We start from the raw sequence: 54250 nt of genomic DNA on the forward strand, positions 1-54250 counted from the left end.
ACTATATCTGCTAGCAAACTCTTTTTGACAACGCCATCTCAATTAAGGCAACGCAAACTGCTAAATATCCTGATGTTTTAAAGGTGGTTAGCTGAATAAGACCTTCAACATTTCAAATTCATCCTCGCGGACTGAGTTACCCCAATAATTCTCGACTAATTGGTCTACCGTAATGAAACAATCTTCACTGAAATCGAGATGATAATAGTATTTACCTTTATAACCACTGAAGCTTGATTCCTTACCTACGTTAAAATTCACCGGAAAATGAAGCATCTTATACTGCCCATCTCTAATCTCTTGGAACATAGTCTGAATGTCTTCATACATTAATTCCTGCATTACCTTTCCTACTTCAGTAAAACGACCACTTTGAATATTCTCTTGAAAGTAACTCTTGACCATTCGTTCAATATAGTCTATGCCAGTCTGAAATTGAATCTTTGAAAATACTAGATACAGATTTTTAAGCATTACACTTGGCGCATTATTCGTTGTCTTCCCAATATACTCAATTCGTCGCATACCATACTCTATGTATTCAACTTGTCTCACATTTTCTCCCTTAAAATGATTGGTAAAATGCTCTGATACAGTTTGGTATCTATGCAATAAAATATTCATAGAACTTCGGTCAAGCAGTTGCAAGTCCTTGTAAATCTCAACAGACTTGAATACATCACCTTTCAATAAGTTCAATACCCCGTTGATATACTGAACTGCCTTCTTTTCTTCAAGCAGAAGTTGTGACCTCTTACAGAACCGCTGGATAAACTCCTCATTAAACTTAATATACTCATCAAGCAAACCAGCTTTATTGATCTCAAACTCATTACCAAGAACATACGAATGGTAAAAATCTCGAAGTAAATCATAATGTTGCTTTTCATTTCTATTGTTCTCAATTCTTGACTTAAGGTATTTGTATTTTCCCAAGTCAAATCCATCAATTTCGTCGAATCTCTTACGTACATTCGATACGTCAATATCGGGAGTTCCTATGTATCGATCCAATAGCTTTTTAAGCTCAGAGCCATCGATTAATTCTATGTTTTTATTATCCGCAAACTCAATCGCTTTGTCGGTAAATGTTGAATTGGTGACGATAATGCCCTTGTTTGCATTTTCACTTAGTACAACCCCATACAAATCTCTTACTGTGGGTTCTCCGATAGCTGCATTCCATCGTTTACACTGTACCAGATACTTCCCTTTTATTATAGGCTCAGTCGAATAAGCAATTATATCAACGCCACCGTCTCCTGACAGTGAGGTCATCTCAACCAAAAATCCCATACTTTTTAATAATTTTGTGATGAGCCTTTCAAAATCATACCCATCCATCGTATGTATACTCAAAATAAGAAATCACCCTTCACTATATAAGTTTATTGTCTAATATTACCACAAACTCTCTTTGTCTGAGTGGAATGAGTGAGCACAATGATCTGGTGGGCATTAATAAGACTTTGGATACCCCTTATGAGGGGATGCAACACAAAAAATCACACCTCGTGGAAGTGTGATAGCAGTTGATATATTTATACTCCGATTTGACCTTCAATAATTGACGCTAAATCCTTTACCGATAACCGTTATCTCAGCTATCACAACGTAAACTACAAGATTTTTATAAATGTTCGTTGCATTGCAAGCCAGGGTCTGTATAGTCATTTACTTATTAGAGTCCGTGACTTCCTCATTCCTATTGCTTGCAATAACCCGCCGGTTATTCTTCCTCCAGCCATTCTGTTACAGATAAACTCATTGGAAAACTGCTGAATGTAATCATCTTCATTATTGTATGTTGTGGGAGTTACGTAAGCGTATATCCTTGTCGTGTCCAAGGCTTTAAAAGAGTCTATTGAAAGCAAGGATGTATCCACTGACCCCATCGGGAAAAGAAGTCTATCAAATGGTTTCTTCGCTCTCCAGTGCTGCTGAATGCGGAGTTTTATGTCTTTCGTGGTTCCTACGTATAATTGACAATACTCATCCAAAATCATCATGTAATACCCTGACTTCTCAGAGTATTCGTTTAAGTCCGTCACTTCGGAAAAGCCTCTGTTCCGATGGAGGAAGGTATTGATCTCGCCATGAAATTTATCCTTGTCTAATAAGGAGAAGTACTTCATGTTTAGATCAAAGTTTTCAAGGCAATCGGCAAGCTGTTTCTTGCACCAAGCATCTGTATACTCACCGTTCACATCATCGTATATGTCGATTGATAACTTTATATTTAACGAGTTCTTTTTACTGACTACTGCATAATTTTCTCTTGTTAGCCTTAGCCCATTCTTGCCGCCGTTTACTTTCACGCCAAAGTGAATCAAATTACCCCTCCTTCGTGAAGTTCCGACTACCAACGCTTTAGCGAACTGATTTTAACTCTGGTTTGAATACAGTGGTCTCTCCATTTTCGTTTTCAAGTTGGTATTTCTCTGGTGGAGGGGGTTGAGTGGGTAGAACGGTCAAGTGAGCATTAATAGCTGGAATACCCCTTGCGATAAGTCAATCCCGTTTCTGTCTCTTAACTACTATGATAAGACTATCGATCAACAAACCCACGATACCCCAGAATATCATTCCTGCAAGAATAGCTACTGGTATCGGAATATTCGATGGGTGAGTAAATCTTACGATAAACCAATGTGACTCGGCTAACCAAGCTGGAGGACTGATGATGAGAAAAAGAATAAGCGTCTCATCGCTCATACTGATCAGTGCCAAAATTAAATAGACCCAAGCCATCCAAAGGCTCCATCTTTTCCAGATGTTCAACACGTCTTCCTTCAAAAGGTATATGTAACATTATACAGTATATCGGTGGATGAATGATCTAAATACCCCTACGATAAACTCAGCTGTTGACACTATTATTCAGGAAGTTTGTAACGCCTGTTAAAATCCGGAACGAATTTGTTCGATTACTTCTGACAAAATTCGGGGTTTGACCTTACCTAATTTCTTACTGGCTGACTGCTGTGGAAATGTAATGAGTTTGTCAGGAAGAATTAACCAATCTTCTCTAATCTCTCCTTCAACAAGATCATCGCCTGAAATCCTAATCCCACGATTGGCATTAGAATCAATTTTCGCAATAATCTTCGCGACTATCACTTCATCATATTGACGATTATAGACATTGTTGGACACTATAATAAATGGTCTACTGATCTGTTTAGTCAGGTCAATCAATAAGATGTTGCCTTGATCGATAAGCATTCTACTACCTCCAATATTTCTCAATCGATATCAAAGCTGTCCCATGCCTCTCCGGCATCTTCATCGTTTCGGTAGTTACACATGAGTTCATCGTAGAATTCTTGGGCTTCTAGTTGTTCATACTCGCATACCTCACATAGGGTTCTTCCAAAGGTAAACTTATTTTTTATTACTTCAGTTACACCGCAGTCTTCACATGCAACAAGTTCTTCTCTCATAGTGCTCTATTCGTCCCTTCAGATAGCGCTTTAATCAAATGCACAACTTAAATTTTACGCCATTTATTGGTGCCAGTACGATCTTTCCCAATAGGTTCAATTCCTAGTTCGGCACGTTGCTCATAAGCCCATCTCCCAAAGAGTGATGGTGTATTAGGCAATGCATCACGAATATAAAAGGGTTTACCAGACTCGAGCTTGTCTATGTACGCCTTTACCTCATCCCACTTCTGTTCGTAGTTGTGTTGGGGATAAAGCAGATTCCGAGCATAAGCACTAACTGAAGGGAATCCTGCTGCTTTCGACCGACGTTCAATATCCGCAAATTCTGCGTCTGTAATTTTAATACGAAGTTCCATTATTCTAATACCCCCTTAATAAGGTGCAGGGTATATACCCCACCACCAGCAATATACATTATAAATCTCTGAATGTCAATTCCTGAGAACAGAGCTTTCTGATCATTACGGTCGACTTGAAGCAATACCGCTCAGTCTTAAAATATCTAGATTCCTGATTCACAACTCAAGGGTTCTTTGACAAAAATATTTAGGCAGGTGGGGCATGAAAAGCCGGGGATACCCCTTTATAAGGCAAATATAAAATCACACCTCGGAGAAGTGTGATTTACTGTCAGCTTTATACGCATAATTTGCTAGTAAACCCTTTACCGACAACCGTTGACTCGTCTATGAATACGTAAACTACGAGATTTCTGGCTGTATGAATACTCCAGAGGATATTGAGCCATCGTTCCGGTGAGTGAGAGCCAGATCTCCGGCATTTTTGGACCATCCCTCCGGCAAAGAAAGCCACCCATTTTATGAGTGGCTCTCCTGTTATACTTGTTTAACTATCGCATCCGTTAGTAATCTTACTCACCTACCATACCGTCATTATCAGCATCGCGCATATAGGGATATAACCAATGATCACTCGTTATTGGCATGCTATAACCTGCTGCTTTAGCTTCTTTAATCGTCACTTGTCCATTACCGTTTGTATCAACACTAGAAATGTCAGTGTTTGTATTTGAACTAGTTGATTCAGAAGGCTCACTGCCTGTTAATCCGAGTGATGCATTTACTTCATCAGGGTTCACATTGTCAAATGTATCAACAATTACCTCATCCATAAGCGTATAGGTATACTGATAACTTGAAGGAATCTGCGTTTCTGTATTCGGGTAGGTGATAATTGCTTCAAAATTTGTAGCTCCACCTGCTTTGCGTATCGAATCTTCCATATAAGCTTGATCACCATGTCGGTTGAGCGTACTATCTTGCGGGGTAATATTATAAGCATTCGATACCCCTCCGAGAGAATCGGCAATGACATGTCCTTCATCTAATACATCGCTTTCGACACCAGGGACTTTCGCCTCATCAGAACAATATCTACCAGACGATGAGACAGACTCGTTACTGTCATCTTGTAGAATGATTTCGCCAGCAATGACACGCACTAGTTGCCCGTGTTCATTTGTAAATGCCCAGTATTCACGGTCCCCGTCACCAACATCCACAACGACGTTAGGTTTACGATGCCCAGACAAATCACAACTATCCACTTCAATACGTTTGTATCCTGAGAATAGTTCGTTATTGGGTTGGGTTGGTGTTTCCTCGGCTACCGGTTCGTCAACAACCGTCGGGGTAGTTTCTTCTCCTTCTGTCTCTACAATGACCTCGGTAACAGTTTCTTCAGGTTCTTTATCAACTGTGGTTACTTCTTGTGGAGCATCTTCTACATTTGTAATAGTTAAATTTTCTGCATTGGTACAACCAACCATTAAGATGATCATTAACAGTAAGATTAAATAGTTCATTTTCTTTTTCATTTTAGGACTCTCCTATAATAGTTTCATACCAGTTCATTCTAAAACGACGACTTTAACTTATCTTATCTTGTTCTATAATCTTACCATAAAAGACTAATATCCTATTGAATTATCCTGCCCATAAGCTCAGCGGGTTTATGATGGCTTCCGCCACCGGAGAAGTGGCTCAATTTTTCCGGATGGGTGGCTCTCTACTCACCGGAATGATGGCTCTTTTAGTCCGATTATTCATGTATCGGTTGCACTATCGTTGAAAGTAATCATGTAAATCGTTTCAATAGAGAAACATCTACATAATTTCACCTCACTCCGAGTTGATAGCTTCAATCAATTTTACCTAAACTAATCTTATGAAACTATCCTGACTTCACTTCATTAGAAAACAAAACAGCGGCAACCTAGTTTTTCAGGTTGCCGCTAGAATCAATCGGATAGTAGAGGTCATATTATTCAATACCGCCAAAATCAATCGGTCACCATAATAATACTCTCCGGCTCTTGCAATATCCGTTTAAGAGTTTGAACTTGTTTTTCATCTAAATCGGTTACTTGTTTCCCTTCGACTGTCAACGCCCACCATAGAGTGTTGTTGATTGAACAACCTCCACAAGTCCTCGGAGAAATAACCTTGAATGCTCCCATCTTAGGTGGGTAATCCCATCCTTGCTCGAATCCTTGTTCAGATGTAAGTAGTTCTTCTTTTCCACAGCTTCGCAAATGTGTCGTAGTAGCATACATATCTCCCCCTAATATTATTATTCATTAATTCTTCCCTTTGTCAGATAAAGGGTTGACAAGAATAGTCAAGCAGATAGAAAGTCTCTGTCATAAGTATAGGATTCATTACCATAACATCACCTATATTGCTTCCACACTGTCTGATGGAGGGCAAATAGGATTAGCGGTAACTCTCATGAGGATCAAAAAGCCCCCTTGAATCAACTGTCTAACTGACCTTCGCTCTCCGTAAGCCTTATTTCATCTCACATTTGAGGATAGTCGTTATTCTTTAGACTTCTTCTCCTTTAATGTAGATTTGCTCTATATCCGACTCCAAAAATGATTTCATTTCCAGTCGATTTTCAAAAATATCAGTTTGGCCATAAGCAGATCAACCTTGAATTAGTCCCGTATATACCCCGACAATAGAAACAGAGTGCTCAGCTAGACCGAGCACTCTGTAAGAACGCACCTAATACTATAGGGACACGATGACCTGGAGTTGTAATTTGAGAGATGTTAAACTGCTTGCTGCGCTCATTTAGATGATACTTGGTTTTGACCACATCCCTATAGACTTGGGGATGAACTTTGTATTTAGGCTTACCGTAATAATCCAAAGCCGAATAGTGATCGCAGAGGTTATACAGTTCAGCAAAGACCGATTTCATATCGATTCTGACTCCCTGTTCGAAACAGAAACTATAAAACTGATTAAAGTCCTTCACTGTTTTCAAACAGTTTTGCAATAGGATCAATCGTTCTCCGCCAAGATCCAAATAGTTCTGGTTTGTTTGATTAGGATCAAATAAGTTGATCTCGGGAAGAAGTTCGCTGTAATGACCTACAATGGTACGGATATGGTGCATCCCCCGATTGATAATGAGTGCTACCAAGAAATGATCCGGTCTACTAATTGATTGCGATACCATTAGCCATCATCTCCTATTCATCGTTTAAAAACGCTTCTTCAAATTGAAAGATCGGACATGAACTGCATTGAAAGAACATCATCAACGAATTGGGCTGGACAACCTTCATGCAACAAATTAAGCCGCAGGAGCGTATCAACTCCGATAAAAACTTGAAATGGTCACTTGCTTTGAAAGTCATCAGATCAAGTGATGTTTGAATTTGATCAATCTCCAACTTAAGCTCCGATAGATCCTGTGGCTCGCATAATTTATTCTCAACCCCAATAGCCTGTAACGATTCAATTTTCGCAAGTGCCAGTAAAAATAACTGCCTCACTTCCTTGATTTCCATGTTACCTTTTGTCAATGCCTACACCACCCTTAAGGACACTTCTAACTCACCGGCTGACGTCGATGAGCAATAACCCCATACTTTTGAGATCAGGTGCCAATTCCAGATCTCCGTAATGCATCACCCCTTGAAAACGACCAGAACCAGCATCCTGAAGCAGACGTTCCCACTGGAATCTTGAATCGGTTCGGTCGATATAGTTATCGATGATGACAATGTTGCTTGTGGAGTACTTGAACTCGAATACCTTCTTGAGCATGGCTGCGATTTCTTTGTCAGAATCAGCTTTAACGGTTGAAGCAGAACACAGATAGACCGCCGCGGCGAAGATATCTCCGAATTTTTCAAGTTCCTTGTAAAGATTCAACTTAATCAACCCCAATTGCGAACTCACTCAAACTCAATACCCTCAACAGCTTCACGCAATTCCTGCAGAGAAGGTTGGGTATAACGCCTGGTCGTCTGAATATTGGAGTGACCGAGTAAAGTCGCTGCTGCTTCGATACCCCGTTCATTTGCAACTTGTTTACCATACGTATGGCGAAGCTGATGTACCGTGAATTTGATTTTGGTCTGCTCCGAAAGCTTCTCGATCATGTGCTGGATCGCCCGAACCGATAATTGTTGGCTGCGTTGAGAATAAAATAAGAAAGGCGACTTTCCCCCATGATGACCCAACCATCGTTGCAGGATATCGCGGGTTTTCACATTGAACGGCACATGACGATATTTCTCGCCTTTCCCGCTTCGAATAACGATCAACCCTGAATCTAATACCACATCGGTCAACCCCAATTCCGAAAGCTCCTCCACCCGCAAACCACAGTTAACGAGGATTATGATGACCGCTTTGTACATAGCCTTTCGTTTTTCGCCAGTACGCTTGAGCATTTCAATCGCATGAAGGATCTGGTTTACTTCCTGCCGCGTGAGCCATCGGTAATCGTTTTGGGATGCAATAGGTATTAACTTAATGGCACTGATCGGGTCAGACCGGAAGTTGATCCCTTTTCCCTTAAAGAAAACGAACAAGGACTTCAGAGCATTCAAGTTTTGATTTATCGTATTGGGAGCCAGCTTCTTACCAGTCCTACGATCCGTCCGAGATTCAAGAAATGATTTGAAGTCCCGAACGACCGTTTGAGAAATGTCTTCCACATTCGAAATGTTACCCCACGAAGCATCCAACCATTGCATAAAACGCTTGAAACACATGGCGTAGCCCTTGACGGTATTTTCGGACTTTTCTTCGACCGACAGGTATTCGAGATAACGAGCGACCGCTTCTTGGATTTTCAAGACCATTCACCTCCTTGGGCTTTGTTATACGACAAGTTTACCGGTAATGATGTACGACAAGTTATTAACGAATCCGAGCCAAAACAGCAACCGATTCTTACGAACTCGTCACATAATGATAATTGCACGACAAGTTGTGTGACCTAACTTTTTGCTCGAATCCTGACCCTGAAACCGACAGGGATGACGAACCCCTTTGAGCCGACTGAGCTCAAGCAGGAGAAGTGTGTTTTTAAGACACTTCAATTGCGGCTGCTTCAACTGTGTTGCTGGTGGGAGATGCGGTATGGCTTTTATATCAAACAGAGAAGGGAGATTTAGGACGTTACCCCCTGACGAGAGAAGGATCATCAGGTCACTTGCATAGAGCCATACCGCATCCTTACTACATGTATTCTTAATCTAAATCTGGCTGCCAAAGTGGAAAATGAAGTCCGACATTCGAGAAACTATTTTTCGCAATGACAAATAAAAAGACAGCACTGAACTCGACCAGCGAATTCAATACTGTCAAATTTAAGCTACAATTGATCATCTCAAATTACAGATCATTTCCTTATTACTGGCTACATTCTGCTCAAAGAAATGCCTTGAAAACTTCATTTCCCTGTCAGTTTTGGCGTTCATTATTTCTTTAACATCTTTGGAAGCAAGTGACCTCATTACCCCATCAATACGATCAAGAACCTTCTGGAGTTGATTTGTTGGTAAATTCAATTGACGAGCTGCCGATCTTAACCCCGATAGATAACCATGCTCATGGAACTCTTGGACAAATACTTCGAAGCACTTTTTCATAGTCGGTGGTAAGTTATTCTTGAATCCGCCTGGTAAACAATCGTAGGTGTGGTCAATTGCTGACCCCATGAAAGCCAAGATGTAATCGATTGTTCGAAGTCTCAATTCAGCTACTTCTTTATCGTACTCGGAAGGGAATACTTTGCCTTTTGTCCTAGCTTCAGCATGGCATTTGTTAAAGCAGTTCTCTAAATAGAGAAGAAACCTCATCTGAATCAGTCCTTTCTGTTTCGTAATCAGCAAGAGAGAAGGTCGACCCTTATCGGGGATTTCAAGGGCGAATAGGATAGTCCCAAACGAGTTTCTACTATTATAATGTAATCAACATAGAGTGCAGGGAACGTGTTCTTTTAACGAGCCTATGGGTAGTTTTTCGGACACGTTACCGGCAGAGCGTTTTCATTGAAATTTAAGCAAGACTAACCCCTTTTGAGCGTAGAAAAGCTTGTGATCGATTTTCACCTTCAAAGGGAACCGCTGATACAATTAAATCGATTGTAGAGCCGCATTAGATCAAAAAGAATGGGGGCAGTGGGTAGTGTGGGTAAAACCCGACTATCGCTGACAATTGCTTTGGTACTTATACTGGTCGCCCTCACTTTATAGATTTTGAATATACATAACGTGAAAATTCTCCTGAATGAAGTCCCAAAATGATTTGTACTCTCAATTCAAACACACCTACAGGGTTACCGCGAATTAATGGAGTAAACACAAAACCGGCAGTATAGATACTCGGTAAGCGAGTCCTATACTGCCGGTTTCTTCGTAAGCTCAGAGACTATATTTTACCTTTAGTTCATTAATAGCTGTCATTACCTTCTCAAAGTCCGTTGAGCCATCCGGATTTTTATCTGTTGTGATGTGGGGTGGCGTATCGTAGGAAACCTTACCGCGATACTCCATCAACACATAAACAGCTGGTCTCATGTTAGTGTCCCTTTTCCAATCAACATATCCGTAGCAGACTAAGTAATTGATATCTTGTCCATGACTCGAAGCAATTCTGATTTGTTCGGCGTGAGTATAAACTGGATTAGCCAATATTGTTTTCTCCCTTCAAAGTTGAGATCGATACTTCTGCACGGACTGAATTAGCTGATCGACCGCATTATTACTCAAGAAAGCTTGGAAAGCAATCTGATTCTCTGAATTCCCCAATGAAATTAAGACCCCATTTGAGCGGACTTCAAAACTATACTCAGAACTGACTTTTTGAAGATCAAGTTCCCGTTCTTGTTCTTTAAGCTTTTCAAGTAACTCGGGATACCTCTTATAATGTTCCTGAAGGGCATCCCTATGATCAAACTCAATACACTCCTCATCCAAAATCAACTTAACTCGTCCTGGAATAAATCCGCCTCTCATCCACGCGTCCAATATCGTTTGATGAAATGAAACATCACGATATGATCGGGTATAGGGAATTTTATTTTCACTTACAAATTTTCTCAACATATATCTCGATAAACCGAGATACTCTGCTGCCTCTTTTGAAGTCATGTGTCCGTTATACCACTTTTTCGCTTCGTCTTCACCCCAGATTACATAACCGATCAGGTCAGTCATTTCAGTTCCCTTTTCTGCGCCCGACTAAATTCTCGGTCAATTTCATCCAGAGCGAGGATTAAGGCATGGTAACGCCTTTGTGCGTACATTCTTCGTTTTTCAAGATCCTCTGGCTTGTCTTTGTAATAAACACTCTTGGTGGCACTTTCATCGTAGACTTCGTCAAGATGCTTCTTAATATCAGTTTCCTGAATCTCCAATACTGTTTGAATAAACCGGATCGTTTCTCCGGTCAAATGCATTTCAAAACGAGTTCCCGTAAGAGCATCTTCTGAATCTGTTCTATCCGCATGTAATGGAGTAAACAACGGTCCTCGAGGTGCTACACTTGCGGCGCCCATCCAATCCCGCAATACATCCTCGTGAAAGATTATTCTGCTACCAGCTTTTATGTGTGGTATTTGGTTCATTCGAGCCATTTCATAAATCTTAGCATTAGATATACCGATCATTTCGGATACTTCTTTGACGTTAAGAGTGACCTTGCGTTTACTCATTATATCAACCCCTGAGCATTCCATTTTCTTACTGCATTCGACACCACTGTTCCAAAGCCTGCTGGCAAATTGATCACATGAAAAAGATTTCTCGAACAAAAAAAATAAGACAATACGGACTCCTCGCACGAATCCCATACTGTCATTTTCAATCATTCTACATCTGTTCATTTAATCAGGTAGCTCTTCTAGTAAGTTTCTTGCGCTGTATCTTATATCAGCGCAACCTTCTAGAATACTTCTTGCAATCTTCTTCACCTCAAAATCTTCCAAGCTTAAACATAAGTTGTAGGCAATTTGAGCAAAGATATCGTAGTTTCCCCAACCACCATAGCCAGTTGCTTCTACATAATTATAAGATATGGATTGTAGAATTTGGGACTGGTAACCACTTTCAAATCTCAATACAAGTTTCCAGAACGTTGACAACCTATGCTCAACTATAAACTTGCTGATTTTATCTGTCTCTGTCAAACCAATAATAAAATCATGCACCTGAGCATCATAGTGATTATTTAGGATCTTGTTAATAGTGTTCTGCTTGTTTGCTGCCTGGTCTTGGTTCTTCAGAATACTATCAACTTCATTGAGGATATGAAGGGCTGAGTCATATCGAAGGTCTTTATTTCGAGAAATACAACGTTCGACTACTGTCTTGAAGATATGGTTGGAATCCAGTGCATTATGTGTGAGCACATAATCAATTATCTTGCCTATGGAATAGACATCACTCTTTTGATCTAGCTTTGTGAAATCAGACATTGCAAGAGGATCAACAAATAGATGATTATTCTTCTCTGTGACTGATGACTTCATGCTCCGTTCGATAGAAAGGTCCTTACTTAATCCAAAGTCGGCTATTACAAAATCGTTTCCTATCTTCAGAATATTACCTAAGTGAAGGTCTCTATGAATAATCGTCTCTTCATGAGCAAATGCCATTCCTGCCAAGATGTCCATAATAATTTTCAGTCTCTCATCAAAAGACAGCTCCATCTCATCTTCCAGATGCTTATAAAGATTCTTTTCGCACTGTTCCATTAGATACGAATAATTATCTTGATTAAAATCGAACACATTTAGTACTTGGGGACATTCTTTCAGCTTCTGCATATTTTCAAACTCATACTGCATACGCTTTTTTAGCTTCTCGTCGTTCTGATATACCGATTTTAACTCTTTTCTTAAAACCCCTTCCCTTACACGAACAATGTTACAATATGACCCAGAATCAAGGATATCATCAGGCATTACAGTGATATATCCAGTATCCCGATTAACAACTTTTACGTTGTCCCTTATTAATACTTTAGTGACCATTTCAATCATATGGCTATTTTGTTCCTTATTTACGGTAGAATGCTTAAGGATATTCAGAATGTTCTCTAGGATTTGCAAGCACTTTGCAGTTGGAAGATTACCATACTGTTCCGTTAGATATTTATCATCTACAAATCCAAAACCTCCATTGTGGTCAAAAAAGTCTGCAATATCTAAGTAGTCAATACATAGGACAGAATTATCAAAATACCAATCCAGAATAAGACCGTAGTAATTCCAATTTGTTTCAGATGTTTTTCCTTCCCAAAAGTGCTTGTCAAAGTACCGTAGTATTTTTATATAAGTCTGCTCAAAGAGCATAGTACTAACCACCTTATAAGAAATTATTATGGACTAAAATAAACCTTGTACTTAACCGCAATACACTTCAACCTAAAAAACCCCCATATTACCCCATTGATGCTGCCTTCTTTAACTGCATCTTGTTACTGTCCTTCATTGACATATCCAAATTGTGACGATCCTTAAGTACTGGCTTTGAAGGATCAAAGCTATTTATGGATGCCAAAACGAAAATCCCATAAAAAATTGGCAATTTTCGTATCTGCAGTGATCCTTTATTGGTGATTACATTTACAATCTGCTCGTATTTTTCGTGAAGGTCAGTTAAATCCGGTGAAACTTCATTATGCTTTAATCGACTTGGAATGTACTCGCATACAGTACTTTCAAGTGACCTCAGCTCTTCTATTATGTAATGGGTGGTTCCATGTGTCCTACAGATGAATGGTCTCTTTTCATATACAGAACACTTTCCCGTTTCACTGTCTAAAAGTGGACATGGGAAGCTTGTTCTGCTTTTCCCCTTAAAGGACTTAAGATTATTTATGTTGCGTTCATAATCAAGTTGAGTGTTTAATGCCTCAACTAGCTCAGGATGCTCTGATTGAAAGCTCCTGACGTTGTCCATCACTCTCTTATATAAACTCACGATCTCCTCTTGGGTCCATGTATTATGAATTTCATCCATTATAATTTCGAATTCAACCTCGGAAACTGTAAAGAAATCACTGCAACAGTTATTACAGCCAGAATAACACTGCGGTTTTGTGTCACTGTTCTCATAGTATTTCTTTTCAGCTTGATCAACTTCGCCAAATAATTTAAATAAATGCTCCGCGCGGCTGTCAGAAGTAACGCGATGACAGTTCTTCGAAGCCTTCCCACTCCCGCAAAAGCAACGTTCTTTCTTAGCCATTTTTACCCCCCATAATACTAACTCGGTATTTGCTGATCTATTTGCTTCTCTAAAAGCTTTGTTTCTCTGTACTCCTGAGCTTCGGCTGCCATAGTAAATTCGATGACTGCATTGTGGTTTTGAAGTACCGCTCTCTTAATTTCTTTAAGGGATACCCTGAAGAACTCTTTTCGCTCGTTGATTTTATTTACCCTTTGATGAGTAAATGCCCTATGAAGCGAAGCCTCCAGCTCGGGTGCATTATCCGAGAATATTACCGCATGGACATCATATCTAAATGGAACAGATGCTCCTCCAAGCTCCCTCACCCTATCCATTGGATCTAACCGTCTTGTCATGCCGATTTTGTATACATTTTCGCCAAAAGAGCCGATATTTGATATGACGTAGACATACCCAGCCTTTGTATTTTTAATTCGGTAATCGACATCTTCCTTCTGACGCTGGATCTCATCTAATCTGGCTTTTATTTCATTGGTTCTCTCCTCACTAAATTGAGCAGAGTGCTTCAATGCATTTTCAAGATGTTGCTCTTCTTTCCTCAGTATCTTCAATTGTTCCTCGAGCTCCTGTTGGGCTTTACGTTCCTCCCTAATTTGCTCATTGATTCTCCGCTGCTCTTCCCGCTCTTCTTGCTTTCTTTGGTCATACTCGTAAGCTAAGTACAGCTCCTCTAGTTTAAGAGATAAAAATTCTTCGGCTAACTCAATATAGTTGTGTCGATTCAACTCATTGATGTAATGGAATGACGTTCGGATCTTCTTTTCGGAAACCTCTACATTGCTAAATTTAACTTTGCTTATTACTGAATCACACTCATTGTTGAAAGATCGGATTGCCAGCTTAACATGCTTCTTGATTATCGAATCATCAACTTCATCATAGTATACATTGGTAACTACCGCCCGCTTATCCTTAACAAGTTTCTTCTGTTCATTTCTGACCTTTTCTAAATAGTCCTTATACTCATCTGAGTTTTCCATATCATATCTTGTCTCATAAAAGCCAAATGACTGATATAATAATTCATCGTCCAAAGTAATTATTTGGGACTTGAGTATTGAAATACTTTGCTCAGCACGTTTGATCTCTTGCTCAAGACGTGTTGCATCGTTTTCTCGCTCGAGGATCGACTCCTCAATAATACTCAAAGATTTTTCCCTACCGATAAGCTCATCTTCCCTTGCCTTAGTCATCTTAATCAACCTTAGCTGGTAAGCCTTCTCAGCATCTTCAAGTTCCTTCAGTTTTCTCCCAACCGTTAATTCAATCTCATGCTCTTTACTTTCAAGAGCGATCTCCCTTGTTTTTAATTCTTCTGCCCAAGTCCTTTCCTGCGCTGTTAACTGCTCTTGGCGTAATAGATAAAGTTCATCAATTTCTTTTTGCATCTGTAACTTTTTCTGTTCAAATTCTTTACCTTTCGACTCAACTTTAAGTTGCCACAGAGTATCCTCTCGTTCTCTTTCATTTGACAACTGAACCATTAAACGTTGATGTTCCAGTTCAATATTATCTATTTGTTGCTGTTTACTAACCAACTTTTGATCAAGCTCTTCTTCAAGTATTTTTGCTTTAGCCATCCATTGCCCTTCAAGCTGTTCCCGCTCTTTTGCCTGTTGTATCAATCTCAACCTAAAAGCTAAGTTAAGCAAAGTTAGCTCCCTTTGCTTATCTATGAGCTTAAGTTCAAGTTCTCTTTCCCTCGATTGTAGAGTCGTTTCCTTTACTCTCAACTCCTCTTCTTTGGCACCGTACTTTCTTTTCAACCCGTCTAGAGCTTCGCGCTCTACTTTATCCTGCTTTTCTTGTAAATAAGAAAATCTCAACCCCAGTTCTTCCTCTTTCGCCCTCAGCCCGTTTTCCCACTCTGTCAATTCATCTTCCTTTGCTTTAATGAACAGTACTAATTCGTTGCGATGGCTCTCCTTAAGACGCAAAAAGTATACCCCTAAGATCAATGGAACAAGTAAAAACCAAAATGCAAATAAACCTGCTATAAACCAAGTCGTTAGATACCATTTCTCTTCACCCATATTCTCACCGCCAATTACTGCAGATTCTCAGCTCAGTTTAATTTCATCTCTACGGTGGAGCTAACTCTTACCCAGATCACAATGATATTCAGCTTTCTCTAAGCATAATCGATCTCATCAATTACCCTTCTGTGACCCTCGGTATCCGGCAAGGTTATTGCAACACCAATGTCTGTTGAATCTTTATGAATAGTAAGGATTTTTGATACCGCCAGCAGTGCTTTCCGACATGATTCTTGATCTGGTTCTTATTGAACAGTTTTCCATACCGGCTGCTTGATTCAGAAGCACTCGTCTCACCTTTAGCTTCGATGAATAGAGTGTAGCCATCCTTAACAGCGATGATGTCAATACCTTTTTCAGATGTATGAAGAGCTTGTTCAATAACAAACCCATAATCATGAATATTTCGGTGGGACAGATCCATTGGGTTAATGTATCAGAGCCACGTTGTTAAAAAAATAGAGCCAGCATGTTAGTAGTGAGAGCCATCAAGTAAATGATGGCTCTCAGTCAACCTATTCAACTATCGCTCCCAGTTGATTAATAAACCGTTCGAACAAAGAATCCGCGCTTGCCGTAACACTTATTCCCGTACTTATCTTTGTGAGAATTTAAAACGCTATTATGTGTCTTCCTACGGAATTCCTTGTTGCAGTATGAACACTTGTAAATGAATATAGGACCAGTCGATACCTTTGCCCTTGAACTTCGTTTTGGAACAAAAATCTTTCTACCGAAGGTTCTGCGTGTGAGCTTCGGCTTGCTTGATCTGGGTCGCCCAAAATATGTATTGTCCTGGTACTCACCAGCTTTGGAAATCTCAATTTCAAAGCGGGGTTGAAATTTAATATCAGTCAACTCCATAGACCTTATCTTCGCATGCAAGAAACTCTTTACCGAGGGTGCGGAGTCGGGTCTTGAAGTCGTATCAAACACATAAAGATATTCGCTACCGATACCTTGTTTAGTCACTTTATAAACCAGTGAATAAGGCTCAACCAGTCGTACTGTTCCATTATAATTGACTTGAAGCATCGTCATTTTTTGACCAGCTTCCATTATCATGTTACGGAAGTGGGAAGGGAAAAACGCCAACTCTCCTCTACCAATGGGGAGAGAACCAAACATTTCGTTAATGATTTGTTTGTATTTTTCCGTTGCCGTTTCAAAAAGTAATTTTCCTCTTTGGGGTACAACCAGATGCTTTTCCCAAAATCCTTTAATAAGTTGAAACGGCAAATCCACAAGTAAACTCCGTGCTACGCCTATCCTACGTTCCTCAAAAATGGTCATTTTAGAAAACGTTTTGATAATCTCCACTTGGTTTAAAACAATAGAGTTATTCAAAACAAAGGAGAACACATAATCATACAAATCCGAAGAATGCCTTCTCTGGAGGAGGCATTTTAGTTTGGATGCAAGAATCTCCTCCAGCTTTAAACAGCTAATTTCAATGGGAATGTCCCTGAAATCAGAATAGGGATGGACAAGGTATCTCTTCTGAATGGGTAAATGAATCCTGTCGAACTGGGTGATATCCATTTTAATACTTATGGTCAATTGGCTTGTTACCGCATAGAAGTCCTTAAAAAAGATTTTGACCTCATAAACTTTTTTGTCTTTATCAATTCGTTGTTTCTCGAATACTTTATTCTTTTCCTTTTCAAAAATAACTCCAGCATTCTCTTGTACAAAATCGCATACCTTATCCATTTCCTGCTGTATTAACTCTTGTGGCAAAGAATGCTGAACAGCAAAATCTAAGTCGCCAGAGAATCGTGCATTCTCAAAATACGCCTTCCTTAACGCATTACCACCCTTTAATACGAGGTGGTCTTTCAATTCGGAAATATAATACATCCCCGCTAAGAACCAACCAAACACATAATCCCTCTGGACATTGGAAGTATTGATTTCGAACTCTTTACCTTTTTCAATTATCTCTTCACGAGTTATCATGCGGACACCTCAACTTTGGTTATAGCGGTCTAATAAATAATTCTACAAAAATAGCTAACCATCCTGCCAAAAGTGAAGGATGTGGACCCAACTAAGCTACCCATTAGTATATTGATCAACACGTAATAATGTTTATCACAGCCTAAGTCTAAAGTGGCTCTAACTCATTAACATCATGGCTCTATTTTATTAACAACGAGGCTCTTACTGATTAATCAGATGGCGCTCCAGCACCGAAATATTCAATCAGTGAGCTTATTGGAACAGCAGAAACTACATCATTTTCCGTAAGCATAAAGACCCCCATCCGAAAACCTATAAGTAAATATTCTCCAAATTCCTTAGCAACCCTTTCCGGAAATTCGACATTTTCCAAACATAAAGAAGGACAGCGTTTTATACTGTCCTTCTAACAAAAGCAAACTTGAAGTTTTTACATTATGTTAAATTGACTAGATTTATATCGGTCAGTTACATCCGTAAAAAGACTTTCTCTTGTAGCTCCGTAATAGTGACCGTTAGCTGTAATTAATAACATCCCGTTACCATAAATGAAGATCATGTACACTGTGCTCAAGTATAATGACCATCAGTTCCATCTTTCGACATGGTTTTTAGCCATTATACCATTCAATAGGGAACATATACCATTCTTGTATGTGACATGAAAACAAACTTTGATTATATCTTAACCCTCGACAACCTTTGATTACTTGCAATGACCACATTCAACTAACGTAAGTTTTCCTTCGTAGCTTATCTCGTAAATATCCAATGCCTCTTCTTTCGACCGGAAATGCTTCCATCCGCCGGTCCCTTGCTGCTTCTTCCACCCCTGATCAGTTCGTTGCTTCATCTCAACGACATAAGGGCATGTGTCGTGATCCAAGTGAATTGTGTAGCTCTTGAGTGGAATATCGATATTAGCCCAAGCCTTCATCTGATCACCTGCTTTCTGTTATGAACCGTACAATAAAAACGCTTGTCTGTGATCCAGACAATCTCTTACTTCTTGAGATATACCGAGATAAATTGCTTCTTGTACGCAAACCTTAATATCATCAGATGAAGAGTTTACAATCGGGTATTTCAACTCCCACTCCCTACCATTCAAGACATACGCAAAGAGAGTGTAAGCTTCATCATTAAATTCATATATTCGGAATGACAAATGACCTTGAATAAATGTGTTTCCGTACTCTGTTTTACTACTATCATAGGAACTACATTTCTCACACAACAAAATTACCTCCAATCGAAATAACTACTCAGTATGTATCATTTCATACTCTTCTCGGGTAGCCCCAAGTGCCTGATTAACCCATGTAATTCTGCCGCTTTGGACTTCATGGTTCAGTTCAACATCAAAACCATGTTTCCGGTAAAAATGCTCCGATCGATCAATGTGATCCCAGTCGACCCCGGAGATCCATCCGGTGATATACCGAACTTGCAGTTGATCGACGAGATGCATAATGGCTGTCATCAAGATGGAACCGTAGCCGCGGCTAACTCGCTCTCCTTTAATCTTGATGTCCGAAATTCGCATAAGTTTGTTATTATGGTAAAAAGACAAGAAAGCGTTCGAGTCAGGGCGTTTTACCCCTTTGGGAGTAATGATCTTGATACGCAAGTGGATAGGCTGATCTTCTAGTTTGTTGAAGTCATGATGGTGTAGACGGTAGATCATAACGGTCTCGCCATGCCGAGTTTGATCGACATGGATTACCTTGTGTCCGTCTTTCTCTATATTGGCGGTTTGCCATTCGACTTCGTAATTGATGTCACCATTACGCTGTAGTGGAATTGGTTTATGCTCACGCTCAAGATCAGCGAAGGGATCTCCGAATAACTTCTTAAACAAGTTGCTGAACACCTTCTTTACTTCATCATCAAATTGATTCTTACAAATTTCGCCATGAGTCTTATAAGCACCTGCTAAACCATAAAGAGCTTTTCAAAATCGATACCCTTAATGCTCCTGATACCCCTGAAACATGTGAGAGAACTCTTTATGAACCGCATCAAAGCAACTGTCGCATATTATCAAGTTCTTGTCGCCCAGACCAATGAACTTGGCTTGAACTCGATACGAAACATCGGGCAGGGGATCGGAAGGTACAAGTGCCTGACTACATACCCCGCATGAGCCATGAAACCGCATGTAGCATTCGATACAAAGTGAGCCAAGGTTGTGAGTGAAATGAGTAAACAACTTCTCGGCATCGTTGGAACAGAAAGAGCAACACATATTTTCAACCTCCAGTTTTAGTCGAAACGTAAAAAACCGCAGACCTCGCCCGTTAAGGCAAATGATCTGCGGTGCTTCCGCTTCAAAGTGTTTATTCTATTAGTTTTAATATACTTGAATGTCTGGTAAGATACAATTTTTTACAATCAACAATGTTGGTTAGCCAGATAACCTCGTTTACCAAGCCTTAAAGTGGGTTACTCGCTACTGATTTGAGCAATAGGATTCTTTATCTTCTTAGGATTCATGTACTGTCACTTCAATTCGATAAGCATAGTACTGAATCGCATCAGAGGTTTGTAGCATGACGGATCGATCAGACTTCTTATCGACTAATACAATAGGGTAGGCATTTGCCTCACCATTAATTTCACTGCAAATTCCCTCAATGTTTGCTACGAGGGAATTGATATCCATAGGACGAGTCAAGCTGTTATATATTCGCGTTGATCTGCCCATGTCTTGTAATTCGTATGTCTCAATTGTTGTATTGCGACTTGCTCCTCCATAGCTATTAAAGAAATGAATAAGAGTCTCGTTAATCGGTAACATCAGAAAACCCCTTTCTTGAATTTAAAGTATCGAACGCTAACTAGGAGGTTATGACTATTCTTGATGTTAAATATACTGATCGGTTACATCGGTGAAGAAATTTGATCTTGTCACCCCGTAATAGCGATCTTTATAAACGACTACCAGTATCCCCTGGGCATAAAGGATAATTAGTACAGCAAAAACGAATGCTGCCGATAAGAACAACCAAAATGGATTTTCCTGAATTACTCCTATTAACATAAATAGAACCACCCAAGACTTTAGTCCTTATAATTGTAGCATAATCTGGAAACATGAACACAAAATTAGAGCCAAGTGCCGAAACACTTAGCTCTACAACCCCTTTAGGGTTAATCACTATTAGGTTCTCGTTTCCGGTTGTAGCATCAATCAGCCTTCAGGCACATATCCCGATGATGTATCGATAACTATGGAATTACTTGATGCATCCCATGTTACCCCGAAATCAAGAGCTGCTGCTAGATCACGAAGCTTGAAGTAATTGTTACCCTTGATGGTGTATGCCTTGAGAGTGATTGACTTAGCATTCAGGTAAATAACCGAACTTGATAAATTACCTTTTTCAGAAGTCGGGCTATCGAGCACCATCAGTTCCCCGCCCACTGCCTCATATGGTTTACCTGTTTCAAGAGAAATGGCATTCTTAGCCCCGTCCCATCCAACACTGAAGCTTTTCTCTGTATTGTTAAGAACCATCGCGATGTCACGCAACTTGAAGTAGTTGTTATTGTTAATGTTGTACGCTTGGAAGGCTGTATCTTTGCCATTTACCAAGACCTTGGATGTAGTCGGTTGGGCTGATATTGAGCTATCTTTAATGTTAGTGTCCTTTTGCGGTACTGAATTTGCGTCTTTCTTGGGTACTGGATTTGCAACTATATATCCCTTACCTTCTCCACCGTCAGAAAGAACCGTATATCCGCCGCTGAATGGCTTTGCCGTAAAAAACGGACTAGTAAAACCAATCACTTCTTTTCCGGTTTCGTCAATAAACCCCTCAAGAATCTTACCGTTTGAAGCCACTTTTGATACGATTGCCAGTCCTTCATTAAAAGAAGAAATGACTTCATGGTATTGAGGTTGGATGACTACTTTTCCGGATTTGTCTACAAACCCCCACTTATCTTTAACTACAAACGCTGCTAAACCCTCGCTAAAATTAAGCATATAATCGTACTGCGGAGTCAACACCTCGTTTCCTGCCTTATCGATAAAACCGTACTTTGAAGCTTTAGATATTGATATAGCTAATCCATCACTGAAACTCAGAACTGCATTATCAAACTTAAATTCAATAACTACTTGTCCTGTTTTATCTATATAGCCCCATTTGCCATCTAACTCAACTGATGCCAATCCTTCACTAAAATCATAGACATTTTCATATTGTGGTTTAATGACCTCTTGTCCCGTCTTATCAATGAAGCCCCATTTATCGCCTAAACGGATAGCTGCAAGACCTTCACTAAAATCTTTTGCATCTTCATATTTCAACTGAGTTATCTCTTTACCCTTTTTATCTATATAACCCCATTTTCCGAGCACTTCAGTTCGAACCGCCGCTAGACCTTCACTGAAGTCATGAGGATTTTCATATAATGGTTTAATAACCTCTTTTCCAGTTTTGTCGATATATCCGTATTTACCGAAAATAGGATCTTTCGTAAACACAGCGAGTCCATCACTGAACGCACCGTACTGACCAGATCTGGCTGGAATAACGATTTTACCAGAGGTATTAATATACCCCATCTTGATATCATTCTTTTCATAAATTCCAAACACCGCTAACCCATCATGAAATCCCTCAACATAATTGAAAGGTAAATATTTCGGACTAGAAGCAAAAACAGCCGGGCTCATAACGATAAACAACATCAAGCTTAGTAATATACAGATGTACTTCTTCAAAATTAACATCTCCTTTTCTATTAACCCCATACCATAAATCAGCTTAACGGCAATCACGCTCACTCCATGACATACCCCGTTGAGGAATCGATACCAATCGTATTTGTTTTTCCGTCCCATGTTATCCCGAAATCAATGACCGCTGCTACATCACGAAGTTTGAAATAGTTGTTGCCGTTGATCAAGTAAGCTGTAAGCTTAACTTCCTTACCGTCTAGGTAAATGATCGAAGTTGACAGTGTAGCTTTCTCAGTATTAAGCTTTTCAGCGACCGTCAACTCACCGCCAACCTCTCCGTATGGCTTCCCGGATTCAAGAGATATTGCATATTTCTCTCCATCCCAACCTACAGAAATGCTCTTTTGTGTCCCATTCAAAACCATTGCAAGATCACGAAGTTTGAAGTAATTGTTATTATCGATGTTGTAGGCTTGGAAAGATAACTCCTTGCCATTGACCAAAACCTTTGAAGCTGTTGGCTTTGCTGAAACATTCACTGACTGTTTCGTTGGATTAGATGGATCGGATTTAGTTGTGAAAGACCAAGTGTCATTACGACTGCCGTACTTCACATTTACGGTGTAGGTCTCGTTGTACTTAAGCTCTTGCTTAGGGTACAAGTGAACTAACCCCATTTCATCGGAGTAGAAAGGAACGTCATTGCCTTTACTGTCGGTAATCTTTGCTGTGAAAGAATCCGCCCACTCGGGTGTGTAATAGGAGATCGCAAAGCCTGACTTGCTTACACCAAATTTCTTTAAGAGGTCTGGTCTCTCCCATTTACTCGAAAAGTAAGTGTCGACATCTTTCTGTCCGTTGTACGGATAGGAGAAAAACTCTGGTGGTGTAACCTCACTTGCAGACTTACCTATATTGAAAACTACATTACTACCCGAGATTCCAAAACCGATTTTGATATCAGCATGACTAAATAAAAAATCTCTATGTATAACTGTCTTATTTAAAAAACCATCTAAGGTTTTCATTAACGTATCATCATCGTAACTGATAACTTCACTTACCCAAGAATTATCGTAACCAACAGCCTTAGCACGATCACCTGGGTTTTCACCGGTGAAACCAGCTTTATTAGAGTCTTCCCAGTGTCCATCATCGGTATTTAATGAAGTTAAACCATGTAAAGTAAGGTAATCTGCATGATTTTGGGCTGCTTTATTGAGGTACGGATCGAGCTCAAGCTCCTTTATACCAACAGTTCGTCTGATCTCATTAAGATAGTTGAGTGCCTCTTTATGCTCCTTAGGTAAATCTGCTGCGCTCGCCTTCAGTGGTGTGCCAAAAGAGATACCCCCTATCACCAACGTGAGAGCTAACACCAACGATAACAACTTTTTCATTCTGTCTCCTCCTCATAATTTAACAATTTGGTTCGTAAATCATATTTTCTTTGCCTAAAATCCCATGAACCCCTGATATCACAAGGCTTTCGACACTTAATGACAATTATAGTATATGTATTATACTTCGCCAACTATAATTCATTATCAAAGATTCGCGTATTATATACCATTAAGGGAAACAACAGTGCAAGGAGTTGCTCCCTACTTTGAAATTAAAAGCTGTCCGCGAAAAGAAAGGACTTACTCAAGAGCATGTAAGTCGTGCTGTAAATATATCGTTAAAACACTACCAAAATATTGAGCATGGCATTACAACGCCAACCGTCAACATCGCTCTTCATATTTGCGAGATTCTCAATGTTGACCCGAGAAAGATTGACGAGTGGAAGGATAGGCGTCCTTCGGTTTAGAAAGTCCACGAATTACCAATGTAATGATATACAAAACCTTCTCCTTGGTCTGTCGACTATGAGTCACAGAGGGCAAAAAAAAATAAACAAGGGCACTCCATTTGATATGGGTGCCCTTGTTTATTTGCTTGCTAAATAAAATGCGATACCCCAATCAAGCTAAAAATCATCTTGATCTTCGTCACTATTGTTTGTGGATAAATAAAAGATGTTGTTGATCAACTTTACCGTCCGAAATTTGTTATTCAAATTCATTGACTTCTCACGAGTTATGACAATAACCTCTTGGCGGATAGACGGATCAGCGATTTCCGCTTCTTTACTTTGATCCGAAATGATTGCCTTATAGACTTGTCGACCAGATACGAAGAATACTGGACATACGCTAATAAAGTCCGTCTTCACATAAATTGCAATGACGATCAATACAATTGCAATTGTGACCATTAGGTTTATTCCCGATGCTTGATCTATGGAGACTAAGGGTAACAGTAACGTCATCAAGAAAAATGAATAGTCATTCACACTTAAACGCTCATATTTTCTGACTGACACATTCATACCTATTTCCCTAGCCTGTAATTGACGATCATAGTTACTGAAAAGCCACATGGCAACCAAGCGGTAGATGAGCAGTGATATGATGATTATCCCCGCTATAACAATTACATCAAAGACCGTTTTATCCATATGCTTGGCTAACCATGTTGCCCAGTTCGTTTGCTTAAAGAAGTCGTTACTGTCAATAAATCTGTAGATCATAATAAGGACTAAGGGAAGGTATGCTGTCGCCCATAAGATGACCTGTTCACGCTTGCCCCACATAATTCTCTCCCTCCCAAAGAGGACTTACATACCCCCTAAGAATTATTCTTCGTAAGCAACCGCCACCTTGAAGTCTTCAGTTACAAATGACTTTACGATCTTATCGGCAAAGAAATGTAATAAAGCCCTGGGGGAAGCATCCTCTTTAAAGATAATCTTACGGTTATCCAGATCAATGTATTCGAATAATTCCCAGATGGTGCCGTACTTCTTCTTATACCGTTCCTGCTCAGCTTGATCCTCGGGAAGGCTTGCTTTGATTTGCGACAGCTCATTACATCTAGCCTCAAAATTGGTCTGAATTGCCGTTAAGGTGTCGCGTTTAATTTGAGCTAATCCCCGTGAGTGGATGTACTTTTTACAGGACTCCTCGAATTTCCCTTTGTTCGAATCCTCACCATCAAAGAATGGCATTGAAATAATCTCAGTCAAATTCCGATCTCGCTGTTCATTAATATGATCTCGGTAATCAAATGCGAACTCGAAATGTCGGACGTTTATAATGAAGATAAAATCTCCGACAATAAAGAAGTCAATATTACCCCCAAGATCAATCATAGTATCCTCAGTAAAAATAAATTGATTGGCATTTTTTATTACCCATAACTTCTTACTTGAGGTACGCATGCTATTTCTCCTAACCCCTCGGTAATAACAAAAATACGCATCTTGCTCACCTAAGGTTAGCTTTACCATTTGAAAACTAGTGTGCTTTTCTGGATACTCAGGATCAGGAGTGCGTAATGCTGTGGTCAGCTTTCCAACTTTCGCTAAAAGGCCTTGATCTTCAGACAGCTCAAACCTTGCTATACGGTCATTTATCTTGATTTCATGGTTATAGTTACCGACTAGAAAAACCTTACTTTCGGTATCGTCAACTTCCTTCAATCCTTGCAAGGTTTTAATAATACTTTTCTTGACCCACTTTATAACATCTGGAGCAAGTTGAATACCTGAGGATTGATATAAAGAATCGGCTTCTTTTTGCAACCTTACAAGGTGAAAAGATAAATCCACCTCATTCAAAGCTTCGTCCGTCAACGCCAAATTGCTGAGTCTATAAATGATACTATCATTGTGGTTTATATCCATCCTATATCGCCTCCCCCATTCCAACAATTCGACAAAAGGAAAGGATTTCCTTTATTGCAATTGCCGAATTGTGCTGAACTGTGGAAGTCGCTTATAAGAATGAGAAGGACTTAGTTACCCCTCATTGCGGAAGAAATGTCATAATACAAGGTTACACCGACTTTCTTTAATACCTCATAATGTTGAGTAGCCATCTCCAAGGCTGAAAGTCCAGAGTCAGAAGTGTGTGCCATTACGATGTAGGCTCCTACTGTAAGCACTGCACTGATCAATAGAAACTTCATCAGGTTACCGATGAAACCAATGATTTCCCTTACCCCATGATAGTACAAAGCGCGGAACAGCCACCTGATCGGAGCCACGATGAAGGTACTTACTAGCCAAGGCTCTCTGGACTTGGCGCCTGATTGGTCGGTGGCTGCTTGATTACCTTCAATTATTAATCCTCCGACATTGTCTTTAGGCTTGACATACTCTTCATCCAGCTTTTCAACATCATCAAACGGAATTAGTGGAGCTTCAACCGATTCTTCTTCAATGTCGAGGAAGCCCGCTGACTCGGTAGAGTGGGTCGACTGGGTAGACTGGTTGACTGTGATTTTGCGGGAGCTGATATGGGATCTCGTATCTTCAAATAGCTTGGCACTTTTACTGATCTGTTCCTTCAAGTCATCAATTGATGAATTTTCTGGCTCGGGATTGTCCGATTGCTCTGCCGCGGCGATGATTAAACCGAAACTTGGCTTGATCTCGTCCTGTGGAACTTGTTCCTCCGGATCGGATATGTCCTGGACTGAAGATGGCAGATCGACTGGAGTAGGTTGATCAGTCTCGGGCTGTGGGTCATCTTCGTGTGCTGGCTCGACAAGGTCGGAAGGAGTAGGGGGCTCGGGATCAACGATAGGTGAATGTCGTAATATCGGATCGATCTCGGTGCCGATACCCACATCGACTGTTGAGCCGTCAACCTCATCGAAGAAGGTGAATGAGAGATTATCCTCATGCTCACTCGAATCCTTATTCCTTTCAACGTTTCTTTGTCTGTCCGACGATTGATGTCTCATTAGGTTTATCATTGCTTCTTCACCTTCCTCTACTACTATTTATTTGAAATCTCCAAATTCGACTCCGTAAGATAAAAATGTCCCACGAATGGAATCAAAACATGAAAAGCCACCTCGAGAGCTAAACGAGGTGGCTTAGAGGTTAATCCTTAAGGACTGTAAGATCAAAATCAAAGTAGGCTTGGTCATCTTGCAAACTTACCGACCGTTTATTATCTCCATGCTGCAGGAACAGGTCGACATTTTGGAACGCTGCTGGATTTTTGAACTGGATGCGAACATGGGAGACTTCTAATCCATATAGATCGATAGTTGTTTCTTGTTTCGCCTTAACCCGTAGTTTCCTCAAGATAAAGCCGTTATTAGCATGTTTGTCTGAAATATCGTAGATCACCACATTCTTACGACGGAAGTAGATGATCACCGCAATGATCAATATTGGAGTGGCTGCTATCGGGATGATCGGCAGCTTACTTTTCGGCTCAATCGGCTCCGGTTCCTGTGGGATTTGTGGGATAAAGTCCTTTGGCTCGACAGGTTCGATGATAAAGTCGATCCGTCTCGTATTTTCCGATTCATTTAATTCAATTACCGTCCTTATTTCGCTTGCATCCTTTAACGATTCGGTCCGGGAATTCTTTTGTTCGCTGTCCTGATAAACAACAATCTCAACCTTTCCAAGTTCCTCATTGGTGAAAGGATTCTTCAAGATGACGGTATGCTGACCAAGTTCAGCATTCTCAAATTTATACTCCCCATTGGCATTCGTATACGTGACACGCGGATCAGAATGCAGTTCAACTTGTATACCTTTCATCGGATTGCCGTCTTTGTCCAAGACAACCCCAAAGACCGTTCCATATTGCTTTAGCTTTTGATACCTGAACTCGACAACCAACTGGCGACCTTGAGCTTCAACTGTTACACTTTGAATCGAAGGGTCTAGAGATTCATACCCCTCTATAGCAGGAGCAGAAATCCCATGCTTGCCGAGTGGTAAATCCCGCAGAATCTCTTCTGTCAAGACTTCATCCGTTTCAACGTCAATCGTAACAATACGAACCTGATCCAGTTCAGGAGCCTTTTCAACTATCGAAACATCATTCGAAACCGGAATATCCTCCGATGAGTCGGCATCACTTACCGGCTCTTGAATGATAACTGGTTCATTTTCTACAGGTTGGTCAGAGTTTGGATCTTCGAAAACCGGCTTTTCATTGCCTATAGGTTCCTCCGACTGCTCAACAACAGGAGGTTCGGCTGGAACTTCAACTACAGGCGGATCAGCAGGTTCTTCAACCACTGATGAAGTAGGTGGTTCCTGAACTACAGGCTGCTCGACCGGATCATCCTCCACTGGTGGATTGATTACAGGTGGTTCAACTGGATCATCTTCCTCATCTGCAGGTGAAGTTATAACCTTCGCTTTGTAGGAGAAAGTGATCTTTTGGAATGGTTCGGCAACGGTCAAGACAACCTTTTTCAAAGCTTCGCCAACTAATTCATAAACCCCGATCACTGCATCGGCAATATAGGAATGCTCTCCAAGCTCTAAATCCGTTAAGACTTCATCATCTCGAATCTTTTCATTCGTTACTGAATCTCTAAATTCAACCGTAAGCTCGCCTTTTGTTACTGGCGGTGGAGTGACCGGCTCGAAATATGCTGTGGCTGTTTTATTCTTGTCCATTTTAATGGTGATTTTAGCCTCTGTATAATCCTGCCCATCGACTATCCACTTCACAAATACATACCCTTCTGCAGGATCAGCTTTTAATGTGACCTCTCCATCTTTGTCATACTTCAACTCTTCGTTATCGGAGCTTGGTGTCGTCGCTCCTTCACCGATCTGATTCACTGTTAAAATAAACTGATTCGGTGCAGTTGGTGTTATCAAGTCAAAATAAGCAACCGCCGTGATATCCCGATCCATCGTAATCGTAATGTTAGCTGTCAAAATCTCTTCCCCGTTTACGACCCATTTTACAAATTTATATCCGTCCGCAGGGTTAGCAGTCAGGTTAACTGTTTGAAACTCGTAAAAATTCGATACCCTAGCAGGGGAGACATCACCTTCTCCGACATGATCAACCGATAAAGTGTACTGAATCAGCGGTTCGAAGTAGGCGGTGGCTGTGGTATTGTTATTCATGGTGATCGTCATTACAGGGGTGAATGATTCAACCCCATTAACAACCCACTTTATGAATCTGTGACCAGCTGCTGGACTTGCAGTCAAGGTTACCGGCTCTAACGGAAAATGATTTGTTACCCCTGTAGGGGAGACAAGACCTTCCCCGATCTGATTTACGCTCAACGTAAACTGCGCGGGAGAAGTCGACTTAAAAACCGCTTGAGCTACATGATTTCGATCCATCACAACATCAACCCATAAAGCAAATGGATTAGGATAATATACATCCTCACCATCAATGACCCATTTCTCAAATTCGTATCCTGGAACGGAATTGTTGGTCGATAACGAAACTGTCTCTCCGGATGGATACTCGTGAGTCCCAACGGTCGGAAACACGGAACCTTGTCCTAATGGATTTAGAATGGTCATAGTGTGCGTGTTCGCAGGTGCTGTCGATTGATAATAAAATACGACAGGATGATCTTTGGAACCATGATAATCAAAAGTTAAAGGGAAGCTTCCTTGTGCAACTCCATTTTGAGCAATACTCAAGGTTACATTCCCATCTCCAACTACATACAACTTACCGTCCGTGTCGTCATAATCGAGAATACTCTCATCTGATACCGTATAAGTGGTCGAATCCGAAGGTTCTTCAACTCCGAGCGATTGCCCTGAACTGCTGTCAATTAGATTTAGCATTGGAACGAGTTCAGAAGTATAAACGTAATCTTTATTCTTTATCATTTGAGTTGGATCTCCGATAAGAGAATATCCATTTATTTCTTTCGATTCGTATACGGTCACATCATCAATTTGCAGGCTATTGTCGGCAGTAGAATATATTTCAGAATCAAGTACGGTATCCGTCCCCGTTTCTCTGTGCTCGACTTTTAAGGTATCCACTCGATCAAATCGGTAGCGGTATTGAGGAGTCTTGGCTTGTGGATCACCACTTGCTAATCCCGATGCATCCAACCAATCATTGTAAAACTGAATCCCCTCCGAATCGCTTCTCAGATTCAAAAAATTATAATCGAAAAGCAGTCGACCATTCGGATTCATGACACCAAACAGACTCCGCAAAGAAATGACGCTACTATTAGTAAGATCATTATTTCTGAAGTCGATCAACTTTCCATTGATAAACTCAGTCATTGTAAGATTTGATAACCCCAAGATATTATTCAGTTCATTACGGCTAAAATCAAGAACCGAATCGGGATTAAGGTTACTCTCTGGCTCGATGATTGTGGTAAGGTTGGACAGACCATCTAAATCCGTCAACTGGTTATTGGAGAGATTAAGATGAGCCACTCTTGTCAAACCATTCAAGCCATCGATGTTGGATAGTTGATTATCACTTAAGTCCAACAGGTTTACTTCAGATAAAAAGCTAAGGGCGTCAACATCCGTCAACTCATTACCGTTCAAATAAAATGCGGCATTGGAACTGTAATTTGGATTGGACAAAATCGAGTCCTTAAAAATCTGCAACCCCTCAAGACTTGTGAAGCCTTTATAATCTGGATCTCCGAAAGAAAATACGCCGAAACTAGCGAAATACAACTCCATTCTTTTCTCTACATCACGTTTATTGATTGTGTCATTAACGGTTCCAGACCAAACAATAGTTTCCATTGGAAACGTAGGCAATGATTCACTCATCCACTGGACAAAGTATTCGGCTAAGACCGGATCTTCAAACAGGTTAGCCACCACAACATCCTCACCCCGATGGAAACGGGACAGTGGATCTTGATCCCCGTTGTCTGGTTCAATGAACCCTGGATTGCTTATGTCCCTGAACGGAATATTATTTTTAGTTGCATATTCCTCGGCTGTCGAACCGATATGACCAACAATCGTAGCTTGATATGGGATGGTGTTTAAATCATCTGCAGATCCACCGATTGCTGTGTTCGTCCCTTCAAACGAAATACTTCTTAGCCCATAATCGTAACTGAATGCACCACTGACTACTTGTTGAACGTTCTCGGGAATAACCACAGTCTCCAAATTACGGTTAAAACTAAAAGCACCATTTCCGATGTAATCTAAACTGCTTGGAAATGAAATGGTCGAAAGTCCTGAATCTTCGAAGGCGAAATCGTAAATCTCCCTTAAAGTGTCTGGTAACGAAATGCTTGAAAGACTGGTGCATCCTCTGAAAGCCTTGTCGGAGATAACAAGCAAATTACTCGGAAGGGTGACCTCCTTCAGACTTGTGTTGTTTTCAAATGTTCCCGTACTAATTTCCCCTACAGAACTCGGTAACTTGACCGTAGTCAGATTATGATTATCCTTAAAAGAATTTGGCTCAATCACCCTGACTCCTTCAGGAATCTCAACACTGATAATATCTTGGTTAGCTTGAAAAGCTCCAACATAATCTGAAATCGAAGAATCCCAAGAACTTCGAATCGCATAAACAGGGTATTCATCAATACTGTCAGGTATAACAATATTTCCTCCTGCTCCCGTATATCCCGTTATTTCAATACTGCCGCTATCACGATCCGACATAACATAAGTAAAATCACCCGGATCGGAATCGTAAACTGCACTGGTGACCGTAAAGTCACTGTAAACGGCATCCGTCACGCTTGCTCCGACTGCGAGTCCCCCGAGCGGGAACAGACTAACCAGCAGACAAATGACCAAAGACAGGGCAATACCACTAAAGAACTTCCTCTTCCTCACATTCACATCTCTCATCCCCTTAGACTTATAAAAATTCATCTAATAGGAATAAAATTGATCCGAGAAAAAGTGCAAAAGTATAATTGTTCTCCGTCTTTGCTTTGGGCTTCAGCGGCGTATTTCAATGAGCTTCATCAAAAAAAAGCTGCAACCCCGAAGGATTACAACTATTACAAACGAGTCAAGCTATTCGACCTCTACATAAACCATGATAATCCGCAGTGCTTCGTCGTAACTACGTGCTTCGGACAAAACCCTGTCCTTCATTTCTTTTGCCTGACCATCGAGTCCAGCATCCTTTAATGCTCTTGAAGCAATGCCAAGCAGATTGAAGATGTTACCATTCTCACCTACCAAGCGAACCTTTAGCTTCTCCAATAGCCTTACCCCCATGAATTATTGAAAAACGCTACTCTGAATCACATATCGAATAAGTTCCATTTATTCAACATAATTCGACAAGTCGAACAATCAGTACTCCCTCGGGAGTAAGATGGTATAATTTTTCATTTTTCCATCGTCACCGTATATCGCCCATACATCTTCGGAAAAGAGATGCTTATTGTCAACGGTCACCAAGTGATTATCATTCCCGTCCGTAACAACTGTGTTGTTACCCATATTTTTGAAAACGATGAACTCTTCACGCTGCCGATATAATTGAAAAATAAGAGCAATTGCTAAATCCCAATTTTGACATCCGATTTCCTTAACCCCTTGGGTCATTACAACTGAAAGTTCCATTCATAAAAACTCCTTTCAAAGCTACTGACCATAATAGAAAGTCATCGCTAGACTTTTAATGTGCGAAATTTTCAGCAATTCTTAATCCTGATCTACGCCCTCATCAATGTAACTGGCTCCCGACAAGATCGCTGCAACAGCGAGGGGACTGAATGGAAGTCCGTGATGCATGTAGCCATCCCGTATAATTTCATAGTAATAAGGACTTGGTGCTGCTAGGGGTCTTGATTCATCAACATTCATCAAATAAACCATCGCGAATATCTTTTTAGTTTGTTGGCTCGAACCTTTTTCCCCTAATTCCAAATGCACCTCGAGCGTCTCTTTCCGATATAAACCGCTTGAGACCCCCTCATAGCGATCCAGAGCGACTTCGTCCATTTTTGAAATACTCCAAAGGACAATAGGTACGTTTTGACCTGGACTTTGTTTGATATTGGCGACACTTCGGAATTCTAATTCAAAATCATAAATATAACCATGGCCAATAACGTAAGCATCTGGACATCTCGCCTTCATTTGATGAATGTGAAGATTTGAACCATAGGCTGCATAGAGCTTCCTCTGCATTTTCTACATCCCTTCCAGAAATATAAGACTATGTTACTTCCGCTAAAGCAGGTTCTTGCTCCTCACGTCTCGATGGATCTCGGAAAGCAGAATCGCCAGATAGCGGTTTTAACAAGTGATACCGCATGGTTTTGAACTCCGACCCCGAACCTTGCATTCTGAGAATCCATACGCGCAAGCTATATTTGTCATTAAAATTACTTGGCACAGTCACCCGACTGGTAGCCTTTCTCTGATTCAGGGCTTGGGTAACAATGAGCAGACTCAACTGGACGTAGGTCTTAACCTTACCGGCATGCATCGTGCTGTTAAATATCCTAAACTCAATTGTTTTCAAGCGGTTTGAGAGGAGTTGATGTAAATTGAGAACTCTATACCGGCTTTCGTTATATCTGTCATTTCTAGCTCCTCTTACCCCGAAATACCAAATATCCGAAAGTGCAGTCATGGTCTTCGGTTTCTTCTTGTTTAACCTCTGAATGAAATCAGCGGAAAGGCTTTGGCAATACCGCTGGCGATCACTCTTGACCCGAACTGCTTTGAACAGCAAATCTTGCTTGGCAAAGACGATATTACACAAGATACGCAACTGGTTTGGCGTAAAGCCATCTGCACCAACATGAACGTGGAGTCCGCAACTTTTATTAGGTGAAGCCCCCGCCGTGCGTAATTCTCTAATCAAATCTTGAAGCATTGGTAGATCGGCATAGTTCAATACTGGAGTGACTAATTCACACTGGTACTCGTCGTCTCCAGTGACAACATCACTTCCACTCAGCCTCTCAGGCTCAATTGAAGCGTCTCGAAGGACTTTCCAAGTCCGTCCTGAACGATCTTGAATGTCATACACCTCATAACCCCACATTATTCTCGGAGTTGGGGAGGTATCAAAGAAATCTGCGATGACTCTAGCGGCAAAATGCCGTTGAATGCGTGTGAACTCAATCTCAACGCCAAAGGTTTGATTCGAGTGATCGACTGGCACATTTCGATGCTCCTTTCCTAGATATTTCGTGCATGTATGTAGTAAAAAATCTCATGTTTCTTGTGCAATTTTTTAGCTTTCTCAGGGGGATTTTGAAAAAATATCTGTGGAAATTGAGGAAAATCTGAAAGAGTAGGGGTGAGAACGGGTCGAAGAAATGGTACTCGGGTGAAATGAACAAAATAAAACCGCCCTGATACCAAGGCGGTTACACAAACATTCTATTTAGTTCCACCCGAAAACTGGATTACTGAGCTCTATACAACGCCGCTGCCGAGTTTTAACAACCAAGCAATCAAACCGCCAATCTCTCCAAGGACTAAGTAGAGCAAGCAGATCGAGAGAATAATATAAGTAACTATCCTCAGCTTGAAATATATTAGATACGCATTTTTATATCCACCACTACTGTCTAATGATGCTTCCGTTTGTTTAACAGCTGATAGTGCTTCATTAGTAACAAATTTGGGCTTCTGATTCCCATTCTCACTTGCCCTGTCATCCATCCAGTTCCTAGCAAAAGGCAAGCCTATGAACGCCATATCTAGTACAGTTGAGCCGACTAGAAAAATTGTTATAAGTACTGCTCCAACTCCAAGGATCACTCGAACAATTGATAAAAGAGGGGCAACCCACTTCATAGCTGTATATACATCCGCCGATGTTGCTTGCATGACAATTGGAAGGAGCAATAGTGATACATCTTTATCCATTGCATTCATCGTATCCATTATATTCTTCTGAGTCTGTCCAGATACAGCAGAATCTTGAAGTTCGGTGACAAAAGTCGCTAATGCTCTCGACCGCGACTTTTCAGTTGCAGAACGGAAATTCTCAATTTTGAACTCAATACTTCCGCTTTGATCATCATACTCTAACAGCCGAGTATCAGTATTATCGTTTCTGGAGTTTTCTTTAAACTCCATCTCCAGATACTCGCCGTTTTCACCCATTTTAGACCAAACTTCCGCCATGTACTTCTTATCACTTGGTGGGATCATGATTGTTCTAACGCCCGATTCGTCCTCCCCAGCTGCGAATACCCCGACTGCTCCGAAGCACATCGATAAGACCATGACTAACATAATTAACAGTGTAATCTTTCGCTTCATGACATCACATCCTCTCCAAAATTAATAACTTACTTCCTTAGCAGGTATGTCTGCCATACTTTTTGCTCAGGTCTAAAGCTGAGCGAACGGTAAAAAGTAAACGTCACAACTGACACCGTAATTGAAGCGAATAGTGAAGGGCTGTAGAACTGTTCAGGCAACTGCATACCCGAGAAAAGCATCCCTAGCAAGACCCCCGCATAAACAATGAGCACCCCTGCAAACAACATCATCGACTTCATCATCCAAACTCCCGTCTTATACAGACTCCAAGTTTTCGAACTGTACATTACCCCTACAACTGCTTTAGAAAAGAATTTACGCATACGGACTTCCTCCTCGTTTGAATAAAGAATTCTGTTACACTAACCGTAAATTTTCTGTATTTACCAATCGAAAAAGTGAATCGGAATCCATAAACCCAAAAAACTGCTAGAGATTTTACAGCTGGATCTCATTCGGCTTAATATCTGGTCATCCTAGAAGAAAAAAAGTGCCATTACCCCATAACGAGGGAAGGCACTTTGTGTAAACCTATAATTATTTCGGACATTTACCTGTATCAACGAATAAGTCCCGAATAATGAGCAGAATACCAGATAGGCGTAATCACTGCTGATGAACCGAGATCAAGAAGGCTCAAATATTATGTAAGAATACAGCTTTTAATAATCACGAATCCGATAAAGTATCCTCGTTCGATTTAATAACTCAAGAAATTGTTCGGCGGTACTTCACTTTAGCTTATAATATCTGCTTATTTTACAAACTCTACGCCCCCAATGTGCCTTGCGCCCTTGTTCTATAGATTGATCAAATAAAAAAGACCTACTCATACGTGTTAAGTAAGAGTAGGCAAGGGAGAGAGGGAGTGAATGGAAATAGACAAAAGCAAGAACTCCTTACTTAAGTCATTCCATTGTAATACTAAAAATTATCTCTTAAGATCTTGAACCATCGGACAATCTCTGACCCCGAACGAAAATCTCAATATAATAACGATAGCTGTCCATTTCGATTTGTATCGGCATCCATTCAGACCCATGATCACTTGAACTGCAATGTAGAGCATTCTTTTCGGTAATCGGCATGTTGAAGCAAAATCCCGACTACTTGAAGTGCTGTAAACTCCCCGCTACTTTCGTTATCGACTTTAGCTCCTGGCAGGGAATATCATTCGGATTCAGCTCGCCAATGACCATTTTGGCGAAAACTGTTGGATCATAAACCCTTATCGTTACCGTGATTGTACTACTTCCCTTTCCTATATTAACAGGAAAGACCCCAATATTTACTAGCACCACCTGCCAACTGTTATCAGGCTGAATCAACCCGATCAACAATCGTTCGAAAGTATTGCAGGATTCCGAACTATACTGGACAATTTGAGTCGTTACTCTCTGCATTAATTCGCCGCTGAAGCCTAGCTTGGAGTGGATCGTGTATATCCCAAAACTTCCAAGGAAATCAGTCCCCTTGTGCCATTTCATTTCCCGCACATAATAGAGCGGCGATTTCAGATTGGTTAGGATGATCAGGCTGCGAATCGGGACTTCAGAAACCAAACTCGTCTCAATACTGGCATCTTGCTGAAGATGCTTGATTAGATCAAGGCAGCCCTCATCAGCATAATGACGAAGTGAGGGATAAGAAACAGAATACGCCAGCCGAAGAAAGAGATCGTCTCGGTAGGGGAGCGATGCCAACTGAAGCATTTGATCGGGAGCTAAAGGCTCGAAAGTAACCCCTTCAAGGAAATAAACCTCGTCATGCTTAGGGAAACGGTAATCCAATAAACCCTTAATCCGCATTACCGGCATCCAATTCAGCCTCCTCAAGCTGATTTACACTCCGATACGGATTCTGTTCTTCGAGCCATTCATATAGCCGATTTAATTGATCGGTTATCGTGTGCTGACCCTGCAGAGTAAACTCACCACTAAAGAACATCTTCACTGCCTCACGATCCATCTTCTTCCCGTTTCGTGTACTTAGCAAAGATAAAATATGGGCAAGCTTGGTTGAATTACATTCTTGGGTTAGAACATACTCTACAAAATGAGCATAGACGCCAAGACGAGCTAACTCTTTCCTGCAATCCTTTAAACTTAAACTCGGATCATACTTGGATGCAGGTAAATATAGAGAAGTCCCTGGTAAAAAATAACCATATGTCCCCGGATGGGTTGCACTCTCTCGGTAGGCTTCCATAGCCTCATCAATGGTTTCAAAATCTTTAGCCTCCGTAATACAACTTATTGCCCTATCCACTGAAGGTCTAATCTTGTCCGAAGCGTACTTGACTGTCTGTTCAATTACATTGATATTTTCGACTTCATAATGGGCAGCTGTAGTTCTACAATTCAAGTCGGCATGTTTCAAATAGTAATCAAGACGTTCATTTGCTTTCTTATGCTTGATCCAGTGAAGTGATCTCAAGTCTCGAAGCAGTTCATCTATGGCATCAAGCTTCCGCTTTACCAGATCATATTCCTTTGGATTGGCTCTTCTTAATTGCTCAATAATGACTTCCCGAGTATTTATTACTTCTCGAAAGATATTTGGTTTGTGTGCCATGCTGATACCCCCTTCGATTAATTTTGAGCAATGAAACATAACAACTGCTTATTTTGCAGAACGTTCATTACATACCAATTTTTTATCTCCATCACCTCAGCAAGAGAATTCGTTTCAAACAAACGATTCACTTTATCGGTATTCAAAACGGTAGCTTCCAACAAAGTCTCCATCTGGCTACGCAAGTAACGCATGTGATCCAACGTTCGAAAATCTAATTCACGCATATCCTTACTTGTGCATCTACCGCCGCGCATACAAAGAGTAATCAAAGCTGCTTGTTTCTCAGAGGTATCTTTCATTACTTTTAAAAAATCGAATATCATTTTGACGATTGATAGCTTTAAAAGAAATACTTGCCGTTCTTCATTCGTCAAACTCGATGAATCAAACTTATTCCTAATTTGAGCTACTCCATCATTTAAAGTATCTAGGTTAGTAGCAATCTGTGTTTTCATAGTGGTCACGAGTGATCTCTCCCTCTGAAATTATTATGCAAAGCTTGAATTCAAACAAATAAAGTCGTTGAAAATGAACATAATTTGACTGTAAAACCTTGTTTCAACCCCCTACTTAGAAATATGGTTCACTTTGACCGATTTTTAGGCTTTGGGTCTTTTTGCAACTTCCGAAAATCCCTAGAAGTGGTAAGCGAAAATCACCAAAAACAGAATGGGCAAAAAATATAATACAAGTAGCCGAAGCCTAAGTAATATAAAGTTACTCAGCTTCAAGCTGCCTAAATCAAAGTCATGTGCCGATTAAGATTAATAATGTTACTCGGGGAATTTCGCAAACTATTGAGGATTGAAATCTTAATAGAGATGATTGAATGAAGAAAGGGTACTTGAGGAAGTAGGAATGAAACAACAAGATCAGGCTGATGTGTACTTACTCCCTATCTCTCGAAGATAATAAAGTCTGTCTGTATAATATCGATCTGCAGGTATAGTTAAGGAAAGCAAAGATAATTTTCATAATCGAGGAGATGCATCGTTTACTATGGTCAGCGCTCATACCCCAATCTTGGTGGGGAATACTCAAGGTGGAGATACCGGAAAGACAACGGTTTATAAAACACTCTGTTTACAGAGCAGAACTGAGGTAATAATTTGATTATGCTTTCACTTTTATAAAAATATTGAGTGGCTTATAAAAACATTGAGTAGGGTGCTAAAAACATCGTGTAGCGTTCTAAAAGTGATTGGATTGTACGAATCAAAACTACAGCAATAATTTGGCATGACTTAGAGTTTGATAAAAACATTGAGTGCGTTATAACAAATGTTGAGTGCATTATAAAAAACATCGAGTAACGTTATAAAGAAAGTTGAGTGATTTCTAACGAAGATTGAATGATGTTATATAGAAAGTTGAACAGCGATATAAAAATATTGAGTGCCTACTAAAAGAGCTCCTTCCGTTCCTCTAAACTAAGCTGTTCATGCTTGAACCGCATAGACCCCTCATCCCCCACTCAGCTGAAATAATTACTGCATATGAATTAAGCGATACCTACACTCCCATCCGTACTCTCATTATTAAATGAAGAAAATGACAATATAGATTGATCTCACAATTAAAGTATCACTGCGGGATTGGATAACTGCGGAAAATTACTGAGATTAGATTCTATTAATAGCGATAGGCTGATTTCTTGCCGGATCTCGGGTTAAAATAAAGAGCAGAAAAGCAGATCGGAACCCTGAAGCCGGAAACAGAGGTAAATCAATATGTACAACGGCTTCACTATGTTTTTGGATTTTGATGGGAGTCATGTTAACCTGCTTTTTCACTGTTACCTCGAACAACAGAGGGTTAGCATTTGATCCTGTATGTGTCGATAACCTGATACGGATAATCAATCAAATAAAGCTAAAGTACGGCAAAATTAACATAATCGTGACTAACATTTGACGATTCGATCTGGACGATGATGCCATTATTGACCTTGTCCGAATCCGAAATAGCCGAATTTGACATGAAGTTAAGCAAAATCTAAGGCATCGCTCAATAAATAAAGCGCAGTATCAATTATTCTGATACCACGCTTTAGGTTGTCTCTCCAATCATTACCTTAACCCCAATTCACCTGTAGGTTACTCAAACTTCTATCGGTTGAACTCCAGCTCCAAAAATCTGTTGAAGTACTCTCACAACAAGACGAGAGAACTCAGCTTTCTTCTCATCTAAAATAGGCTTCATGACCCAATAATGCTCTTTATTCTCCTCAACAGTGCACAGTTCTAAGTTTTCAGGACGATTATCATGCTTGTTTAAATTTCGATGGTTAATAACCAAAGTATGGTCTTCTTCAACTGCATCTAGTGCATCTTGACCAAAATATAATACCGCGATTAATTGATGATCCTTAATATAGATAGGATCTCCTCTAAAAGCATTGGCTCTCCATTCAATTCCAAGACGATGTGTTCTACTTAATCTTGGGCTGCTTTCCATCAACCACACAGTTTTGGTCGGGTAAAAGAACTCCCCGTCATATACCATTTTTGTTTCCCCTGTTAAATGATCAACCAAATAGATTTTATTATCATCGATAACCTTCCTATATTTTCTATTATCAAAGTAATAAACTTTACCGTCAGCATAATTAACAAATATTTCGTATTCGTCAAAATGAGTGTTATAAACTCTATTCATCAACCTTGTCTTACGCTTACCCAGTAACACAAGAGCTTCCTGTTTTTCAGAAAACCCGTCTTTGGATTCAATTACGATACTCTCTTCATCTAATACCGGAGTCCAGTCTTTACGCCAATGTTCCCTAACTTCCCGATCCTCAATGCGAGGAACCTTGATTGTCTCTAGAATATTCATTCCATCTCCACCTTTTATCTTATTTTCAAACCACTTGCTTAATTCTCTCACCAGCATGAATGAAATATTTCCTTCCTAAGTTCGCATATCCGACTTCGATTTGCTCACCTCCTTCAAAGGTTATATTTGGAGCTTCCTCATCCTTCAGTTCTAATACATTACAGAGCTTCTCGTTCCGAAGGATAAACTCCATAAGCCCCTCCTTCCCGTACTCCTTAACAATTTCGCTCACTCGATTAATGTATCTAGCATATCCCGTTTGGAGTGCCTTTTTTATTAGGGTTTTAAGGTTTACGCCATGCTCGACTGCTACTTCATCGTACAATTCTTCGAACTCAGCAATTGCTGCTTCCTCCTCCTCATCTTGAACAAGTTTGTCGATCAAATTATCAACTTCATTCTTCTCCTGTCGTGTCGAACCAGAGTAATGAGATGTATCTGTAACCCCTTTAAATCCTCGTTGCCACTCAGCATTATCAATAAAATTATCTTCACGACTCCATTTTGCGAAGTTCGTATTTTCCTCACACCTTACTGCAAACCCTTCAACATTGACATAATCACCAGCAACTCTTCCTTCGAGGTAAGCGAAAATGACTTCACTCTGCCATTCCTTACCTCGAGATGAGTACTTTCCTTTTTGAGAGCCTAGTGCAACCCTAGTTGCATCGAATACTTCTTCGTCAGTCTTATTTATTGAAAAACTTATCACCCCTAACATCTCCCTTCCCACTCTAAAAGGCTCTATCTCTTAGGATTCAAACAGCCTGACCAGCTCGTAAAACTTCGGCTTATTTAGCTTCAACTTGCTGGCGGCACTATCAGCCTTAATGTTCTTATTACGATATTCGAGGTAGACCTCATAGAAGTTATCCGCGAATTTCTTCGCAGGGCGACCAATCTTTTTCTTCTGGCTATCTTTTTGCTGAATGTATCCTTGTAAGTAGCTAAGTGCCTCAAACCCCTCATCACTCAATAGCGGTTGACCGTCACTTTCGTCAATCAGTTGTACTTCAACAGCCATTTCTTTCATACTACCGAGAAACGAGCATAATTCGGATACGTCATTGTATGGGAGATTGCTCAACCCCTGAAGCACGATCACGTCTCCCGCAGATATCTCGGACAACAACTTCGCGAATACCTCGCCCTCAGAATTGGACTTGTCGGATTCATCAAGCAGATCGACAGCAATCTTGTCCACGTTCGCTGTTACTTGAAAAACTTCAATATCCTTGATACGTCTCGCCTGAATATAACCAACCTTCATTTTGGAAACCCTCCTACAGTTCAATACTTCCAAATTGGGTATTTGTCTTTTTTCCTGAGATAGAAGCGAACACCCCTCATGATGACATACCAATCGGAATCCAACTCAAGGGAACAAGGCATTGGAACGCCACCGATTGTTAATTGAAAGCTATACCCACAATGAAGATCGAAGCGACTACCATCTTCTTCGATATACCAACAGTCTTTGTCGGTATCGAAACACAGGTTGCATTACTTTTCAAAAACTCACCTCCTCTCATCCGAGTGTGTTTTTAAGCAGGTCATTGATTACTCTAGCAATCAACAAAACAAGATTGTCATAATACCAAGGAACCCTGCCATCGAAATCAGACCAACGCCAGCACCCATTCTGCGAAGTCTTGGAGCCTCTTCGTCCATTCCAACCAGAAGCAGGTTAAAGCTTGGAATCATAATGATAAAAGTCAATAGCTTCAAAAACTCCATTCCCATTGCAATCATCCTCCCCGTAATAATTATATTTTTATACCTAAAAAGTAAATATATGTTATTTAGGTTGTGTCTATAATAGCTCTGATAGCCCTTTTAGTCAAGCGAATTAACAGTTTATTTTGACAATTTTACAGAACTTTTTTCATCCCCAACAAGCCCTTAGGCGACCGACCATCGACCGAGAAGCGACCACCGAGCGAGACAAGCCGTACGCCGCCTGAGTACGATTTTACGGGGCAGAGTGATGGGACAATAGCCCTAAGCGGAGAACGGAGAGCAGAGGGCAAATATGGAGGGAAGAGCGAAAGGCGAGCGAAAGACGAACAAGAAGCGAACAGAGCGGGAACCCCTTGAGGCAGCGAAGCCGACCGAGAAAAGGGGGCGGCTACCATGAAGGAAAAAATGGGAGTTTAGCCTGTGACGGTCAATTCAGTATCAGTTCACTTGTGGTTAACTCTCAAAATTCAGTTCGTCTTAAACAGTTAGGATCATCTTCGTTCTGCTGATCGACCAGCTTACTCCTTGAGTCGGCAATCTCTACTTAAGACATCCCGATTCATTACGAAATGTCAATCAAAATTACGCTCCAAGGCAACCCCTACTTGGAGAAGTGTGTTTTAAGAACCTACTAAAGTCATGTATCGTGAACTGTCGGGTACTGTATTGGCGAGAAGTGTGTTTTAACAGGGGATTAGTGACAACATGCTGTCACTAAGATCGAAAATTAGCGTCTCATCCATTACCAAATCGCCCTGGAGGACTTCAACGAACTTTTAGGTGTTTTTATAAAACCGCTGCTTTCGTTCTAAAAGCTGCAGAGATGCTTGAGCCAGTTGAACCTTGATCTTCCATCCACCGATTGAAGCCAACTGCCTTGGAAAGAACAGGATCGAACCCTTTAAAATCAAGCAGGATGAAGCCAGCGCTGACAATTAACCTGAGCCGACAAGAGAACGAGCGATATGAGCCGCCTGTTTGCCGATTTGTGCCGCTATACAGGGCGGGGTAGCCCTATGACAGCCTGAAGCCATTAGGAGGACGGTGTTCAAGCCGTGTTGAAACGGGAGAGCAATCCCAATTTTTTTATGTAAATTTGCCGATTACGCAAATGCGAGCTGAGCGTACTCCTGATGGCAAATCTTAACCTTCATTTTTCGACAAATATCTACATGCACTTCGACAAAACAAGGGGATCTACCGCTAATGTGTGCTTTTACCCCCTGCTTGGACAGGATTGCGACTATAAGCTGTTATTGCGAGTCCGTGAATACCTGCAGTTGTGTTCTTTATTAGATGATTGTAGATTCTCTGATCATGCTGACGTCCTCCAGAGTGTGCTTTATGCGATGCTTAGTTAACCCATAGGTCGAGTAGTTATCAAAATAAAAGACCCCAACTCGGGAGAAAAAAGAACCGAATTGGGGATCATCGTTCATAAACCCTCTTTACTGTGATTGGAAACTCTCAAAGGGCTTCGAACCCTACATCATTTCTTCTGCCGCTTCATACGTTCAGCAACGATCAGGGCGTGCATCTCGGGTGAAAACGGAAAGTTGCAGTAAATATATTCGTCTTTAAACTTCGCATCCAAATTTTTACTGTTTGCCGAAGAAACGTGCTTACTCATTAGGAATACCTTGTGCCAGCGATTAGGGTACTTCTCGATTAAATAATCGTAGGTAGGGCTTTGATAACCACAGATGATTACGCGAGACTGGCAATTCTCAATTCCCCCTCGGAAACAAAGATGCTCTTGCTCTGACCAAGAGTAGGAATAATGCTTTTTCGTCAGACACTCTTCAACTACGTACGGACAATCGCAATAAATCAGAGTACGCTTAGGATCATAACCATTCTGTCTGTTCTCGACCTCGTGGATTAATTCGTTACAATCCATCCGAAAGGCTTGCAACCCCTTTAGGATGTGATTGAACTTGGGTAACTCTAAGATTTCTTCGTAATACCTTTTTCTACGCTCTACCGCTAATTTCCAGTTAAACGACTTAAGGTTGGCTGCGTAGCTCATCTTTGCGGTGATATACATATTCGAAGCTGCAATAATTGGGTCTGATAGCTCGTCAAAGCTACCTTTGCGTACTAAGGCATCATCAGCAACTCGTGCTTTTTGAGCTGCCTTAAATACGTACTCGGTGTAACTCCTCCCGTGTAAGAGACGCATCAGCTGCTTAGTCTGAATCTCGTCTCTTAGGACATGGAAAAGGCAAGCAACAGAGTAGTCGAGATCTGAGAATACTCTACGCTGGTAAATCGACCTATTTGGATCTAAGTTCGTCAACACCCTGCAGGCTCCGCCTGTAGCGGTGATGAATGTGTCGAGGTTATACTCTCGACCCGCCCATTCAATAAGTGGTACTAAAAAAGGCACAAGAGAATGTTTCCCGCCGGTGTAGCTGATTATTGAGAAGATCTTGCCTCTATTTAAGGCATTCCAAGAAATCGGATGATTATTGGGGTTGAATGGAGGGGCAAGAAGCCCCTCCAAAATATCCATACCCCCACACAAAGCGATATTAGCGATTACCATTCTCGAGTCCCTCCTCCTTCATGTACTCATCCCATGCTTTATACAGCTTCTCGCTTTTTACCACGTAGAAGCGGTCAAATTTGTTATTTTCGTTTAGCCCAGTAATCTTCTCGTTCAAGCGCTTCTCCTCGGTGCGCTTGATCAACTTATTTGCCTTTTTCCAACCGTCTAGGATGAGGTTCAAGGTAGGGTTATTCGCTTGGCGGTTAACCGAATCGTCCTCTCCCCCACAAAACAGATTAATCAACAATTCACGATGAACCCCAACCGCATGATCTCCGTACTTTTTCTTTAATTGCAGGGTGTCCAACAGAATACCATGATGCTTATCAGCATCGTAATTTTGTAACTGCATTGAAGCGAAGTATTCCGGTTCAGCAATCATCGCTTGCTCTAAGCTTTGGAATCGCTTCAAAGCTGAATTGGTTCCCAGTGTACTCGAAAGCAACTCGTCTAGGACTTCCTCGTCCAGAACTTTGTAATCTCTCCGCTTTTGTAATTCGATCATGTAGGCAAGGACACAACTGATTATATCTTCGTGGGCTCCTAAGGTAATTGGCGCCAGTCTATCGATCAATTGATTCACCATCTTCGGATCTTTCTTCGCCTCATGAATTAGGAATGCCTCGGAACGTTCAACAGGAGCGTCTTTTACATAAAGAACCCCTACAAAAACTCCACTCGGGTGATTATGGTTCAGGCTGATACCAAATACGATCTCAACATCGAAGAACAGATCAAACATCTCCTTGTAACTGGTAAGCTCTGCCTCACTAGCCAATACATGCGGCGGACGCTTAAGCAGATCTTTGTAAGCGAAGCTAACTGGTGACTTATTGGCGATGGCGAGGGATGGGTGCTTCTCCTGTTCGTTTGCTTGATTTTCCAGATTGTTTGCTTGATTTTCCAGATTGTTTGTCATTGCTAATTCCTCCTTGGTTTTTGTGATTACATAGAGGAATAAGCAATCTCTTACCGCAGATCAGTAAGTTGAAAAATCAAGCCCTCTCGAAGCAAACCAAGCCTTGTTGGTGAATAAATACCCCTATCCAAATGGAAAAGACCATTCTTCTGAACGCAATGACCATATTCAAAATATCTGTAACCCCTTTAAACACAAAAAGACCGTTACCAGATCTGCAACAGCCTCCTGATTTAAAAACAGGCTCTTCTTCTATCAACTCCAAAAGATGAACCTATGCAAATCCATCTGAGCGAGATATACCGACTTGTTGATTCGAGCAACATCCCAGATCATAAAGCCTCACTCATTCAAACAGGCTCGAACCAAAGACAAGAACAAATACCTTGGTTTGAGGTCTTTGTGGTCCGAGTGGGAAATTTCAATGTCGGATGATTAGCGAATGACGACTGTTGGAGCAAACTGGAGGGACGCACTCAGATAATCACCCATTTCATCAATCGTCTGATTGATCTGCAGTAACCGAAGAAAAATGTTGCTGATTGTTTATGTTCAAAATTGTTCAGACTTCTTCCTTCTTAAGTGAATTGGCTTAATTTTTAGGTGCATAAAGTGAATTTATGTCATCATAAGAAAAAGAAGTGCCGCAGCACTTCCCTATAACCCCATTTCGCTATTATCGGTAGGTACAAATAGTACTCTTGAAAACCTAGTGTACTTCCGCACGATTCCATAAACCTCAACGTGAGGACTGTACATTTCGACTTGAAGCTCGCCAAACAACTCTTGCATACCGTAGATGGCAATTTCGACCGGAGCATGCTTCTCGGCAAACATGAACTCGATCTCCAAGAACATTTGCTCGATCAACTTCATAACTGATTCGTCGAAGTCCCAAGGTGGCGGGTCAGTAAAATACCCATCCAACTTTTCTTGGTCGGTTAGACTCGGAATCACCGGCTTCGACCAAGGGAAGCGAGTGTGTAGATCGGATTCAGTTATACTGGACATGACATCAACCCCTTTTGATGAAATACCTGAAAAATTGGTTGTGTCGTACTATACCGTACATTGAAACATCATCGCAAGAAAAGAAGGTGCCGATTTTTACGACACCTTCTTTTCAGGAAAGCTATATCCGATTCAATACCAAAGCCTTAATGCAACCCCTTAAGAAGCATTACTGGCTGGAGAAGGAATCAAGCACCGATGCGTTACCGACTACGTATTGTGTGGACTTCTTCACGCCGAATTCGCCCTTCGAGGAATCGGCAATCATTTCAGCTTTACCGACCTTGTATTGGAGCAAAGTATTGCCGAGTGCCCCTTTAGAGAACAACTGGTTTTTGTCCATCTGAACTTCCAGACCTGGAATTTCCATCGGGAGCTTGTCGGCTGTCATGTAGGATGGCAAGTCGAAAGTTGTGATGTACTCTCTGACGACCAAGCTCGTAGAGTCCTCGTTGTAGAACCCCTTGCCGACTGTCAGATCGTTCGAACCTCTTACCATATTACCAAGAGTCGCTACGATATCCTCGCCCAGCTTAGCTCCAGTGCCACGCTCAAATACATTAAAGACGTTGTCATCACTGAGGATATGCATACGAGTGAGGGCTTCCTTCAACTCGGATGGCAGGCTGTCCAAGTTGCGATTGTCATTGACCCCGATTAACTTACCGCCGCGCACTTCCAACAGGTATGTTTTCACCGATTCATCGGACTGCTCGGCTACAACTTTTCCTTGCTTGCCACCATACTCTTTACCGTCAATCACCAGCTTACCATCAGCGTCCAGAGTCGCCCCCCACTTACCAGTTGTCTCGTCCTTGGATGCATACTTGGAAAGGAAAGCTTCATTGATGGCATCGGTCGAATAGGAGTTGCTTGGATTCCAATCGGACTTAAAAGCATTGTTACCAATGTCCAAGGCGAATGTCTTCAGTTCGAGTTGCCCCTTAACCTCGAAGTTGGTGGTTACCGCGCTACCCTTGTACAGAACCTCTTTATCAGCGGCATTCAAACTCTTCGCTAATTGCTTAGCATTCGAATCAGTCGCTACCGACATGCCCGTTACGGTCGGTAGTACATCGACATTGACGAATTGTGCTACGTTGTACGAGACAGGCTTGATCGGACGAAGCTTATCACCAGCAACAAAAGCGACACTCGTGTTGCCTGACTGATCATCATATGCCATCAGAACTTCTGGATTGACATTCAAGGTGTCATTGCTTTGATTGGTCTCCCAATACTTGCCGTTGACTGACTCCGAAGCATTTTCAATTGTCTTCGGCGCGGCGCTATCTTTCGAGAGATAATTATCGAAACGAATGCTCGTATCGTAGTCGGCTGTTTTGTAATTGCTTGTAGCGTTAGCAGTGCGTGGCTCCCAACCCCAAATTGTCCAACAACCGAACTCATTGCAACTCGAGCCTACCGGAACTCGCTTGTCCTCGGTGTAACGGAATGGATCAACGCCGCTTTTTACCCCATATTGGAGCAAGAAGTCTTTCGTTACCGTAGCTTGACCGTCTGGGGAACCCTTACTGGTACTTTCGATACGGTTATCGAATAGGGCGATGTTGTTTACCCATGATGCAAATTTATTATTGCTGATCGAGCCGTTGTCCTTGATAGCCAACAAATCTCCGGCAAGGTTGAACTTGGCTGACGTGTTATACGGCGAGAAGCTGCGATATGGTGTGTCATCGAACAGTTTTGCTCGGCTGATCGCCCAAGGCGCTTTGCTCAAATCAGGATTGAGCAAGCTAAAGGTTACCCCTGTAGGCGAGATACTCGGATTACGAAACGTCTCAATCGGAAGACTCAGGTTAAATGTAGCTGGTGTTTTAGCCGATGGCGAGATATCATTCCAATACTTCGACAGTCGCCATTGCGGGACTTCAAGGTTGGTCTCGACCTTCTCATTGTTCGGATCATCTTCTCTCGCTTGAACAAACAGAGTAACTTGGGCATTCGAGAATTTACCAGTGCCTTCGTATTTGTTTTCAATCGAAGATGATCCCGAAGATGCGTCTCCACCCAAATACTTGTTCATTTCAAGCGGCAAAGGAGTATCATACCCCAAACGGATTTCCCATGTACTCGAATTACTATCAACAGGAACAGGGATGACTCCATCTTCACCAATAACATCTTTCGTTAACTGCAACTTATTGATATTCTCTTCATCCTTGATATCAACAAGCGTGAAGGTCGCATTCTCGTTAGGGACAAGATCGTAGGTCTTCCCATCATGTTCGACCGACATACCCCCAATGATAACCGTATCATCATTAGACTCCAATTCATCCAAATACTTCTCGCTTTCTTCAACCCAACCGTTGATCGGTACTGTAAATGATTCATTGGTAGGATTACCGACTTTGTCGACCACAGTAACGTTAAGATCAGCTGTAATTGTAGGTTTATTGCCTGTCTCGCCATCACCGTATCCCCATGGTTGGAATCCCCAACCGCCGAATCCGTTTACTTTATAGTCCGATGACATCGGTACGCTGTCGGTTACCGGCTTGAGGGTGCGGGCGTAGTAATCTCGCGCATAGGTGCGGAACGAGAATGGGATATTTCCGTTTTCCTTGTACGGTGACAGGGAACCTTGATCTGCCGAGGTTGCTCCGCCGAGGGAGACAGCTTCGAACTCTTTGTTTGCGGTCAACCCCTGCACGACTTTGTCGGTCGGACGAGCCGATTGACGGGTATTGAGATACCAGTCCGTTGCATCATGCATCGGCATAAAGGCGTAATCTCTGGCTTGTGGATTACCTCCATTTTGAACGGAGATACCGATTATCGTTTGGGCGAAGAAGATCAGTTCGCCTTTCTTGAACTTGTCGCGCATCATCTGTTCAAAAGCAGTATACTCGGCTCCCGCAAGGACACCTTTGAATTTAATTAAGTCGAGATACCCCGAGAACATCAATGAGCCGATAATTTGGGCATCGATCTCACTGTCATCTTTACGCTTGGAAATGTAATCTTCGATCATCGATTTTAGGGAGTCTCCAATTACCACATCGTTACCTTCACCCGATAACGACCTGTTCGGGTCATTCGGGTCTATGTTGAAAAGAACATCTGCAATAACCTCCTTGAAGTAGTTAATATCGCTATCCGAATTACTTCTGGTAAGGTCAGCATACTCTAAGGTGCGCTTCATCAGGTCGTCTCGGCTGTTTTCCGCTTGGATGCCTGGGTAGAGTGGGTTACTGCCGTAAAGCGTTCTTACCCCTTGACCACGCTCAAAGGTGATTAAGCCCGAACGTTGCTTTCTCCATAAGGTGTCCGATACCTGGCTTGGTGCCATGTAGAACATGAGTCTCTCATAGTCAAACTTGAAGGGATCTTCGAGATCGGATACCCCTGCAGGAGCGGATAAGACCATCTCGCCATTGGACTTTACCTTGTTTGGAATGAAACCGAACTGAAGTACGGCAATCTTGTCGCTGACTTGGAATGATCCTGCAGGAGTCCTTGAAGTTGCATTACCTGTTGCGGGTCCAGTTCCTCCTACGTTCGCATCGGAGCCAGCGGCTGAAGCTAATGTTGGTGCAATTGTCGAGAAAAGGGAAGCTACGAGTGTGAATGCTAATAATAGACTCATCAACTTTGTTGTAGGTGCCGATTTTTTGCTTGTCTTCTTACTCTTACTGTTCAAGTACATCACCCCAAAGAATAATGAAAGCAGTATTGCCACCCCAAGTAAGATTACCAAATAGACTATTGGATCGCCGGTATGCGGTGTGCTTGCTGAGCCACCGAATACGACTCCTGCTCCCAAGATGAGTCGGGTGGTCGGGGAGTTGGCATCGATGGCTACGGTCTCAACTCTTCCTGTATCATTGTCCTTGATCATGAAGGACTCGCCTGGCGTTACGGCGAATATCTGTGGGTTTGTTCCCTTGTACTGCTTGTCAGCAACGCTATGGACGTTGATTACTGAGAAGCTGTAAGGCTTGCCATCCTTACTGATTTCGAGGACATGTTTCGGCTCGATCGTGCCCTTGAAGCCCCCGATACCCCCTTGGACAGAAAAGGCATCCGATTCGAGCGTGATGTCGGTGTACTTGGCGGTCATCTCAAGCTTGTACTGACCGTCAGCTAGACCTTGGATGGTGGTGCTTTCAAGATTAAGAGCGTGAGTGCTTGAGACCCCATTTGCATCTGTAAGGGTAAGGTAGAACTCTGACCATGCTTTACTCAGGTCTGAGTTGGCAACGGTCGAGAGGGATACTGAAATCTTGCTGTCTACAGCGGATTGTTCTGCTGATTTAAAGGCGACTGGCAGGATGGTGGTCGACTTCTGTGTGTTGGTGATGTCTGTTGCCGGTAACTCGATCTCAACTTTACCGTTAGAACCATCTACAGCCATTAACCCCTTTGCAGATACGAGGAACTTCCATGTCAACTTGTCGGTGTCGAGCCAGATCAACCCATTATCGTCGGATGTCGCCTTGAGGGAACCTTTACCCTCTTGGAGCTTAATCTCGACCTCTCTCCCCTTTAATGGTGTACCGGACTCCGATTGTAGGGAAAGACCGATCATCTTCGGGTCGGTTACCATAGATGCTGTCAGCGGGTGGAGCTTGGTTGCGGTCAGGTCTTGGAAAGATTGTTCGTCGTTGTCGCCCTCGTAATAAGTGAACTGGTCGATGGTAAACTTATGGTGGGTGTTCGGCTTGAGATGGATGCCATTGAAGTCCAGCTGCTCAATGATGCTGTCCGTCTTTCTAAGGATTAAGGCAAGTTCGTCTCCGAGCTTATACCCCGGATGATTGAAGATCATGCTGTACTTGCCGTTGGCGAAATTCTGGCTATTACCTGTGGCAGAACTGATCTTGCTGTTGGTCTGGACATCCCAAAGATCTAGGGTGAACTCGGGGATGTAGGTGCTGCTCTGGTCGGTCGGGTAGTAGATGTCTACATACAGACCGTCCGTTATCACTCGCTGACTGTTGTCCGTCAACTGCTCGGGTTGAGTGGGTAGACTGGACTGGCTGGTCGGAGTGGGATTGGCTGCTCCTTCTGTCGGTGGCTCAGCGGCGAAGGCTGATGCCGAGAACAGCGAAAAACTTAGTGCTAGTGAAGCCATGATGATAGATAACTTCCTCATGCGTTTTCTCCTCCTCAATTAATTGCTTGAGATACCTTGATGGATGGCATTCCAACTTCCTGCTAGTTGTAAAATGGATGGGGATTCAGATCGAAAACGTGAATGAACTCCGCAGGGAATATCGAGGAATAGAAAAAGACGGTGTCGGGTGGACATCGTCTTGATATTATCTGTGTTGTAAGCCACATCACCTTTGCGGAATGAATAGGGCAGATCGGGAAACATCAGAAATTAGGGAGTGATACCCCATGTGAGATCTTAGGGTTGGAATACGCTCTTGCTTTAACAGTTTACCAAGTCCGTTGTTTGTTCTTCTGAATATTAGATATTCCTATCCCTTACAAACTGTATTTCTTCTTTGTTTTAAGGTGCAAAAGTTGAACCATCTCCGAATCAATACTTGAGGAATTAAAAAGACGATGTCGGCTAAGACATCGTCACGATATCGCTGAATATTACTTAAGGGTAGATCCATCGGTAGGTAGAGAGTAAATATATGAGCCGTTCTCCAAAGCCTTCGATACATCCACTATTCGGAATGTCCCTGCTACGCATTCATACCATTTTCCTTCAATCTGGATTAGGACTTCCGCATGATTATTACCAGCAATAATTGCGGTATTATATCCCATCATATCGTAAACAAGGGAAAACACCTGAGCATCACTGTCGCAATCGGTTATGCGCGGCGATGCTGCAAGGGCATCATATGCCGATCTTGGAGAACCATCTCGCGGGTCGGTGGCTCCTTCTTTTAAATCATAAGCAATTGTAGCCAGAGTCCTTACTTTAATAATCTCTTCCTTAGAAACCCCTGCTTTAACCAAATCCCCTAACTGAGCTTCGGCATAATATAGTCCGATATTACGAGCAGATCGATCCTTCTTATTGCCTGACCATCTAGCTCCGTCAAGGTACTCAAGATAATATTCGTGATCACTACCGCCAAAATTCGATTCATCATACCCCTTGAGGGCTTCTTCAACAATACGAATTACGGTATCATATTCGCTCTGACTGCGGCTACCGTAGGTGTGCTTGCCGTACTTCACCTTGATTCCGTTGGCAACCTGGGACTGGACTTCAGCGGAAGTTCCCGCACTGTCGATGTATGCTGCTCGAGTTGCCCCATCCCATTTTACCGCCGCGCCAAGTGCCTCGCTCACGAAGCGGAGCGGAACCATTGTATTGCCGTTAATGGACTGTGCCTTGGCGGTCAATTTTACTGGTTTACCGTTGATTAAGGCTTGGTCGCTGTTCAAAGTCAGGATGACCGTAGTGGTGCCCTTGGTAGCGATGACTGTACGGGTCTCTTCAGACCACGAAATCTTCGCACCTAGCTTTTCAAAAATTGCTCGAAGGGGAACCAGTGTGCTGCCGTTTATGGTGACTGCAGGCTGCGAGAAGGATTGCACTTGACCATTGATGACTACGGTGACTTCATCCTTGGATACGGAAGCGATATGCACCTCAGCTTTTTTATGAACTGGCGGCTGGAGAGCAATATTTTCATTAGCGGTCATTTTCATTTTTGCCTCGATACTTTGTAAGGTGTCGTTGATTGAATTACCTTTATCCATCAAATTCATCAAACCATTCCCGACACCATGTTTCGCAATCGAAAACTTAGCTTCAGATATAGCATCACCCAATCCAAATGTGAACCTATAATCATTATCACTAGTTAATCGGTCATCTATGGATTGCAACTTTTCGGATAAAGCTTTCAGGGTCTCCTTACTCCATCCGATTTCATTTAAAGCTTCAATGGATAACCGTAAA

General features: G+C 41.5%; 48 protein-coding genes. 1 reads left to right on the plus strand and 47 read right to left on the minus strand.

Annotation, left to right across the window (positions count from 1 at the left end):
- Window positions 1-87 precede the first annotated feature (87 nt).
- The 24 genes from JMF85_RS00170 to JMF85_RS00285 form a co-directional block, all read right to left on the minus strand.
- Window positions 88-1359, minus strand: a complete 1272-nt coding sequence (locus JMF85_RS00170) for a restriction endonuclease (RefSeq protein ID WP_201317531.1) — start codon at window positions 1357-1359, stop codon at window positions 88-90.
- 311 nt (window positions 1360-1670) lie between these two features.
- Window positions 1671-2333 carry a GIY-YIG nuclease family protein gene (locus tag JMF85_RS00175; protein WP_201317532.1) on the minus strand — a complete coding sequence of 221 codons (663 nt, stop codon included), beginning with the start codon at window positions 2331-2333 and terminating at the stop codon, window positions 1671-1673.
- A 568-nt stretch (window positions 2334-2901) separates the two neighbouring features.
- Entirely contained in the window at window positions 2902-3225 is a 324-nt protein-coding gene (locus tag JMF85_RS00180; protein WP_201317533.1) for a type II toxin-antitoxin system PemK/MazF family toxin, read from the minus strand.
- A 20-nt stretch (window positions 3226-3245) separates the two neighbouring features.
- Window positions 3246-3443 (minus strand): hypothetical protein, encoded by a 198-nt coding sequence (locus JMF85_RS00185; RefSeq protein WP_201317534.1) that lies wholly within the window; start codon window positions 3441-3443, stop codon window positions 3246-3248.
- A 47-nt stretch (window positions 3444-3490) separates the two neighbouring features.
- Window positions 3491-3802, minus strand: coding sequence for a hypothetical protein (locus JMF85_RS00190; RefSeq protein WP_201317535.1), 312 nt, complete (start codon window positions 3800-3802; stop codon window positions 3491-3493).
- Window positions 3803-4317: 515 nt separating this feature from the next.
- The gene (locus JMF85_RS00195; RefSeq protein ID WP_201317536.1) at window positions 4318-5283 is read right to left on the minus strand and encodes a DNA/RNA non-specific endonuclease; all 966 of its coding nucleotides are present in this window, start codon (window positions 5281-5283) and stop codon (window positions 4318-4320) included.
- Between the two features lie 465 nt (window positions 5284-5748).
- Complete coding sequence (locus JMF85_RS00200; RefSeq protein ID WP_236595679.1) at window positions 5749-6021, minus strand: hypothetical protein; 273 nt, start codon at window positions 6019-6021, stop codon at window positions 5749-5751.
- A 422-nt stretch (window positions 6022-6443) separates the two neighbouring features.
- Window positions 6444-6935 (minus strand): hypothetical protein, encoded by a 492-nt coding sequence (locus JMF85_RS00205; RefSeq protein ID WP_201317537.1) that lies wholly within the window; start codon window positions 6933-6935, stop codon window positions 6444-6446.
- Window positions 6936-6948: 13 nt separating this feature from the next.
- On the minus strand, window positions 6949-7284 hold the full coding sequence (locus JMF85_RS00210) for a hypothetical protein (protein ID WP_201317538.1): 336 nt from the start codon (window positions 7282-7284) through the stop codon (window positions 6949-6951).
- A gap of 31 nt (window positions 7285-7315) precedes the next feature.
- Window positions 7316-7636 (minus strand): hypothetical protein, encoded by a 321-nt coding sequence (locus tag JMF85_RS00215; RefSeq protein WP_201317539.1) that lies wholly within the window; start codon window positions 7634-7636, stop codon window positions 7316-7318.
- Between the two features lie 23 nt (window positions 7637-7659).
- Window positions 7660-8568, minus strand: coding sequence for a tyrosine-type recombinase/integrase (locus JMF85_RS00220; protein ID WP_201317540.1), 909 nt, complete (start codon window positions 8566-8568; stop codon window positions 7660-7662).
- A 531-nt stretch (window positions 8569-9099) separates the two neighbouring features.
- Entirely contained in the window at window positions 9100-9609 is a 510-nt protein-coding gene (locus JMF85_RS00225; protein WP_201317541.1) for a hypothetical protein, read from the minus strand.
- Window positions 9610-10140: 531 nt separating this feature from the next.
- On the minus strand, window positions 10141-10410 hold the full coding sequence (locus tag JMF85_RS00230; RefSeq protein WP_201317542.1) for a hypothetical protein: 270 nt from the start codon (window positions 10408-10410) through the stop codon (window positions 10141-10143).
- Between the two features lie 15 nt (window positions 10411-10425).
- The gene (locus JMF85_RS00235; RefSeq protein WP_201317543.1) at window positions 10426-10935 is read right to left on the minus strand and encodes an excisionase family DNA-binding protein; all 510 of its coding nucleotides are present in this window, start codon (window positions 10933-10935) and stop codon (window positions 10426-10428) included.
- Window positions 10932-11432, minus strand: coding sequence for a helix-turn-helix domain-containing protein (locus tag JMF85_RS00240; protein WP_201317544.1), 501 nt, complete (start codon window positions 11430-11432; stop codon window positions 10932-10934). The genes JMF85_RS00235 and JMF85_RS00240 overlap by 4 nt, the downstream gene beginning before the upstream one ends.
- 171 nt (window positions 11433-11603) lie before the next feature.
- The gene (locus tag JMF85_RS00245; protein ID WP_201317545.1) at window positions 11604-13073 is read right to left on the minus strand and encodes a protein kinase family protein; all 1470 of its coding nucleotides are present in this window, start codon (window positions 13071-13073) and stop codon (window positions 11604-11606) included.
- 88 nt (window positions 13074-13161) lie between these two features.
- Window positions 13162-13971 carry a YkgJ family cysteine cluster protein gene (locus JMF85_RS00250; RefSeq protein WP_201317546.1) on the minus strand — a complete coding sequence of 270 codons (810 nt, stop codon included), beginning with the start codon at window positions 13969-13971 and terminating at the stop codon, window positions 13162-13164.
- A 17-nt stretch (window positions 13972-13988) separates the two neighbouring features.
- Window positions 13989-16007, minus strand: coding sequence for an SNIPE associated domain-containing protein (locus JMF85_RS00255; protein ID WP_201317547.1), 2019 nt, complete (start codon window positions 16005-16007; stop codon window positions 13989-13991).
- Between the two features lie 543 nt (window positions 16008-16550).
- The gene (locus JMF85_RS00260) at window positions 16551-17969 is read right to left on the minus strand and encodes a nucleotidyl transferase AbiEii/AbiGii toxin family protein (RefSeq protein ID WP_201317548.1); all 1419 of its coding nucleotides are present in this window, start codon (window positions 17967-17969) and stop codon (window positions 16551-16553) included.
- 709 nt (window positions 17970-18678) lie between these two features.
- Window positions 18679-18909 carry a hypothetical protein gene (locus tag JMF85_RS00265; protein ID WP_201317549.1) on the minus strand — a complete coding sequence of 77 codons (231 nt, stop codon included), beginning with the start codon at window positions 18907-18909 and terminating at the stop codon, window positions 18679-18681.
- Window positions 18910-19233: 324 nt separating this feature from the next.
- Window positions 19234-19833 carry a hypothetical protein gene (locus JMF85_RS00270; RefSeq protein ID WP_201317550.1) on the minus strand — a complete coding sequence of 200 codons (600 nt, stop codon included), beginning with the start codon at window positions 19831-19833 and terminating at the stop codon, window positions 19234-19236.
- Window positions 19834-20457: 624 nt separating this feature from the next.
- Window positions 20458-20772, minus strand: a complete 315-nt coding sequence (locus JMF85_RS00275) for a hypothetical protein (RefSeq protein ID WP_201317551.1) — start codon at window positions 20770-20772, stop codon at window positions 20458-20460.
- Window positions 20773-21165: 393 nt separating this feature from the next.
- The gene (locus JMF85_RS00280; RefSeq protein ID WP_201317552.1) at window positions 21166-22770 is read right to left on the minus strand and encodes a WG repeat-containing protein; all 1605 of its coding nucleotides are present in this window, start codon (window positions 22768-22770) and stop codon (window positions 21166-21168) included.
- Window positions 22767-24065: a CAP domain-containing protein gene (locus JMF85_RS00285; protein ID WP_201317553.1), complete on the minus strand. Its 1299-nt coding sequence runs from the start codon at window positions 24063-24065 to the stop codon at window positions 22767-22769. The genes JMF85_RS00280 and JMF85_RS00285 overlap by 4 nt, the downstream gene beginning before the upstream one ends.
- Before the next feature lie 209 nt (window positions 24066-24274).
- On the opposite strand from JMF85_RS00285, the gene JMF85_RS00290 reads away from it, so the two are divergent.
- Window positions 24275-24478, plus strand: coding sequence for a helix-turn-helix domain-containing protein (locus tag JMF85_RS00290; RefSeq protein ID WP_201317554.1), 204 nt, complete (start codon window positions 24275-24277; stop codon window positions 24476-24478).
- Between the two features lie 159 nt (window positions 24479-24637).
- Here the strand turns inward: JMF85_RS00290 and JMF85_RS00295 are convergent, their stop codons facing one another.
- From JMF85_RS00295 to JMF85_RS00405, 23 genes are all read right to left on the minus strand, one after another.
- On the minus strand, window positions 24638-25303 hold the full coding sequence (locus tag JMF85_RS00295; RefSeq protein ID WP_201317555.1) for a hypothetical protein: 666 nt from the start codon (window positions 25301-25303) through the stop codon (window positions 24638-24640).
- 42 nt (window positions 25304-25345) lie between these two features.
- Complete coding sequence (locus JMF85_RS00300) at window positions 25346-26395, minus strand: Kiwa anti-phage protein KwaB-like domain-containing protein (RefSeq protein ID WP_201317556.1); 1050 nt, start codon at window positions 26393-26395, stop codon at window positions 25346-25348.
- A 110-nt stretch (window positions 26396-26505) separates the two neighbouring features.
- Window positions 26506-27471 carry a hypothetical protein gene (locus JMF85_RS00305; protein WP_201317557.1) on the minus strand — a complete coding sequence of 322 codons (966 nt, stop codon included), beginning with the start codon at window positions 27469-27471 and terminating at the stop codon, window positions 26506-26508.
- 130 nt (window positions 27472-27601) lie between these two features.
- Window positions 27602-32305, minus strand: a complete 4704-nt coding sequence (locus JMF85_RS00310; protein ID WP_201317558.1) for a leucine-rich repeat protein — start codon at window positions 32303-32305, stop codon at window positions 27602-27604.
- 180 nt (window positions 32306-32485) lie between these two features.
- Window positions 32486-32677 (minus strand): hypothetical protein, encoded by a 192-nt coding sequence (locus JMF85_RS00315; protein ID WP_201317559.1) that lies wholly within the window; start codon window positions 32675-32677, stop codon window positions 32486-32488.
- Window positions 32678-32770: 93 nt separating this feature from the next.
- Entirely contained in the window at window positions 32771-33043 is a 273-nt protein-coding gene (locus tag JMF85_RS00320) for a hypothetical protein (protein WP_201317560.1), read from the minus strand.
- Window positions 33044-33124: 81 nt separating this feature from the next.
- Complete coding sequence (locus JMF85_RS00325) at window positions 33125-33613, minus strand: gamma-glutamylcyclotransferase family protein (RefSeq protein ID WP_201317561.1); 489 nt, start codon at window positions 33611-33613, stop codon at window positions 33125-33127.
- A gap of 28 nt (window positions 33614-33641) precedes the next feature.
- Window positions 33642-34598 (minus strand): amidoligase family protein, encoded by a 957-nt coding sequence (locus tag JMF85_RS00330; RefSeq protein ID WP_201317562.1) that lies wholly within the window; start codon window positions 34596-34598, stop codon window positions 33642-33644.
- 257 nt (window positions 34599-34855) lie between these two features.
- Window positions 34856-35710 (minus strand): hypothetical protein, encoded by an 855-nt coding sequence (locus JMF85_RS00335; protein WP_201317563.1) that lies wholly within the window; start codon window positions 35708-35710, stop codon window positions 34856-34858.
- A 29-nt stretch (window positions 35711-35739) separates the two neighbouring features.
- Window positions 35740-36036 carry a hypothetical protein gene (locus tag JMF85_RS00340; RefSeq protein WP_201317564.1) on the minus strand — a complete coding sequence of 99 codons (297 nt, stop codon included), beginning with the start codon at window positions 36034-36036 and terminating at the stop codon, window positions 35740-35742.
- Window positions 36037-36819: 783 nt separating this feature from the next.
- Window positions 36820-37530: a hypothetical protein gene (locus JMF85_RS00345; protein WP_201317565.1), complete on the minus strand. Its 711-nt coding sequence runs from the start codon at window positions 37528-37530 to the stop codon at window positions 36820-36822.
- Window positions 37511-38287, minus strand: coding sequence for a hypothetical protein (locus tag JMF85_RS00350; protein ID WP_201317566.1), 777 nt, complete (start codon window positions 38285-38287; stop codon window positions 37511-37513). Before JMF85_RS00350 ends, JMF85_RS00345 begins: the two co-directional genes overlap by 20 nt.
- A gap of 17 nt (window positions 38288-38304) precedes the next feature.
- A complete protein-coding gene (locus JMF85_RS00355) occupies window positions 38305-38754 on the minus strand; it encodes a hypothetical protein (RefSeq protein WP_201317567.1) in 450 nt (149 codons plus the stop codon).
- A 1636-nt stretch (window positions 38755-40390) separates the two neighbouring features.
- Window positions 40391-41182: an HNH endonuclease gene (locus tag JMF85_RS00360; protein WP_201317568.1), complete on the minus strand. Its 792-nt coding sequence runs from the start codon at window positions 41180-41182 to the stop codon at window positions 40391-40393.
- Window positions 41151-41837, minus strand: a complete 687-nt coding sequence (locus JMF85_RS00365) for a hypothetical protein (RefSeq protein WP_201317569.1) — start codon at window positions 41835-41837, stop codon at window positions 41151-41153. Before JMF85_RS00365 ends, JMF85_RS00360 begins: the two co-directional genes overlap by 32 nt.
- Window positions 41838-41876: 39 nt before the next feature.
- The gene (locus JMF85_RS00370; protein WP_201317570.1) at window positions 41877-42395 is read right to left on the minus strand and encodes a hypothetical protein; all 519 of its coding nucleotides are present in this window, start codon (window positions 42393-42395) and stop codon (window positions 41877-41879) included.
- A gap of 20 nt (window positions 42396-42415) precedes the next feature.
- On the minus strand, window positions 42416-42622 hold the full coding sequence (locus JMF85_RS28590) for a DUF5348 domain-containing protein (protein WP_201317577.1): 207 nt from the start codon (window positions 42620-42622) through the stop codon (window positions 42416-42418).
- Between the two features lie 75 nt (window positions 42623-42697).
- A complete protein-coding gene (locus tag JMF85_RS00380) occupies window positions 42698-42868 on the minus strand; it encodes a hypothetical protein (RefSeq protein WP_201317571.1) in 171 nt (56 codons plus the stop codon).
- Between the two features lie 1486 nt (window positions 42869-44354).
- Window positions 44355-45413, minus strand: coding sequence for a DNA adenine methylase (locus JMF85_RS00385; protein ID WP_201317572.1), 1059 nt, complete (start codon window positions 45411-45413; stop codon window positions 44355-44357).
- Window positions 45400-46335 carry a hypothetical protein gene (locus JMF85_RS00390; protein WP_201317573.1) on the minus strand — a complete coding sequence of 312 codons (936 nt, stop codon included), beginning with the start codon at window positions 46333-46335 and terminating at the stop codon, window positions 45400-45402. The genes JMF85_RS00385 and JMF85_RS00390 overlap by 14 nt, the downstream gene beginning before the upstream one ends.
- Before the next feature lie 657 nt (window positions 46336-46992).
- Window positions 46993-47346 (minus strand): hypothetical protein, encoded by a 354-nt coding sequence (locus tag JMF85_RS00395; RefSeq protein WP_201317574.1) that lies wholly within the window; start codon window positions 47344-47346, stop codon window positions 46993-46995.
- Between the two features lie 169 nt (window positions 47347-47515).
- Entirely contained in the window at window positions 47516-52468 is a 4953-nt protein-coding gene (locus JMF85_RS00400; RefSeq protein WP_201317575.1) for a hypothetical protein, read from the minus strand.
- 455 nt (window positions 52469-52923) lie between these two features.
- Window positions 52924-54250, minus strand: a 1327-nt coding sequence (locus tag JMF85_RS00405) for a stalk domain-containing protein (protein WP_201317576.1), incomplete at its 5' end; no start/stop codon positions are given.

Origin of the sequence: Paenibacillus sp. EPM92, assembly GCF_016586185.1 — a bacterium.
Lineage (GTDB): Bacteria > Bacillota > Bacilli > Paenibacillales > NBRC-103111 > Paenibacillus_G > Paenibacillus_G validus.

What these genes read in the sequence shown, in the direction of transcription:
- JMF85_RS00240 (WP_201317544.1), bottom strand. Translation starts at nt 11,432, where the DNA reads ATGAGTAAACGCAAGGTCACTCTTAACGTCAAAGAAGTATCCGAAATG.
- JMF85_RS00275 (WP_201317551.1), bottom strand. Translation starts at nt 20,772, where the DNA reads ATGTTACCGATTAACGAGACTCTTATTCATTTCTTTAATAGCTATGGA.
- JMF85_RS00205 (WP_201317537.1), bottom strand. Translation starts at nt 6,935, where the DNA reads ATGGTATCGCAATCAATTAGTAGACCGGATCATTTCTTGGTAGCACTC.
- JMF85_RS00180 (WP_201317533.1), bottom strand. Translation starts at nt 3,225, where the DNA reads ATGCTTATCGATCAAGGCAACATCTTATTGATTGACCTGACTAAACAG.
- JMF85_RS00395 (WP_201317574.1), bottom strand. Translation starts at nt 47,346, where the DNA reads ATGTCCAGTATAACTGAATCCGATCTACACACTCGCTTCCCTTGGTCG.
- JMF85_RS00235 (WP_201317543.1), bottom strand. Translation starts at nt 10,935, where the DNA reads ATGACTGACCTGATCGGTTATGTAATCTGGGGTGAAGACGAAGCGAAA.
- JMF85_RS00305 (WP_201317557.1), bottom strand. Translation starts at nt 27,471, where the DNA reads ATGATAAACCTAATGAGACATCAATCGTCGGACAGACAAAGAAACGTT.
- JMF85_RS00400 (WP_201317575.1), bottom strand. Translation starts at nt 52,468, where the DNA reads ATGAGGAAGTTATCTATCATCATGGCTTCACTAGCACTAAGTTTTTCG.
- JMF85_RS00250 (WP_201317546.1), bottom strand. Translation starts at nt 13,971, where the DNA reads ATGGCTAAGAAAGAACGTTGCTTTTGCGGGAGTGGGAAGGCTTCGAAG.
- JMF85_RS00320 (WP_201317560.1), bottom strand. Translation starts at nt 33,043, where the DNA reads ATGGAACTTTCAGTTGTAATGACCCAAGGGGTTAAGGAAATCGGATGT.
- JMF85_RS00340 (WP_201317564.1), bottom strand. Translation starts at nt 36,036, where the DNA reads ATGCGTAAATTCTTTTCTAAAGCAGTTGTAGGGGTAATGTACAGTTCG.
- JMF85_RS00245 (WP_201317545.1), bottom strand. Translation starts at nt 13,073, where the DNA reads ATGCTCTTTGAGCAGACTTATATAAAAATACTACGGTACTTTGACAAG.
- JMF85_RS00335 (WP_201317563.1), bottom strand. Translation starts at nt 35,710, where the DNA reads ATGAAGCGAAAGATTACACTGTTAATTATGTTAGTCATGGTCTTATCG.
- JMF85_RS00200 (WP_236595679.1), bottom strand. Translation starts at nt 6,021, where the DNA reads ATGTATGCTACTACGACACATTTGCGAAGCTGTGGAAAAGAAGAACTA.
- JMF85_RS00190 (WP_201317535.1), bottom strand. Translation starts at nt 3,802, where the DNA reads ATGGAACTTCGTATTAAAATTACAGACGCAGAATTTGCGGATATTGAA.
- JMF85_RS00185 (WP_201317534.1), bottom strand. Translation starts at nt 3,443, where the DNA reads ATGAGAGAAGAACTTGTTGCATGTGAAGACTGCGGTGTAACTGAAGTA.
- JMF85_RS00380 (WP_201317571.1), bottom strand. Translation starts at nt 42,868, where the DNA reads ATGGGAATGGAGTTTTTGAAGCTATTGACTTTTATCATTATGATTCCA.
- JMF85_RS00195 (WP_201317536.1), bottom strand. Translation starts at nt 5,283, where the DNA reads ATGAAAAAGAAAATGAACTATTTAATCTTACTGTTAATGATCATCTTA.
- JMF85_RS00360 (WP_201317568.1), bottom strand. Translation starts at nt 41,182, where the DNA reads ATGCTGGTGAGAGAATTAAGCAAGTGGTTTGAAAATAAGATAAAAGGT.
- JMF85_RS00295 (WP_201317555.1), bottom strand. Translation starts at nt 25,303, where the DNA reads ATGTGGGGCAAGCGTGAACAGGTCATCTTATGGGCGACAGCATACCTT.
- JMF85_RS00370 (WP_201317570.1), bottom strand. Translation starts at nt 42,395, where the DNA reads ATGAAGGTTGGTTATATTCAGGCGAGACGTATCAAGGATATTGAAGTT.
- JMF85_RS00260 (WP_201317548.1), bottom strand. Translation starts at nt 17,969, where the DNA reads ATGATAACTCGTGAAGAGATAATTGAAAAAGGTAAAGAGTTCGAAATC.
- JMF85_RS00300 (WP_201317556.1), bottom strand. Translation starts at nt 26,395, where the DNA reads ATGGATATAAACCACAATGATAGTATCATTTATAGACTCAGCAATTTG.
- JMF85_RS00390 (WP_201317573.1), bottom strand. Translation starts at nt 46,335, where the DNA reads ATGACAAACAATCTGGAAAATCAAGCAAACAATCTGGAAAATCAAGCA.
- JMF85_RS00255 (WP_201317547.1), bottom strand. Translation starts at nt 16,007, where the DNA reads ATGGGTGAAGAGAAATGGTATCTAACGACTTGGTTTATAGCAGGTTTA.
- JMF85_RS00350 (WP_201317566.1), bottom strand. Translation starts at nt 38,287, where the DNA reads ATGGCACACAAACCAAATATCTTTCGAGAAGTAATAAATACTCGGGAA.
- JMF85_RS00325 (WP_201317561.1), bottom strand. Translation starts at nt 33,613, where the DNA reads ATGCAGAGGAAGCTCTATGCAGCCTATGGTTCAAATCTTCACATTCAT.
- JMF85_RS00385 (WP_201317572.1), bottom strand. Translation starts at nt 45,413, where the DNA reads ATGGTAATCGCTAATATCGCTTTGTGTGGGGGTATGGATATTTTGGAG.
- JMF85_RS00285 (WP_201317553.1), bottom strand. Translation starts at nt 24,065, where the DNA reads ATGAAAAAGTTGTTATCGTTGGTGTTAGCTCTCACGTTGGTGATAGGG.
- JMF85_RS00345 (WP_201317565.1), bottom strand. Translation starts at nt 37,530, where the DNA reads ATGCCGGTAATGCGGATTAAGGGTTTATTGGATTACCGTTTCCCTAAG.
- JMF85_RS00265 (WP_201317549.1), bottom strand. Translation starts at nt 18,909, where the DNA reads ATGAAGGCTTGGGCTAATATCGATATTCCACTCAAGAGCTACACAATT.